This window comes from Clostridium sp. (assembly GCF_029267215.1).
GTDB lineage: Bacteria > Bacillota > Clostridia > Clostridiales > Clostridiaceae > Sarcina.
Window position 1 is genome coordinate 1 of sequence record NZ_JARIDH010000060.1, and the last position, 57,671, is coordinate 57,671.

Sequence of the window (57,671 nt, forward strand, 5' to 3'; positions counted from 1 at the left end):
TTTAAGAGGTGAATATAATGAACTTCAATAAAAAGACTATAGAAGACGTTCAAGTAAAAGGTAAAAAAGTATTAGTAAGATGCGACTTTAACGTTCCATTAAAAGATGGTGTTATAACTGATGAAAACAGATTAAACGGAGCTATGCCAACTATAAAATACTTAGTTGATAATGGCGCTAAAGTAATCCTTTGCTCACATATGGGTAAACCAAAAGGAGAAGTTAAACCAGAATTTTCATTAGCACCTGTAGCAAAAAGATTAAGCGAAATGCTTGGTAAAGAAGTAGTATTTGCTGCGGACGACAACGTTGTTGGAGAAAATGCTAAAAAAGCTGTAGCTGAAATGAAAGATGGAGACGTAGTTTTACTTCAAAATACAAGATACAGAAAAGAAGAAACTAAAAATGGTGAAGAGTTATCAAAAGAATTAGCTAGCTTAGCTGAAATGTTTGTTAACGATGCATTCGGTACTGCTCACAGAGCTCACTGCTCAACGGTTGGAGTAACTGAATATTTAAAACCAGCAGTATGTGGATACTTAATCCAAAAAGAGCTTAAGTTCTTAGGAGATGCTGTAGAAACTCCAGAAAGACCATTCGTTGCTATCTTAGGTGGAGCTAAAGTTTCAGACAAGATAAACGTTATAAACAACCTTTTAGAAAAAGTTGATACTTTAATAATAGGTGGAGGAATGGCTTACACATTCTTAAAAGCTCAAGGATATACTGTAGGAAGTTCATTAGTAGAAGAAGATAAAGTTGAATACGCTAAAGAAATGTTAGCTAAAGCTGAGGAAAAAGGTGTTAAATTATTATTACCTATAGACCACAGAGTAGCTAAAGAATTCAAAGATGTTGAAGCTGTAGTTACAGAAGATCAAAACATCGCTGAAGGATTCATGGGATTAGATATCGGACCAAAAACTGAAGCTATCTACGCTGAAGCTATAAAAGATGCTAAAACAGTTATCTGGAACGGACCAATGGGAGTATTCGAATTTGAAAACTTCAACAAAGGAACAATAGCGGTTGCTAAAGCTATGGCTGATGCAGATGCTACTACTATAATAGGTGGTGGAGATTCAGCTGCTGCTGTAAATACATTAGGATTTGGTGACAAAATGTCTCACATTTCAACTGGTGGTGGAGCTTCATTAGAATTCTTAGAAGGTAAAGTATTACCAGGAATAGCTGCTTTAAATGATAAGTAATTATTATACCTTAAAGTAGTAAATTTTTAGATTGCAGTATAAAGGTTGTTGTTTTATAAAAGAAAATATGGTGTTTGGTAATGTGATTTACCATACACCATTTAGTATTTAAAATATTAATAGAGGTGAATATAGATGAGAACTCCAATAATCGCAGGAAACTGGAAAATGCATTATACAATAGACGAGGCTGTTAAATTAGTTGAAGAATTAAAGCCATTAGTTAAAGATGCTAAATGTGAAGTAGTTGTATGTCCAACTTTCGTTTGCTTAGACGCTGTTAAAAAAGCAGTTGAAGGATCAAACATAAAAGTAGGTGCTCAAAACATGCACTTCGAAGAAAAAGGTGCTTTCACTGGAGAAATCGCTCCAAGAATGCTAGAAGCTATGGGAATAGACTATGTTATAATTGGACATAGTGAAAGAAGAGAATATTTCAACGAAACAGATGAAACTTGTAACAAAAAAGTTAAAGCTGCTTTCGCTCATAACTTACTTCCAATGCTTTGCTGTGGAGAAACTTTAGAGCAAAGAGAAAATGGAACTACTAACGATGTAATAAAAGCTCAAATAACTGCAGACTTAGCTGGATTAACTAAAGAGCAAGCTGAGAAAGTCGTTATAGCCTATGAACCAATTTGGGCTATCGGAACTGGTAAAACAGCTACTTCAGACCAAGCTAATGAAACAATAGCTGCTATAAGATCTATGGTTGCTGAAATGTTCGGACAAGAAGTTGCTGATAAAGTAAGAATACAATACGGTGGATCAGTTAAACCTAATACTATAGCTGAACAAATGGCTAAATCAGATATTGATGGTGCTTTAGTTGGTGGAGCTAGCTTAGTTGCAACTGATTTTTCACAAATTGTAAACTACTAAGAAAAGGTAATGTTATTAAATAATAGTTTTTATTAAATAATATTAGTAATTAAACAGTAGCAATAGGCAAATAATACTTAGTGTCTGTTGCTATTGTTTTTTAATAATAGTATATTATAATATACACATAAATAGAATTTTATTTTTTGGAGGGTTATTATGAGTAAAAAACCTGTAATGTTAATGATATTAGATGGATTTGGAATATCTCCAAATAAAGAAGGTAATGCAGTAGTTGCTGCTAAAAAACCTAATTATGATAGATTGTTTGCAAAATACCCACACACTGAGTTACAAGCTTCAGGATTAGAAGTTGGTCTTCCAGAAGGACAAATGGGTAACTCAGAAGTTGGACATTTAAATATAGGTGCTGGAAGAATAATATACCAAGAGTTAACTAGAATAACTAAAGAAATCAAGGATGGAAATTTCTTTAAAAACGTTGCTTTAGTTAAAGCTATGGATGAAGCAAAGGAAAATAATACTTCATTACATTTAATTGGATTATTATCAAATGGGGGAGTTCACTCTCACATAGACCACTTAAAAGGACTTTTAAGCTTAGCTAAGCAAAAAGGACTTCAAAAAGTTTATGTTCATGCTTTCATGGATGGAAGAGATGTTGCTCCATCATCAGGTAAAGACTTTATAGTTGAATTAGAAAATGCTATGAAAGAAATTGGTGTTGGTGAAATAGCTACTATAAGTGGTAGATATTATGCAATGGATAGAGATAATAGATGGGAAAGAGTTCAATTAGCTTACAATGCTATGGTTTTAGGAGAAGGTGAAAAAGCTTCTTCAGCTGTAGAAGCTATAGAAAAATCATACCATGACAATAAAACTGATGAGTTCGTTTTACCTACAGTGATAGAAGAAGACGGACATCCAGTTGCTAGAATTAAAGACGGAGATTCAGTAATATTCTTTAACTTTAGACCAGATAGAGCTAGAGAAATGACTCGAGCTATAGTTGATACAGAGTTTTTTGGATTTGAAAGAAAGCAATTACATGTTAATTTCGTTTGTATGACTCAATATGACGAATCATTAAAATGTGTAGATGTTGCTTATAGACCAGAAAGTTATTCAAATACTTTAGGAGAATATGTTGCTTCTAAAGGATTAAATCAATTAAGAATAGCTGAAACTGAGAAATATGCTCACGTAACATTCTTCTTCAATGGTGGTGAGGAAGTACCAAACACTAATGAAGATAGAGCTTTAATAGCTTCACCAAAAGTTGCTACATATGATTTACAACCAGAAATGAGTGCTTATGAAGTAACTGAAGAATTATTAAAGAGATTAGATCAAGATAAATATGATATGATAATATTAAACTATGCTAACCCAGATATGGTTGGACATACTGGAGTTGAATCAGCTGCTATAAAAGCTATAGAAACAGTTGATAAGTGCTTAGGAAAAGTTGCTGATAAGATTTTAGAAAAAGAGGGAACTTTATTTATAACAGCTGACCACGGAAATGCTGAAATAATGATAGATTATTCAACAGGAAATCCAATGACAGCCCATACTTCAGATCCAGTTCCATTCTTATGGATTTCAAAAGATGCTGAAGGAAAATCACTAAAAGATGGTGGGAAATTAGCTGATATAGCTCCTACTATGTTAAATGTAATGGGACTAGAAGTACCAGCTGAAATGACAGGAAATTGTCTTTTAAATAAATAAAATAATAGTTATATATTTCAAATAGTATTCTTTTTAATGAAGAATACTATTTTTTTTAGTAAAATAAATTAAATATGTTAAATATATTATAGTTTTATTTAATCTTTAAAAATCAAATGAAATAAATTAATTATGCTTTCAAAAAAGATTTAACAAACAATAGGTTAAGAGTTATAATATAAATATAAATAAAACGTTAACAAAGAGTTAATTTTATTTACACTCAAAAATTTAAAAGTTTCTTACTTCTCTTTGAAGCAACTAACTTTTTAATTTATTTGAGCTAATCAAATAACTTAAAGGGAGTTGAATTTAAATGAAACAAGAAGGAACAACAAAAAAATCATTAACATTATTTGAATTTTTTGCAATGACAGCATCTATGGTTATGGCTGTATATGAGTATCCTACCTTTGCAACATCAAAATTGCATTTAGTATTTTATTTGCTTTTGGCAGGATTTTTATGGTTTATTCCAGTTGCTTTGTGTGCTGCTGAAATGGCAACTGTAGATGGTTGGGAAAAAGGTGGAGTTTTCACCTGGACTGGAAAGAATTTAGGTAAAAAATATGGTTTTGCAAACTTATTTTTTGAATTCTTTGAAATAACAGTTGGATTTGTAACTATGATTTACTTTATTCTTGGAGCTTTGTCATATGTATTTGACTGGCCAGCATTAAATAGTAATCCAATGATAAAATTTATAGGTGTATTAGTAATTTTTTGGATTTTAGCATTATCTCAATTTGGAGGAACAAAATATACTGCTAAAATAGCTAAAATAGGATTTGTAATAGGCATATTGTTACCGGCAAGTATTTTAATAATTTTAGCACTTGTATATATACTTCAAGGAAATCCTATATGTATATCAAATAAAGATACTTTTGTTCCGGATTTTACAAATGTTAATACATTAGTTGTGTTTGTATCATTTATATTATCTTACATGGGAGTAGAAGCATCAGCTACTCATGCAAATGAGATGAATAACCCTAAAAAAGAATATCCATTAGAAATGTTTTTATTAGTTATAGTAGCAATTGTTGTTAGTACTTTAGGAGGACTTGCAATAGCTTCAGTTATTCCACAGAATCAAATAAATTTAAGTGCTGGCGTAGTTCAAACATTTGCTGTTTTATTAGGTCATTTTACATCTAAAAATATAATTTTAGTTAAGATAATAGCCTTATTACTTGCTTTTGGTGTTATTGCAGAGGTAAGTTCATGGGTTGTAGGACCAACAAGAGGCATGATTATAGCAGCTGAAGAAGGTGCTATTCCAAAATCATGGGCTAAAACAAATGAACATGACGTACCAATTTATTTAGTTATAGCACAAGGTATAATTGTTAGTATATGGGATGCTGTTTTAACATTCGGAGCAGGGGGAAGCAATCTTTCTTTTTTAGCTGCAATGTCATTAACAGTTGTGATTTATTTAAGTGGATATATTTTATTCTTTGTAGGATATATAAAAGCTATATTAGGAAAAGGATTAGATGGAGCTTATCAAATGCCTGGAGGAAAACCAGTTAAGATTGTAGTAGCTATAATTGGATTTTTAACTTCTATATTTGCATTCTTTATATCATTTGTTCCACCTACATCAATTGCAGGAGATGCAGTTAAATCACACGAATACATGTGGATGCTTATTATAAGCTATGTAATATCATTAATATTACCATTTGTTGTTTATGATTTATGTCAAAAATACATGAATTCTCATGAAAAAAATGTAAATTATGAAGTATCTATTAATAAACATTAAATTTAACATATTTAATTTAAAATTCTAAAATAATATTAAGTTCGAATATTAATAGTTTAAACAAAAGCCACCATAAAAAGTTTAGAATTGAGCTTCTTCATGGTGGCTTTTTGTTTGGTTGTACATTGTTTTTTTACATAATAAAGATTATTCTTTTATTTAAAATGGCTTTTTTGTTTTGTTATATATTAGTGTGGTGAGAAGAATTGATATTTGTTTGTTAAATTATAAATAGTTTAGTTATAAAAGGTTTACTTTTAACTTATATTAAAAGATCAAAAAAATTTTTGTATTAATAAATACTACATATTTTACATATGATTCTAAAAAGCTTATAGTTATACGGAAAGAATTTTAAATATCAATATGTTTAGGTTTTTTAGTGATTTTTAAGAGTTTGAAAAGCTAATAAAAAATATACTTAAATATTTTTCATGATTTATTTTTAAAAATTAGGTATTATAATTGAAAATAATTATAAGTGAATTTCCAAAAAGTTTTATAGTTATACTTTAAATCAAAATTAGTTAAAAATGTAGATTATATGGTATATGTGTTTTTTGATTTTCTGATTTGATTAAAACAAAAGTAGAAAAATATTATAGATTGTTTATAGAAACTTAAAGTTAGTTTAAAGTAAAGCCAATAAAATTGTGAATATAAATTAAAAGTTAGTTTTGAATGTAGTATATATTTAAAAGAAATAAGTAGAAAATGTAATAATTTTATTTATTTTAGAAATAATATTTTATGACTAAAATAACAAAGAAAAAGGAGTTGATCTTGGTGGGTAAGAAAAAAACGTTAAAAGGAATACAAGATGCTATGAAAAAACATAATGATGATTCATCAAATTCTAAAAATGGCTTTAATGATAGAAGTAATTCAGGAAAAGAGCCAGGAATAGTTAATAGAAAAGGGCTGTAGAATTTTGAACTATAATTAAACTTAAAATTTAGGTTTTAATTAAGAATATTTAAAGGCATAAAATATATTTAAAAATAAAGTTTGATAAAAAAGCTGTATTTAAAGTACAGCTTTTTTATTATGTAAAGTTATAAAGTATTAATTTGTTTATAAGTTTTGAATAAAATGTTAATAGGTAGTAAAATTATGGTGTATGAAGATGAAGAAGGAGGAAGACAGCATGCATATACTTTCAATTTTATTATTTGCTATTTCATCCAACTTAGATAATCTAACTGTAGGCATTGGTTATGGTATGGAGAAGATTGAAGTGAATCCTTTAAGTAATTTAATAATTAGTTTAATTTCAGCAATTGGCACATTCATTTCAATGTACTTAGGAACTATTGTATTAAAGTTTTTAAATAAGGAGATTACTAATTTGATTGGAAGTGGGATTCTTATAGCTATAGGATTATTTTTTTGCTATCAATTTTTTAAAAGTAAAGATGTTAAAAATGATGATGATTTAATTAAGAATCCAAAGAAGGCAGATAAAGACAATTCTAAGCATATAGAACCAAGAGAAGCAGTATCACTTGGTTTTGCCCTTACCATAAATAATTTTGGAGTAGGTTTTGGAGCTAGTATTGCAGGATTAAGTTTTATTTTAACAAGTATAGTTACATTTTTCATAAGTATTATTTTCTTAGAAGGGGGATATTTATTAGGTAATGATGTTTTTGCAAAAATATTTGGTAAGTACTCTGATTTAATATCTGGACTTATAATAATTTTTATAGGTATTTATGAAATATTCTTCTAAAATTATTAATGATAATCATTTTCAATAAGTGTGATTTAAATCACATAATTATATGAAAAAATAAACTAAAATAAAAGCATAAAAAGTGATTGAAAAGCACAATATAAAAAATGATAGATTATCAATTTTAAAATTAAATTATAGATTATTAATTTTAAAATTTAAGGAGGAATATATAATGAAACAATATATTGAAATAGTTGATGTTGTAGCAAGACAAATTTTAGATTCAAGATGCTTTCCAACAGTAGAAGTGGAAGTTTACTTAGAAGACGGTACAGTAGGAAGAGCAGCAGTTCCTTCAGGTGCTTCAACAGGAATGTATGAGGCTGTTGAATTAAGAGATGGAGATAAAGATAAATATTTAGGAAAAGGTGTAGAGAAAGCAATAGAAAATGTAAACGACAAAATTGCTGATGAAATTATAGGATTAAATGTTTTAGATCAAGCATACATAGATAAAACTTTAATAGAATTAGACGGAACTAAAAATAAAGGGAAATTAGGAGCAAATGCTATTTTAGGAGTTTCACTTGCTGTAGCTCAAGCAGCTGCTAATTACTTAGGAATGCCATTATATCAATATATTGGAGGAGTAAATGCTAAGGTATTACCAGTTCCAATGATGAATATAATAAATGGTGGTAGCCATGCTGATAACTCAGTTGATATTCAAGAATTTATGATAATGCCAGTAGGATTTGATTGTTTTAATAGAGCAATTAGAGCTTGTGCAGAAGTATATCATTCATTAAAGAAAAGATTAAATGAGAAAGGATATTCAACAGGTGTTGGTGATGAGGGTGGATTTGCTCCAAACTTAAAATCAAATGAAGAGGCAATTGAAGTTATATTAGAGGCCATAGAGAAAGCTGGATATGAAGCAGGAAAAGAATTCTTCATAGCAATAGATGCTGCATCATCAGAATATTATAAAGATGGTAAATATGTATTAGAGCATGAAGGAAAAACATTATCAGCTTCAGAAATGGTTGATTTCTTTGAAAAATGGGTTGATAAATATCCTATAATTTCAATTGAAGATGGTATGGCTGAAGAAGATTGGGAAGGATGGAAGTTAATCACTGAAAGACTTGGTAAAAAAGTTCAGTTAGTTGGTGATGATTTATTTGTTACTAATACAGAAAGACTTTCAACTGGAATCAAAAAAGGAATTGCAAACTCAATTCTAATAAAACTTAATCAAATTGGTACATTAACAGAGACTTTAAATGCTATAGAAATGGCTAATAGAGCTGGATATACTGCAGTTGTTTCTCATAGATCAGGAGAAACTGAGGATACAACAATAGCAGACTTAGTTGTGGCTGTTAATGCAGGACAAATAAAAACTGGTGCACCAGCTAGAAGTGAAAGAGTAGCTAAGTATAACCAATTGTTAAGAATTAATGAAGAGTTAGGAGAAGTTGCTGAATATAGAGGAAAAGATGCATTCTTCAATCTTTCAAAATCTTGTTGTGGAAAAGATTCATGTGGATGTAAAAAAGAAAAATAATAAATAATTTATATAAAGGTTCTAAAATTTAGAACCTTTATTATTTTGAATAAATTTTTAGGGAATTATAAAGTTGTAAAACAATATTATAAACAGATTTAAAACTTAATTTATTTTGAAATATTATGTTCATATAAATTTTATAATCTTAAATAATTTACTCGTAAATGACAATAAAAATAAAAAAATATCATAAAATAGAATTACTTATATAACAGTATATAAATATTGTAAATTTTACATTGGTGTGGTATGATATTTTTATGGAAGTATGCAACTATATCAAAGCTTAGGGAGGTTTTTCTTATGAATACAGTTTTAATAGTGGTTGAAACTATTTTAGCTATAGTAATCTTGGTTTCAATAATGATGCAACCAAGTAAAGCAGATGCATTAAGTGGATTGATTCAAGGAAGTCAAGAGAGTTTCTATTCAAAAAATAAAGGTAGAACAAGAGAGGCAATGCTTATAAAAGTAACTGTCATTTCATCTATATTATTTGCTATCAATACAATTGCTATAAACTTAGTTAAATAGTTGTTTTATAGGGCCACCCATGTTTAAAGGGTGGCTTTTGAATTATAAATTTGGAGTGAATTACCTTAATCAAAGCTATGAATTAAACATATTATATTAGTAAGAAAGTAATATTATAAATAATATTTTAATTTATAAAATTATTTAAAAATACTAATTTTTAAAATACTTTAATTATAGGAAAGATTTTTTATATAAAGTATTTAATGTTAATACATGTTGCAGATTGATTTTTATATGTAGAACGGAGGAAAAAGATTATGAAAATAAAAGATATAATTTTAGGTCTTATGAAAGAAGAAGCTTATAGACCAATGACAATGTTAGAATTATCTAAGATTTTTAATATAAATAAAGCTGAATATAAACAGTTTAAAAAGGTTTTTAAAGCTTTAGAGGCAGAAGGATTAATAGCAAGAGATGATGAAGATAGATTTGGTTTAATAAATACTGTGGGTTTAGTACCAGGTAAAATTCAAATACATCAAAAAGGATTTGGATTCTTAATACCAGATGAAGAGGGAATGAAAGATATATTCATACCTAAAAATGCTTTATGTGGAGCTATGAACGGAGATAGAGTATTAGGTAAGGTTGTAAAGGAAAGTGAAGAAGGAAAAAGACGTGAAGGTGAAATAGTAAGAGTAACTGAGAGAGTAAATACAAGGGTTATTGGAATATATGAAGATAATAAAAGTTTTGGATTTGTTCTTCCTCAAGATCAGAGAATAAGAAATGATATATTTATATCTAAGAAAGATAGAAATGGAGCTAAAAAGGGAAATATAGTTGTTGTTGAAATAACTAGATGGCCTGATGAAAGAAGAAGAAATCCAGAGGGAGTAGTTGTTGAAATCCTAGGAAATAGAGGAGATTTAGGCTTAGATATTATAACTGTAATAAAAAAATATAATCTTCCTGAAGAATTCCCTGTGAATGTATTATCTTTTGCTGATAAAATATCAGAAGAAATTCCAGAGTCAGAAATAAAGAGAAGAACAGATTTAAGAGACATTAAGATGGTTACTATAGATGGAGAAGATGCTAAGGATTTAGATGATGCTGTTTCTATAGAAAGACTTTCAAATGGAAACTACAAATTAGGAGTTCATATTGCAGATGTAACTCACTATGTTACAGAAAATAGTCCTTTAGATAAAGAAGCATTTAAGAGAGCTACTTCTGTGTATTTAGTTGATAGAGTTATTCCTATGCTTCCTAAGAAATTATCAAATGGAATATGTTCATTAAATCCACAGGTTGATAGATTAGCTTTAACTTGTTTTATGGAGATAAATTATAGAGGGGATGTTGTAAATCATTCAATTCATGAGAGTGTAATAAGAACCAATGAAAGAATGACTTATACAAATGTAACTAAGATTTTAAGAGATAATGATTCAGAGTTAATTGAAAGATATAAATATTTACTTGATGATTTTAAAGCTATGGAAGAACTTTTTAAAATATTAAATAAGAGAAGAATGGGAAGAGGGGCTATTGATTTTGAGTTTGCTGAATGTAAAATAATCTTAGATGAAAAAGGTAAACCAGTAGAAATCAAGCCTTATGAAAGAGCTATAGCTAATAGAATTATAGAAGAATTTATGTTAGTTTGTAACGAAACTATAGCAGAGCATATGTATAAACTTGAATTACCATTTGTATATAGAATTCATGAAAATCCAGATAGTGAGAAACTTCAAAGATTCAAAAATTTTGCATATAGCTTAGGATATACATTTAATTTTGGAGAAGAAATTGAGCCTAGAGATTTACAAAGGGTTGTAGAAAAAGTTAAAGGAAAAGATGAAGAGTTAGTAATAAACACATTACTTTTAAGAAGTATGATGCAAGCTAAGTATTCTCCAGAATGTGCAGGTCACTTTGGATTAGCAGCTGAGTATTATAGTCACTTTACTTCACCAATTAGAAGATATCCTGACTTACAAATTCATAGAATAATAAAAGAATATATAAATAAAAAAATTGATGCTAAGAGAATTAAAAAGCTAACTACTATTGTTGATTCTGCATCAAAACAATCATCAGAAATGGAAAGAATAGCACAAGAAGCTGAAAGAGAGACAAATGATCTTAAAAAAGCTGAGTATATGAAAGATAGAATTGGAGAAATATTTGATGGTATTATTTCTTCAGTAACTGGATTTGGAGCCTTTGTTGAACTTTCTAATACAATAGAAGGATTAGTTCATGTTACAAGCTTTAGAGATGATTATTACATTTATGATGAGGAAAATCTTCAATTAGTAGGTGAAAGAAATAAGAAAGTTTATAAATTAGGTGAAAAAGTTAAGGTTATATGTTCAAAGGTAGATTTAGATTCAAGAGAGGTTTACTTTGAAATAGTTGAGGATAAATATACTATTGAAGAAAAAGAAGAAGAAACTTCTGAAAGAGAAGATTTAATGGAAGAAGTTAAAAAGGAACTTGAGGCAGAGGGTAAGGTTAAAGTTGTGGAACCAAGAGAAGAATCTGTTGAAGAAGAATTTTAATAATATGTAGATAAAAACTTATAGATAGATCCTTATACAGTATATCTATAAGTTTTTCATATAATCTACACATATTATTAAAGACTTTTTATAAAATGATAACGTAAAACCTTGTGATTCATGCTATAGGATATAAGAGCATTATTTTAACTTTTGATTTTTTTATATTTTTAAATTTAAAGAGGTATAATTTGGATTTAAACTTTCTAAATGGTATAAGGGTTGCTTGTTAATTAAAGTTGCACTTAAATATCAAACTAGTCTAAAAGAATCTTCGTGGTCTTGTACCAGAGGGGGTTCAATGAATTTACATTTAAATAGTATATATGTTAAAATAATAAGAAAAGAAATAAAGGTTTATTCTTCATTTGAAGGATATAGTTTAAATATAACCATAGTAGGTGAGAAGTATGGCAAAGAGAAGAGAAAATAAAACATTAGCAGAAAATAGAAAAGCAAGACATGATTACTTTGTTGATGAGGCCATGGAAGCTGGTATAGCTTTAGTTGGAACAGAGGTTAAATCTATAAGAAATGGAAGAGTAAATTTAAAGGATTCATATGCGGATGTTTATAATGGAGAAGTTTATATAAATAATATGCATATAAGTCCATATGAACAGGGAAATATATTTAATGTTGATCCTTTAAGAAAGAGAAAATTACTTCTTCATAAAAGCGAAATTCAAAGACTTATAGGTATAGTTCAGCAGCAAGGGGTTGCTTTAATTCCACTTTCTTTATACTTAAAAAATGGAAGAGTAAAAGTAAACTTAGGAATATGTAGAGGTAAGAAAAACTACGATAAGAGAGATTCTATGCTTGAGAAAGCTCACAAAAGAGAAATGGATAGACAGCTTAAAGAAAGAAATAGATATTAATATAGTTTACATGGCGTTTAGAAGTTTAAAACAAAAAATAACTTTTAGACGCATTTTTTTATGGAATTTAAATAAAAGTGAATAAATTTTTTGTTATTCACTTTTATTATTTTGTAAACTTATAAATATAACAAATATTTTATTTATTATTTTAAATCAAGTAATTCTTTAAATTTAGAGAAAAATTTTAAGTTGTTAATCATATTATCCTCTAATGCAATTTGTTTTATGCAAGGACAATGAGCTATTGCTCTTTCAAGGTAATATAAGGCATTATCATTATCTTTTTTTAATGCATAAGCTCGTGTTTTGTAGTAAAAAGCTATAAAGTTATAGGGAGAAAGGGCAAGGGCAGTATCTAAAACTTCTAATGCCTCATCATATAGACCTAGATATATTAGTACATTTGCATATTCACAGTAATACATAGAGTCTTTAGGATTTAAACTTAAAGCTTTCTCATACATCTTTTTACTAGCCTTAATTTTGTTTAAGTAAAAATAACATTCACCAAGTTTTTTATATGCAGTGGCTTCTGTTGGATCAATAGAGATAAATTTTTCTAATAGTTGTGCTGTTTTTTCATAATCCTCTTTTTCATAAGTACAATATGATTTGCCTGATAATGCATTCTTAAAGGAAGGATTAAATTCTAATGCTTTATCAAAACATGCCTCAGCTTTCTCATACTCTCCAATTTTAATGTGGGCAAATCCTTTGTTACTTAATGCGAATAAATCTAGTGGATTTAAGGAAAGTGCTTTCTTAGATAGTTCTATAGCCCTGTGATAAAGATTTAAATTGTAATATACAAAAGCTATATTATTATAGAGTTGATGGTTTGGATTTTTAATATTCTTTAGTGCTTCTATAGAAAGTTCATAGGCTGTGTTAAATTCTTTTATCTTAGAAAGAGCTAAAATTTTATTGTTATAGAAAAAAATAGGATCTAATTTTTCTGAATACTTATCTAAAAAATAAATTGCTCTATTAAACTTTCCACGAGAGATATATTTTTTGATTTGTTTTTTAGGTGAAAAATTATCTGATTCTATTAAATATAAAATGATAATTATGGTTAAGATACATATAAGTATCATTATGAAGGATTGGATTTTAGTCATATTCATCTCTCCAAAAAGATTTTTATACTATTATTATATAAAAAAGATTTCAAAAGGATTACATGAACAGTAATAATACTGTATAATAAAATAAGATGAGAATATATTTCCCTCTTATGATATAATAGAGGAAATTAATACTAAATTAATAGTAAGAAAGGATGTAACCAAATGGAACTATTAAAAGATAAGATAAAAAAAGAAGGAAGAGTTACAGAAGATAATATTTTGATGGTTGATTCTTTTTTAAATCACCAAATGGATGTACAATTTTTTAATGAGGTAGGAAAAGAGTTTAAAGATAGATTTAAAAATGATCAAGTAGATAAAATACTTACAATAGAATCAACAGGGATAGGACTAGGTATAATAACAGCTCAATATTTTGATAATGTACCAGTAGTTTTTGGTAAGAAAATAGAGAGATTAGCAAGAAATAAAAGAGAATCAGTATTTAGTTCAGAAGTTTATTCATTTACTAAGAAAACAATATACAATGTTGTAGTTGATAAGAAATTCATAAAACCAGGTGAAAAAATACTTATAATTGATGATTTCTTAGCAAATGCATGTGCTGTATTTGGATTAATAGATGTTGTTAAACAAGCAGGTGCTGAGGTTGTTGGCGTTGGAATAGTTATAGAAAAAGGATTCCAAAATGGAAGAGTAAACTTAGAGAATAAAGGAATAAGAGTAGAATCTTTAGTTACTATAGATAAAATAGAAAATGGAGAAGTTTACTTTAAATAAAATATAAAGCTTTTTAAATATAATAATTTTTAGGTTAGACCTTTGGAAGTACTTGATTTCTTAAAGTGTTTATAGGGGGACTAACTTAAAAATTAATTAAGATAAAAAACTCTTTGTAAAAGTCAAAATAATATTAAAGATTAAATATTAAATGAGTTTAAATAGGTTTATATAATATGAATGAATAGAAATTTTGACTTAGGTAAAAATAACCATTGATATTTTAAGTAGAATTAGGTATTATATAAATTGTCTATTTTAAAATGTTAAAAGTTAATTAATTAGTCAAGGATTTTAACTCTTACAAACACAAATATATGTCCCTTGACTAACTTAATTAATTGATATATAATATAAAAGAAGTTTTCTTAAAAACTTTAAATTTAAAAATTGAATATGGAATTAGCGTTTAGACCATATTATTATCTCATACATGGGGGCGTTTTGGCTTCGACGGGGGTAAGATGGGTTTGATAAGCGGGTCGAGGTAAGCATGTTCCCTCGTTAATCAAGTATGCATTAAAGATAAACGCAGAAGATAATTTTGCATTAGCAGCTTAATTTAGCGCTGCTCATCTTTCCTCAATTGCCCACGGTTGAGAGTAAAGGTGTCATTTTAAAGTGGGGAACCGAGCTTAGCAAAGCTTTGAGCTAAGAACGGAATTTATGAAGCTTACCAAAGAGGAAGTTTGTCTGTGGACGTCTTCTGAGGGAATTTTAAAACACAAGACTACACTCGTAGAAAGTCTTACTGGTCTGCTTTCGGACACGGGTTCGACACCCGTCGCCTCCACCATGAAAACCTCGACAATATATATGTTATTGTTGAGGTTTTTTCGCTTTTTATATAAGAAGAGAAATATTATATAAAAGCATTATTATATGGATAATCTTTTTACTAAATTATTGTGTAATATTAAAACTTGTTACACGATTCTTTTAAATAATTATTAGTATAAGTCAGTATTGGAATATAATCTTTTTATTTTTATTATAAATTTTAATTATTATCAACTAAGTTATTATATAGGATTAAGAAATATAGAAACTATTGACAAAAAAGGAAAAGCAATATACAATGTAACCGTTAAAAGATTAATTTAATAAATTTGGAAATTTATTAAATAGTATGTAAAATAATTATTTAAATATAATATTAAATAAAAATGTTAATAAAGTAATTGATAAGTTAGTAAAGAATAAGTTCATTCATTGCCATTGTTTATAATTATAAAGTTTTGACTTAGTCTTAATAAAATTTGTTGATATATTTTTATATAACTGAGCAATTTAAGTTTGTTTTAAAATAAAGTATAGTATTTTATATAATTATTTTATCTTTTAATAATATAAATAGATTACAAAAGTATATAAGTTTATAAGGAGGAGTATAAATGTTAGAAAACGATCAATGGGTTGGTTTTGAAGGAAGAATTTGGAAAGAGGAAATAAATGTTAGAGATTTCATTCAAAAAAACTATAAACCATATGATGGAGATGAAAGTTTCCTTGCAGATTCAACAGATACTACAAAAAAACTTTGGGGTAGATTACAAGAATTACAAAAAGAAGAAAGAGCTAAAGGCGGAGTGCTTGATATGGAAACAGAAGTTGTTTCTGGACTTACAGCTTATGGCCCTGGATATATTGATGAGTCTTTAAAAGATCTTGAAAAAATCGTAGGTCTTCAAACAGACAAGCCATTAAAGAGAGCTTTCATGCCTTATGGTGGTATTAAAATGGCTGAACAAGCTTGTGAAAACTATGGATATAAACCAAGTCAAGAATTACACAAAATCTTTACTGATTACCATAAAACACACAATCAAGGGGTATTCGATGCATATACACCAGAAATGAGAAAAGCTCGTAGCAGTCATATCATAACAGGACTTCCAGATACTTATGGACGTGGACGTATTGTAGGTGACTACAGAAGAGTAGCTCTTTATGGTATTGATCACCTTATGGAAGAAAAAGAGAAAGATTTTAACAACTGTGGCGATGGAACTATGACAGATGAGATCGTTCGTCAAAGAGAAGAAATCAGAGATCAAATCAAAGCTCTTGCAGATATGAAGAAAATGGCTGAAAGCTATGGGTTTGACATCTCAAAACCAGCTAAAAATGCTAAAGAAGCTGTTCAATGGCTATACTTTGGATATCTTGCAGCAATCAAAACTCAAAACGGTGCTGCAATGTCAATAGGACGTATTTCTACTTTCCTTGATATATATATTGAAAGAGATATTGAGAATGGAGTTCTTACTGAAGAAGAAGCTCAAGAATTAATTGACCATATGACAATGAAATGTAGAATGGTTAAATTCGCAAGAATAACTTCTTACAATGAATTATTCTCAGGAGACCCTTCATGGGTTACTATTGCTTTAGGTGGTATAGGTGTTGATGGACGTCACATGGTTACAAAAAATGACTATCGTTTCCTTCGTACTTTACAAAATATGGGACCTTCACCAGAACCAAATATTACTGTCCTTTATTCTTCTGCACTTCCTGAAAACTTCAAGAAATATGCAGCTAAGATTTCAGTAGAAACAAGTTCTATACAATATGAAAATGATGATGTTATGAAACCAGCATGGGGCGATGATTATTCAATATGTTGTTGCGTATCTGCTACTGAAACAGGTAAAGAAATGCAATTCTTTGGAGCTAGAGCTAACCTTGCAAAATGTTTACTTTATGCAATCAATGGTGGTATTGATGAAAAATCAGGTAAACAAGTTGGACCTGAATATAGACCAATTGAATCAGAATACCTTGATTATGATGAAGTAATTGAAAAATATGAAAGAATGAGTGACTGGTTAGCAGGTCTTTATGTAAATATATTAAACCTTATTCAATATATGCATGATAAATATAACTATGAAGCAGCAGAAATGGCTCTTATTGATACAGACGTAAGACGTACATTTGCAACTGGTATTGCAGGATTCTCACATGTAATTGATTCACTTTCTGCAATTAAGTATGCAAAAGTTAAAACAATCCGTAATGAAGCTGGTATTGTTACAGATTACGAAATTGAAGGTGATTTCCCAAGATATGGTAATGATGATGATAGAGCAGATGAAATTGGTATATATGTTCTTAAATCATTCCTTGATAAAATTAAAAAGAGACACACATACAGAAATTCAGAGGCTACTACATCACTTCTTACTATTACATCAAATGTAGTATATGGTAAGTATACAGGTAATATGCCAGATGGACGTGAAGCTTGGACTCCACTTTCACCAGGTGCTAGCCCATCTTATGGAGCTGAAAAGAACGGATTACTTGCTTCATTAAATTCAGTAGCTAAACTTCCTTATGAGTGGGCTTTAGATGGTATTTCAAATACACAAACAATTAACCCAAGTGCATTAGGACATACTGAAGAAGAACAAGTTGATAAACTTGTACAAGTATTAGATGGTTACTTTGATCAAGGACCACATCACTTAAATGTTAATGTATTCGGTGTTGAAAAATTAAAAGATGCTATGGAACATCCTGAAAAAGAAGAATATGCAAACTTCACTATTCGTGTATCAGGTTATGCAGTTAAGTTTATAGATTTAACAAGAGAGCAACAACTTGATGTTATCTCTAGAACATGTCATGAAAGAATGTAGTTTGGATAAAAATATAGGAAGAATTCATTCTATAGAGACCTTTGGATCCGTTGATGGGCCAGGAATACGCTTTGTCGTTTTTTTTAAGGGATGCCCTATGAGATGCAAATTCTGTCATAATCCAGATACATGGGATATAAATGGCAGTGAGATGAAAACTGCAGATGAGCTTTTATCTCAAGCTCTTAGATATAAATCTTATTGGAAGAAAGGGGGAGGAATCACAGTAAGTGGTGGTGAACCTCTTCTTCAAATAGATTTCTTGATTGAATTCTTTAAAAAAGCTAAAGAAAAAGGTATTCATGTTACACTTGATACATCTGGAAGTCCATTTACAAGAAAAGAACCTTTTTTAAGTAAATTTAATGAACTTATGAAAGTAACAGATCTTGTAATGCTTGATATTAAAGAGATAGATGAAGATGATCATAAAATACTTACAGGATGTAGTAATTCAAATATTCTTGATATGGCAAAATATTTATCAGAAATCAATAAACCAGTATGGATTCGTCATGTATTAGTACCTGGTATGAGTGATAATGATGAAAAGTTGATAAAACTTGATAAATTTATAAAGACTTTGAAAAATGTAGATCGTGTTGAAGTACTTCCTTATCATACTCTTGGAACTTTTAAATGGGAAGAACTTGGCATTGAGTATCCTTTAAAAGGAGTTAATCCTCCTACTAAGGAAAGAATAGAAAATGCTAATAAGCTTCTTCACACAAATGAATATACTGGATATTCATTACGATAATCAATGTTCGTGAAATATTTTAAAAAGACTATGTTGAATACTTATTCAACATAGTCTTTTCTTTTTATTTTGGATAGATAAAATTTGTAAGGAATAAATTTTTGTAGTAATGAAATTTGCTATATTTAAAAATAAATTTCCCTACATTATCCAATCAACCTATTTATATATTCTCAATTAGATATGTAAATAGGTTGATTTTATTTATATTTTTTTATTTGACTATAATACTCTTTTGGGGTAATTCCAAACTCTTTTTTGAAAGCACGAAATAAATTATTATAGCTTCCTAATCCACATATATGAGAAACATCTACTATAGGTTTTCCTTCTTCTATAAGTTTTTTGCAAAGATCTAATTTAGCTTTTACTATATAACTATGTAAGGTTAATCCTGTAGCTTTTTTAAATTCTCTTGATATATGAAATTTGCTAACATAAAATTTTTTTTCAAGGTCATGAAGAGAAATTTCTTCTGTAATATTATTATTAATATATATAAAAATATCATCAATTAAAAATTGTTTATTCCTTTTTATTTTTTGTTTTGAGTCTACATTTATACATTCTCTTAAAGTTAAAATTAGAATTATAGATATCATGTTTTTAATATATAGATGGTCAGCAAATTTATAATCTTCATTTTTCATATAAATAAGTTTTTTTAATATATTTTTTATTAACATAGTTGTTTCTGCATTGGCATCTATTATTGCATATTCAAAAGGTACAGTATTAAAACTTTCTAAAAAATTCACTTCTTTATCTGACAAATTAAGAAGCAATTCTTCTGTAAATATTAACTTATATACTACAAGGGTGCTATCTGCTATTAAATCTATAGTAAGGTCATTATTAGGATTTATTAAAATAATATTATCTGTACCACATTTATGAATTTTATTAGTTAATTGAAAATGGCATTTGCCTGAGAATATAAATAATATTTTGTAATATTTATCAGACTTAATAATCTTATTTTTTTTCTCATTTAACTTAATTTCATACATAAAATAATCTTTTCTTTTAGTCATTAATATCTCCCTTTTATAAAAATAACTGTTTAAAATATCAATTTTGGGTAATAAAATATCAATTTTTGAATATGATTCTATTTTACAATGTGAGATAATGAAAGCACAAAGGTTTTGTTATTTGTTTAACAAAATATTAATTTATTAGGTATAGGGGAGAAGTTTATGAGGGAATTTTCAATGAAAGACAAAATTGGATACACTTTAGGGGATTTAGGGTGTTGCTGTACAGAACAATTTAGAGCTATGTTTTTAACGGTATTTTACACATTAGTTCTAAAAATTAATCCTATTCATGTAGGTACAATACTTTTAATAACAAAAATTTGGGATGCTGTTAATGATCCTATAATAGGGGCTATTATAGATTCTCGTAAAGCAAAGGCAGGTAAAAAATTCATACCTTGGATGAGGGCTTTTTCAATACCATGTGCCATATTAATGTGCGTAGGTTTTTTAAACGTTTCCAATATGAATTATGGTTTTAAATTAGCTTACGTTTTAATAACTTATGTACTATATGAATCTATGTATACATGTGTAAACGTTCCTTTTGGTTCATTATCTAGTGTTATGACAGATGATACAAATCATCGTACAGATCTATCAAGATATAGAAGTTTAGGTGGAACTATTTTTATGACTGTAATAGTTATTGTTGGACCATTATTTTTATATAAAGATAATCAACCTGTTGCTTCAAATTTTTTATTATTAGCTATTATTTGTGCTTGTATAAGTGTTTTTTGTATTCAAGTTACATGTGTATGGTGTAAAGAACGTGTTGAAATACCAGAGGTAGAAAGAGAAAAAGTTAATTATTTTGAAGTATTAAAAAATATATCAAAAAATAGAGCGTTATTAGGCATTATAATTGCTAGCTTAGTTGGTATGATATCAGCTAGTGTAGTTAATGGATTAAACACTTATTTATTTAGAGATTATTTTGGAAATGTAAAACTTATGTCTGTATCAGGTATGCTAAGTACAGTTTATGCCATAATCACATTTATCGGGACTAAATTTGTTGCTAATAAGTTTGGTAAAAAAGAATGGTGTATGTATGGAGCTGGATTTGCTGCAATAGTTTATGGAGTTTTATTCTTCTTCCCAATAAAGAATCCTATAATGTTTATAATTGTAAATGGTGTTTGTTATATAGGAGCTTCTGGATTTCAAATATTAATTTGGGCTATGGTAAATGATGCTATAGATTATCAAGAATTACAAACAGGAACTCGTAATGAAAGTATAGTTTATTCAACATATTCATTTTTTAGAAAGATTGCTGCAGCCTTAAGTGCTAGTTTAAGTAGTTTTATACTTGCATTTATAGGATATAACGTAAATAATCTTACACAAACACCAGAAGTTATTTCAAATCTTTGGAAGTCTTATACAGGTATTTATTCATTAGGATATGTAGTTGCAATTTTATCTTTATATTTTATATATCCTTTAAGTAAGAAAAAGACTGAAGAAATGTTAAAGAATTTAGCCATTAAAAGACAAAAACAAAGCCTGTTTAAATAGCAAGTATTAATTAGGAGGGGTTTTATGATTAAATTAATAGAAATAAAAAATAGAAAAAATAAGGTGTTAAGGGGAGTTCTTACACTCCCTGAAAACACAGAAAATCCTATTATAGTATTAAATCTTCATGGGTTTGCAGGAGATAAATCAGGATATAAATATGCACATACTCATTTATCAAGAGTTCTTGAAGAGAATGGATTTGGGTGTGCTAGATTTGATTTTTATGGTTGTGGTGAAAGTGATGGAGAGTTTGAGGAAATGACTTTTACAGGGCTTATAGAAGATGCTATTGATATGTACAATTGGTTAGTTGATTCTAAAATAACAACCTCTGACAGAATTATTTTATCAGGTCATAGCATGGGAGGATATGTAGCCTCATGTGTTGCACCAAAGCTAAATCCAATTGGATTAATTTTAATGTGTCCAGGAGGAGGAATGTGGTTTGGATGTAAAGAACGTTCTGACCAGTTGAAAAATAAAAAGATTCAATATGCTGATATGGAAGGTTTAAAATTCAATATTGATTTTAATTATGATTTATATAATTATGAGCCATTTTCTAGTGCAAAAGGATATGAAAATGACGTCTTAATCATAAGAGGGACTGAGGATAAATTAGTTAATGATCAAATTTGTAGGACTTACTTAGAGTGTTATGACAGTAATAAGTCAAAATATATAGAAATTGAAACTGGGGATCATAATTTTGCAAACATAAAAGCTAAAGAAGGATGTGAAAAGGCAATTATTGATTTTTGCAAATTAATTAATAATAAATAATTTGAGGTGATGAATATGAAACTTTTAGAACAAATTAATATAGGAAATATTACATTAAAAAATAGAGTTATGTTTCCTCCATTAACTACTGGATATGAGGGGAGAGATGGAAGTATAACTCCACAATGTATTAACTTTTATGAAAGACTTGCAAAGGGAGGGGTTGGATACATAGTAATTGGTGATGTTGCTCCAATTAATAGTTTTTCTCCTACACCAAAATTATTTGATGACAGACAAATTGAAGGATTTAAAAATTTAGCTGATTCGGTTCATAAACATGGATCTAAAATTGCAATTCAAATATTTCACCCAGAGTATGACTGCCATGCTATAAACAAAATGTTTGAGAGTGGAGATATTAAAGGATTAAGAGAAAAATTGCATCATGATATGAAACATTTTGTCAATGAAATTAGTGAAGAGGGTTTAAAAGAGATTATAAATAAAATGTGTAATTGTGCAATTCGTGCTGAAAAAGCTGGGGTTGATATGATTCAAATACATGGAGATAGATTAGTAGGTTCATTATGTAGTACCATATTAAATAAAAGAACTGATAAATATGGTGGTAGTTTAGAAAATAGAACTAGATTTGCATTAGAGTTTGTAAGAGCCTTAAAAAAGGCAGTACCTAATATGCCTGTTGATTATAAATTTTCTGTTGTTACACCAGAGAGAGGGAAAGGGGGAGTAAATTTAGATGAAGCTCCGATTTTTGCTAAATGGCTAGAAGAGGCTGGGGTTGATATGCTTCATGTAGCTCAAGCAAATCATACTGGAAATATGTCAGATACCATACCTCCAATGGGAGTACAACCTTATGGATTCTTCGTTGATATTGCTGCTAAAATAAAAAAAGAAGTAAATATTCCAGTTAGTACAGTTGGAAGAATATTTAATCCTAAAATGGCTGAAGGTATTTTAGAATCTAATAAAGCAGATATAATTGGTCTTGGTAGAATTTTGCTTGCAGATCCTGATTGGGTTAACAAAGTCATGGAAAATAGGAAAAAAGATATACGTGAATGTATATGTTGTAATAAAGGATGCACAGATAATATACAAAATCGTAAGTTCTTAAGTTGTATTTTAAATGCTGAAAATGGATATGAAGGAATTAGAAATATCAATAAAGCTGAAATTAAGAAAAAAGTAATAGTAGTTGGAGGAGGACCTGCAGGACTTGAAGCCTCTCGTGTAGCAAGTCTAAAAGGACACGATGTTATTTTATTTGAAGAAAAAACATCATTAGGGGGACAATTAAATTTAGCTTGTATTCCTCCTAGAAAAAATGAAATACGTAGAGCAATAAGATATTTAACACATTCTGTAGTTTCTCAAAATGTAGATTTAAGACTTGGCAAAAAAGTAACTCAGGAAGATATATTATCTTTAAATCCAGATGTTGTATTAGTTGCTGTGGGAGCGAGTAATGTTATACCACATATAGATGGATATGACAGAGAAATAGTATGTGATTCTTGGAAAATATTAAATGGAGAAGAACAAGTATTTGGTAACGTTGCTGTGATTGGTGGAGGTATGGTAGGTTGTGAAGTAGCTGAATATCTATGTCTTGAATATGGAAATAATGTTTCTATAATAGAAATGGACAGTAATATTGCTAAAGGAGAAAGCAACACTATACTTCCCACTATGATGAATAATTTTTCTAAAAACGATGTTAAAATCTATACTAATCATAAGGTTAATAAAATAGATAAAGACTATATAATTTGTGAAAATGAGGATAAAGAAATTAAAATACATTGTGATTATGTAGTTATGGCAGTTGGTGCTAAAGCAAATGATTTTGAAGTTAATAAATTATTGGAAAATAATATTAAAGTTGTTAAAATTGGTGATTGTCTTTATAAGGCATCAAATATAGAAAATGCAATTAAAACAGCTTATGATGCTGCTAATAAAATATAATTTTATATAAAAAATTAAAATTAGAGTTTTAGAAAATACTGTTAAGAGAATATATATTTAAAAGTGAAATTTTAAGAAATAATTTTTAAGTTCTTAAAATTTCTTTTTGTTTTTTAATAGACAAGTTAATAGACAAGTTTAATCTTTAGGAATTTGTAGAAATATTTATCTAAAACCTATAAAAATAAGAATATAACTAGTATTGAAATTATTAATAAATTGTGATAATATTGAGCTTGTATAAAAACAGACAAGTTTAATACTAAATAATGTTTTATTTTGATTATCTTGTAAACGATTATTGAACTTTATAAAAACAAAAGAGGTGTAAAAATGGAAAATTCGCTTAAAAGAACAGAAGAGAAGGATGAAGTCAATATAAAGAAAGCTGTCCCTGCTGTATTAGCTTTAATGATTTTTGCTTTAGTTATTGATAATTCATTTAAGATTGTTTCTCCAGATTTAGCAAAGGCTTTCCACATATCAGCAACTACTGTAAGTTGGCAAGCGACTTTAGCTGGATTAGTTATAGGAATTGGAGCTATTGTATATGCTTCATTATCAGATTCAATAAGTGTTAGAACTTTACTAGCAATAGGAATCATATTAATATGTGCTGGATCACTATTAGGATTTATTTTTCAAAAATCCTTTGTGATGGTAGTTGTTTCAAGAATAATTCAGTCAGCTGGATTAGGAAGTGCAGAAACTTTATATGTAATATTTGTAGCAAAATATTTTAAAGAAGCTGAGCATAAGAAATACTTAGGATTTAGTACAAGTAGTTATGCTATTTCTCAGGTAATTGGTACTATAACAGCTGGATATATATCAACATATTTAAGCTGGCAAGTATTATTCTTAATACCATTATTAACATTGATAATATTACCATTTATATTAAAATATATACCTAAAGAAAAAACGAAGGCTGGAAATATAGACTTTATAGGATTTATATTAGTAGCAGCAGTAGCTGCAACACTAATGGTTTTTGTTTCAGAATTTAATTGGATATTCTTATTAGCATTTATAGTAGCTATTATATTATTTTTAACTTATATAAGTAAAAATAATAAAGCATTTATCACAATTAAATTTTTCAAAAATAGAAACTTTATATCAGTTTTATTTGTAGCTTTTATTATATATAGTGTACAACTTGCATTTATATTTATGTTTCCATTTTTAGTAGAATCTATTTATCATTATAGATTAGATCAAGTTTCATTACTTTTAGTTCCATCATACGTTTTAGCAGCAACTGTGGGAGCTTTATCAGGTAAAGTTGCTAAAAGAAGTGGAAGTAAGAAATGTATTGAAATAGCTATAGTAGGTATAATAATAAGTCTTATTATAGGAGCTTTATTTGTAGAAGCAACAGTATGGGTATTTGTATTTGTAATGATATTATTCTCATGTTCATTTGCTTTAATGTATGCACCAATGATTGATACATTAACAAGAACAATACCTAAAGAAAATACAGGAACTGCTATTGGTTTTTATAACTTCTGTTTAAATATAGCAGCATCAATTGGTATAACATATGTTGCAGTACTTATGGATAGCAAAAGTTTAGGAAGAAATATTACTAAACTTTTTGAAAATTCAAAAGCTATACAATATAGTAATGTATTAATTGTACTAGCTATAATATCAGTAGTATCACTTTTAGTATATTGGATTTTAATTGGAAGAAGAGAAAAAAGAGTACAAAAATAAATTATAAATAAATTTATTTTTAAATAGGATTCCCATTAGCTACGTTTATATATTATTTATATTAAAATGTAGCTAATGGGATATTTTATTGTTATAATAAAATTTTAGAATATTATTATAAGGAGTCTAAAGATGAAGTATTATTTAGCACCTATGGAGGGTATCACAGGATTTATATATAGAAATGCATATGAAAAGTATTTTGGGAAGTTTGATAAATATTTTGCACCTTTTGTTGTTCCAAATACAAGTAAAAGTCTTAAAACAAAGGAACTTAGAGATGTTCTTCCTGAAAATAATGAGGGAATTAGCTTGGTTCCTCAAATACTTACTAATGAATCAGAAGGATTTATTTCAACTGCTAATAAGTTAAAAAAACTCGGATATGAGGAAGTGAATTTAAATTTAGGATGTCCCTCTGGAACCGTTGTTGGAAAGAAGAGAGGATCTGGTTTCTTAGCCTATAGAGAGGAATTAGACAAGTTTTTAGATGATATATTTAAGATGGATCATATTAAGATTTCCATAAAAACTAGATTGGGAATGGAAGATCCAGAGGAATTTTATGAACTTATTAAAATTTATAACAAGTATCCACTAGAAGAACTTATTATTCATCCTAGAACAAGAAAAGATTTTTATGGAAACAAGCCTAATTTAGAAGTCTTTAAGGATGCAATAGAATTAAGCAAAAATCAAATAGTTTATAATGGAGATATATTTACTTTAAAAGATTATAAAAAATTTGTTGAAGTATTTCCTAATGTAGATAAAATAATGCTTGGAAGAGGAATTTTAGCTAATCCGGCCTTATTAAATGAGATTAAGGGAGAAGAGGTAATAAACAAAGAAATACTAAGAAAATTCCATGATGAAATATTTAGTAATTATAAAGAAGTGTTTAATGAAGAAAGAAATGCAATGTTTAGGATGAAAGAGTTATGGGGGTACATGATTTATATGTTTTCAAATAATAAAAAATATGCTAAACAAATAAAGAAAGCACAGAAAACAGTAGATTATAATCAAGCTGTAATAAGTTTATTTAGTGAACAGGAAATCATAAAAGATGCAGGCTTATTCTATAGTGAGGAATAATTTTAAGTAAAAAAAGATATTAGCAAAATTTTGCTAATATCTTTTTGTTTATATTATAGTAAGTCACTTGATAAAGCGTCTATTTTTGATAATCTATTGTCTATTGCAATAATTATTTGACCTGCTTTAGTAGTATCACCAACTATTATTCCACCAACTAAAACATTGTTTTTGAAGAATAATTTAGTATATTGTCCTTTTTCTTCATCTTTAGAACTAATTTTTTCATATTGAGTTTCATTGAATCTTATTAATCCTGCTGAGAATACATGAGTATCTAATGCATCTAAGATTATTGAAGGAGTAAAGTTTTCAAATACTTTATCTTCACAAGTAGCATTCGCACCAGCTGTTTTACCCATTTCTATAGCTGCAGGCCAGTTTCCATATACAAGACCATTGTATTCAGCAACATCACCACAAGCATATATATCTTTAACGCTAGTTTCCATTCTTCCATTAACAATAACACCTCTGTTGCACTCTATACCAGTTTCTTGAGCTAAGGCAATATTACTTCTTATACCAGTTGAAACTAATAAGATTTGAGCTTCTAATGATTTTCCGCTCTTTAAGTTTACAGTAGTCAATTTACCATCTTTAACTACGATTTCGCTACATTCTTCTGAAGTTAAGAATGTTATTCCACAGTTTTCAACATTCTTTCTGAATAAATCAGCACCTTCTTGGTCTAATTGGTTATTCATTAAGTTTGGTAAGAATTCAACTACAGTTACATCAATACCTGCGTTTTTCATTTCCCAAGCAGCTTCTAATCCAAGAGGACCAGCACCTATTATAACAGCTTTTTTAGCTTCATTCATCATTTCTTTAACATCAAATGTATCTTTTAAGTCTTTAATAGAGTAGATTCCTTTGAAATCTTCAATATTATCACTACTTAATTTTATTGATTCACCGTTATTTGAAACATTGAATGGTGGTATGAAGTTATGGCTACCATTTGCTAAGATAAGTTTAGTGTATGGTATTTCAGTTCCATCTGATAAAATAACTTTTTTATTGTCTTTATCAATCTTACTTACAACAACACCTAACATCTCTTCAACATGGTTTTCTTTGTACCATGAATCTTTAGCTAAGTAGAATGTATCTAAGTTCATTTCTTCTGTTAAAAGATCTGATAAATTAGGTCTTGAATATGAAGAAACTTCTTCGCTTGAAAGTAATTTTAAAGTAGCTGTTGAGTTGATTTCTCTGATTGTTTTAGCAGCATAGAAACCAGCAGCTCCGTTACCAATTATAACGAAATTATCTTCAGTATCATTTTTCTTAAAGTTTTGAACTTCAACTTCTATAAATTGTTCTTTACCAGCTCCACAAACTGGGCATACATCAGGACAAACTGGACTTTCGAATATTTCTCCACATACTAGACATTTCCAATATCTTGTTTTCCCGTTTCCTGTTATAATTTCTTGAGTATTAGTATTTTTATCAGGAGAGTAGTTTAATTCTTTTTCTCCAAACATTATTTTACTAAAATCTCTACCAAATTCATAAGCAGTTCTTAATTCTTTTTGTGAAGGTTTGAATCTTATTTTTAATCCAGGCCCAACTAATTTCATTTTTAATTCTTTTAATCTAGCTTCTATTCTTGGAACAGCTTCACCACTCCATCCATATGAACCAAAGGCTGCCGCATATTTTCCACCATGAATAATTGGGTTTAAATTAGCTAAAAGAATTCTTATTGGAGGTAATAGTTCAGCAACTATTGTTGGTGAACCAAATAACATTCCATCTGATTCAGCTATATCGTTTAAAACATCTTCTTGTTTAGCATAAACTAAATCATATAATTTAACTTCAACATTATGATCAGCTTTTAATCCTTTTTCTATTTCCTTAGCTAACTGTTCAGTATATCCATAAGCTGAAACATAAGGAATAGTAATTTTTTTATCACCTTTTATTTCAGGTTTTACAGGTGTACTCCATTCTTTATAAGTATTTATTACTTCCCATGGATTTTCTCTTAAAACTGGACCATGTCCTGGACAAACTAATTCAATATCTAAATCTTTGATTTTATCAATAGCTTTTAATACATAGTTTTTATATGGTCCGAATATACAATCAAAATAGTATCTTAAAGCATCTAAGTATTCTTCTTTACTTGGAACTAAATCATTGAAAACTTCTTCACATGAGTAGTGACTTCCAAATGAATCACAAGTTATTAAAGCTTTATCTTCTGGAATATAAGTGTACATTGAATCTGGCCAATGTAAGAAAGGAGCTGATATAAATTCTAATGTTTTATTACCAAGTGACAATTTATCACCATCTCCAACAATTATATATTCAAAATCTTTATTTACAATTTCTTTTAAGAATTCTATAGCTTGCATTGAACCAACAACTTTAGCTTGAGGAGAAAGGTTTAATAGTTTCTCTGCTGAACCTGCATGATCTGGTTCTGTGTGATCAACAACTATATAATCTATTTTTTTAGGATCTACTCCTAAATTAGTTAATTTTGATAAATAATCATCAAAACATTTTTCTTTAACTGTTTCGAAAACAGCAGTTTTTTCGCTTCCTTTAACAACGTATGAGTTGTAAGTAGTTCCATATGGAGTGTACATTATAATATCGAACACTCTAAGTTCAGGATCTAATGAACCAACCCAGTATATATCATTTTTTATTTCTAAATAATTCATAAAAACACCACCTGTATATGTTAATCTTCTAACAATCAAAATCAATCAATATTAATTATTAATTAATATCTATAATTAAATTATAATCTTTTTTAAAGAAATGTAAATAGTTTTTTATAAAATTTTAAAATAATAAAAATATAGTAGAAAAAATCTACTATATTATTTAAATAATTTAATTAAAATTTTATTTATTATGGTAAGCAGTTAAGAATTTTTCTAAATATTTTTCTGGAATTTGCATACAGCCAATATTACCATGTCTTTCATCACCTTCATGATTTCCATGAAAATCAGAACCGCAAGTTATTAAAAGATCATTATATACAGCATAAGATAAGAAGAAATCAGTATCTTTTTTAGTATTTTGATAGTATATAGCTTCTATTCCATCAAAAGGAAATGCCAGTACTTCTTTAACAGGAACTCTTTTTATAAGCTTTGGATGAGCAAGCACTGTTAAGGCATTATTTTCTTTTAATATTTTTATTCCCTCTTCCACAGAAATCTTTTTATTAGGTACATAAGCTGGACTATCATTTCCTATAAAATTATCAAAGATATATTCCCATTCATAAGGATAACCAGCATCAATTATACATTGAGCTATGTGAGGCCTTGCAACAACACCATTTCCTTTAGCTAGTACATCTTTATAATCTAATTTTATATTGAAATATTCTTCTAAATTAGAAACAATTTTTTTAGCTCTATCTATTCTAGAGTTTTTTAGTCCATCTAAAAATTTTTGAAATTTCAAAGATTTATAAGAATCATCTTTGAAGTATCCAAGAACATGAATTGTCGCACCTTTATGTTCACAACTAAGTTCAATTCCAGGAATAAATATTAAGCCTAATTTTTCAGCTTCTTCTTTTGCTTCATCTAATCCTGAAGTTATATCGTGGTCTGTTAGTGCTATTACTGATATGCCATTCTTTTTAGCTTCTCTAATTACATTCTTTGGAGCCATAGTTCCATCAGAAGCCAGTGAGTGACAATGAAATTCTGCATTAATATTAATAATAAGCCCTCCTTTAACTTTGTAATAATTTATGTATAAGTATTAGTTTTATATGATATTTTAAATTTAAAATCTTGTTATAGATATTTTAACACAGAATTTATAAGAAAATAAATTAAAAAATATTTAAGGGGTTAAGAATAAGGCTTTATTATATTATTAATTAATATAGTAAGAATATGTAAGTGGTACAAAATTAATATTTTTTTTTATAAGTTTTTGATATAATGATTTTAAACTAAACAATTTAGAGGTGAATTAATGTTTTTAATAATAGATAATTATGATTCATTTGTTTTTAACTTAGTTAGATATTTTAAAGAAATAGATGAAGAAGTTTTGGTTAGAAGAAATGATAAAATTTCTATAGAAGAGATAAGAAATATGAATCCTGAAGGAATTATAATATCACCAGGACCTAAGTCACCTAAAGATATGAAAGAGTGCTTAGATATTATTCATAATTTCAAGGGGATAATACCTATACTTGGAGTATGTTTAGGTCATCAATGTATAGGATATTATTTTGAAAGTGAAGTTATAAAAGGGAAATTTCCTGTTCATGGCAAAATAAGCTCTATAAAACATGATGGAGAAGGGGTTTTTAGTGGGATTAAGAATCCTTTAAATGTTACTAGATACCATTCATTAATTGTTGATAGAGAAAATCTAGGAAAAGAACTTCAAATAACAGCCTTAACAGAGGATGGAGTTATTATGGGAATAAGGCATAAGAAATACAAAATAGAAGGGGTACAATTTCACCCAGAGGCAGTTTTAACTGAATGTGGTCATGAAATTCTTAAAAATTTTGTTAATATAAGTAGAGAGTAATAAAAAAGAATATATAAATAGGAGGGAAATAGATTTTGAATTTTAGAATTGAAGAAATAAATGTAGATATGAATCCTCATGAGGTATATTCTTTATTTAAAGTTGAAAAGGATAGTATATTTTTAGATAGTTCTAAAGAGGAAAGTGAATTTTCTAATTATTCATTTATAGGATTAAATCCCTTTAAAAAATTTACATCCTATGGAGAGGATATTTACATAAATGGAGAAAAGTTAAGAGGAGAACCTTTTTTTGAACTTGAAAAATTATTGAGTGAGTATAAAATTGAAAATAATAGTGAAATACCTTTTTTAGGTGGTGCAATTGGTTATTTTTCTTATGATATAGGTAGGTGCATAGAAAAAATACCAAGTACTGCAAAGGAAGATGTTAAAATTCCAGATAGCTATTTCTTATTTTATAATAATGTAATAATATTTGATTTAAGAAAAAGAAAAAGCTATGTAACTTCTCTTGGGATAAATGAAAAAAATGAGGATAGTATAGAAAAAATAAAAAATAGAATAAACAATGGAAAGCCAGAGTTTTCTTTAAAGTTAGATTCTAATACTAAGTTTCATTCTAACTTTAAGAAAGAAGAGTACATGAAAAGCATAAGTAAACTTAAGGATTACATAAAAGAAGGACATACTTATATTGCCAATATGACGCAGAAATTTACTTGTGATTATAATGATGATCCTTTTAATACATATTCAAGTTTAAGAAGTATAAATAAAGCTCCTTTTTCTGCATATTTAAATTTAGGAGGGTTTCAAATAATAAGTTCTTCACCAGAAAGATTTTTAAGGGTTTATAATAATCATGTAGAAACAAGACCTATAAAGGGAACAAGACCTAGAGGGAAAAATAAAGAAGAGGATATTAAAAATAAGAAAGAACTTTTAAATAGTGAAAAGGATAAATCTGAATTACTAATGATTGTTGATTTAGAAAGAAATGATTTAAGTAAGGTGTGTAAGCCTTTTTCAGTAAAGGTTACAGAACTTTTTAAATTAGAAGAGTATGCCACAGTATTTCATTTAGTATCAACCATAGTTGGAGAACTAAATGAGGATGTATCTTCAGTAAAATGCATTAGAGAATGTTTTCCAGGGGGATCTATAACAGGAGCGCCTAAAATAAGAAGTATGGAAATTATTGAGGAACTAGAGGGAGTAAGAAGAGGAATTTATACTGGTGCTATTGGGTACTTTGATTTAAGAGGAAATTGTGATTTTAATATAGTTATAAGAACAATACTTACTAAGGATAATAAGGCTTATTTTGGAGTAGGTGGAGGAATAACCATAGAATCAGAGGAAGAGATGGAGTATGATGAAACCTTAGATAAGGCAAAAGCTTTGATGAGAGTTTTATAGAGTTTAAGGATTGTTTAAAGTGTATAGTGATTTTTAGATAGACTTTAATACCTACTTAAATGTATTAAAAGGAGCAAAAATGTTTTATATAAAGGAAAATAAGCTAAATTGTGAGTTTGAAAAAGGTGATTTAGTAAAATTAGATTCTTCTAATTTTTTTGGAAGAGGGGTTTTTGAGACCATACTTTTAAAGAGAAAATGTGTTTTTTTAGAGGAACATTTAGAGAGATTAAGAGAAGGATGTAAAATCTTAGATTTAGAATGCAATATTTCTAAAGAAGAAGTAGAAAGTTTTGTTGAAAGGGAGAATATTAAAAACAAAGCTTTAAAAATAACTGTTACTGAGAAAAACATAATTATTTCCTTAAGAGAAATTCCATATAATAAGAAAAATTATGATGAGGGATTTGCTTTGAAAATAAGTAAAGTATTAAGAAATAGTACTTCAAATCTTACATATATAAAGAGTACCTGTTATGTGGAAAATCTAATAGAAAAGGAAAAAGGAAGAAAAGAAGGATTTAGTGAGGTTATTTTCTTAAATGAAAGAGGAGAAATAACAGAGGGAGCAACAAGCAATTTATTCTTTTTAAAGGAAAATAATATCTATACCCCAAAGGTTAGGTCTGGACTTTTAAATGGTATAATTAGAAAATGGATAATTAAAAATTATTCTGTGATTGAAGGGTCATATACTTTAGAAGATTTAAAAAATAGTGATGGAATTTTTCTTACTAATTCCTTAATGGGAATTATGAAGGTGAATAGACTAGAAAATTTAATGTTTAATGAAAATAGAATCATAGAGGATATAAGGATAAAATATGAAAGGTCTTTAAAAGAGTTTTTATAGATGGAGGAAAAAATGATTGATAAAGAAAAAATAAGAGAAGGTATGAGATTAATCCTTGAGGCCATAGGAGAAGATGTTAATAGAGAGGGACTTTTAGAAACTCCAGATAGAGTTTCTAGAATGTATGAAGAGATATTTTCAGGCATAGGAAAAGATGCAAAGGATCATTTAAGTAAGACTTTTGAAGTGGATAGTAATGATTTAGTTTTAGAAAAGGATATAACATTTCATTCAATGTGTGAGCATCATTTAGTTCCTTTCTTTGGGAAGGTTCATATAGCTTATATACCAAATGGAAGAGTTGTTGGATTATCTAAACTTGCAAGATGTGTTGAAGTTTATTCAAAGAAACCTCAGCTTCAAGAAAGATTAACAAAGGAAATAGCTGATTCAATAATGGAAAGCTTAGATGCAAAGGGAGTTATGGTTGTTATTGAAGGAGAACATATGTGCATGACTATGAGAGGGGTTAGAAAACCAGGAACTAAAACCATAACTACTACATATAGAGGAAGTTTTTTAAAGGATGAAAGTCTTAAAAATGACGTATTTAGAATGATATCTATGTAGTCTTATATAGAAAGGGGTAAATTTATGGAGAGAGTAAATAAAATATTTAATAATTCTAAATATAAATACTATTTATCTAAAAATAATTACTGCGAAAGAGAGAGAATTTTTTGTAAGCATAATTTAGAACATTTTTTAGATGTGGCTAGAATAGCATATATAATGTCTTTAGAAGAAAATCTAAATATTCCAAAGGAAATAATATATGCAACATCACTTTTACATGATATTGGAAGATGGGTTGAATATGAAGAGGGGGAAAGTCATGAGAAAGCTTCATATAGATTAAGCAAAGAAATATTAGATGAATGTGGTTTTAATTATAAAGAGAAGGAATTCATATTAGGAGGAATTTCTAATCATAGAAATAAAAATTCTAGTGGATTTAATAAAATTATGTATTTAGCAGATAAAAAGTCTAGAGCATGTTTTTTATGTGAAGCAGAAAAACTTTGCAAATGGAGTAAGGAAAAGAAAAACTTAGAGATAATGATTTAAGGGGTGACTAAATATGAAAATCGGAAATAAAACCTTTGAAATAGGAAAAAGAACTTATATAATGGGAATTTTAAATGTAACTCCAGATTCATTTTCAGATGGAGGAAAGTTTAATGAAATAAATAAAGCATTAGAACAAGCTGAGAAAATGATAAATGATGGTGTAGATATAATTGATATTGGTGGAGAGTCAACAAGACCTAATCATACACCAGTTAAAGAAGAGGAGGAACTTTTAAGAGTTATCCCAATAATAAAGGCAATAAGAGAAAAATATGATGTTCCAATATCAATAGATACTTATAAGGGAAGAGTAGCAGAAGAAGCTATAAAGGCTGGTGCTAACTTAATAAACGATGTTTGGGGATTTAAAAAGGATCCATATATATCAGAGGTTGCTTTTAAATATGATGTTCCATGTTGTTTAATGCATAACAGAGAAAATTCAAAGTATGGAGAAGACATAATAGATACTATGAAAAAAGATATTATGGAAAGCGTAGAAATAGCATTAAAAGCTGGAGTTAAAAAGGAAAATATAATTTTAGATCCAGGTATAGGCTTTGCAAAAACTTATGAGCAAAATTTAGATGTTTTACATAGACTAGAAGAATTTTGTAAACTTGATTATCCAGTTCTACTTGGTACTTCAAGAAAATCAGTAATAGGAAACACTTTAGATTTACCAGCTAATGAAAGGGTTGAAGGAACTTTAGCAACCACTTCAATTGGAATAGCTAAGGGATGTGAGTTTGTAAGAATTCATGATGTTTTAGAAAATAAAAGAGTAGCAGTTATGACTGATGCTATAATAAGAAGAGGAGAATAAGCTTTTGGACAAAATAGTTATTAAGGATTTTGAAGTCTTTGGGAATCATGGAGTTTTTGAAGAGGAAAAAAGATTAGGACAAAAATTTGTTTTAAGCATAGAACTTTCTTTAGATACAAGAGAAGCTGGAATTACAGGTGATTTAAAAAAATCAGTTCATTATGGAGAGTTAGCCCATAAGATTGAAGAGGAATTTAAGAAAAAAAGCTATGATTTAATAGAAACAGTTGCTGAAAAGATGTGTGAATTTATATTATTAGAATATCCATTAGTTAAAAGTGTAAAGATTAGAGTGAAAAAACCATGGGCACCTATTTTAAGAAGCTTAGATACGGTTTATGTGGAAGTTGAAAGAGTATGGAATGAAGCTTACCTTTCATATGGTTCAAACATAGGTGATAAGAAGTTCTATATAGAGGAAGCGCTAAAAGAACTTTCAAAAGAATATCATACAAAAGTTTTGAAAACTTCAAAACTTAAAAAAACAGAGCCTTGGGGATATACTGATCAAGATGAATTTCTAAATGGAGCTTGTAAAATAAAAACCTTATTAAATCCTAAAGAACTTATGAATTTTCTTTTAGGAATAGAGAAAAAGCTTAAAAGGGAAAGAAAGATAAAGTGGGGTCCTAGAACCATAGATTTAGATATAATATTCTTTAATGATTTAATTAGTGAAGATGAAGAAGTGATACTTCCACATCCTAGAATGCATGAAAGAAGTTTTGTTTTAGAACCATTAAATGAAATAGCACCATATAAAATACATCCTTTGTATAAAAAGCGAGTGTTTGAATTATTAGAAGATATTAAAAATATTTAATATAAGGTTCTGTTTTAAGAAAATGTTGATTTTAGATAGAACTTTTTGACCATCTTAATGGCTAACTAAAATCAACACTAATTTAAAACAGAGTCTTATATTAGTTCTATTTATCATCTTGTTTTTTTTCAAATACGTAATGACAGAAAGGTTCTAATTTAAAGGAATTAGGGACTTCTTTTAATGAAATATAATCTTTATCAAAATCGCTATCCCAAGGGTAGAGGGTAACCAAATCATCTCCAAAAATATCTAAAACATAAATTTCTTTATCTATATTAGCAAAAAGTTTAAAAAGAGGCTTTTTTGGAAGCTCTTCTTTAGGAATAAAGTTATTATCCTTAAGACTTAATACTAAGTCCTTTAATATTCTAATATCTTCTTCATCTACAACTATTTCACTATAAATATTCATATCTAATATTCTAATTTTAGGAGTAGTGTTTTCAAGTGCTTTTTCTAGGTTTTTTGTGTGATAAGAGAGTGAGGTTTTTTCTTTATTAAATATGTTCATTGTATTACATGAGGTAAAACCTAAACACAATAATACTGCTGTAATTAAGATTAGAAGTTTTTTCATGAAATCATATCACCTCCTTAAGTTTAATTTATGAAATTTATGTACTTTATAGAACTTTTTCTTAAATTTTGAATAATATATATTATTACGATACTTTATAAAACTAAGGAGATGCTTTATGAAATACGTATTAGATATAAAGAACTCCGATATAAGAGATTTTTTTATGGAAAAGTTAATTGAGAATGGAAATTTAATTATAGATTATTCAAATGAAGAAGGAGGTTTAGAAAAAAGTTTTTCAAAAAAGAATTTATTAAAGGCTGATTTATTTGTAAGGATAAATTTTGATGTGGATTATGAAAAGAAAATAGAGTTTTTTGGAGAGGAAAAAATATTAAGAAAAATGATGGCTTTAAATTTAGACGATATGATTGAGTATCTAAATTTAGGAAAGATATTTATAAAAAGTTATAGTGGACTGTACTTAGTCAAAAATTTAGAGTCTTTATGCTTAATTATTAATATAAGTGATGAAGAAAATGAAAAAATAGATAGAAGTAAATTAAAAGAAGTTTTATACAAATTAATAATAGAAGCAAGTTAAGAGGAATTTGGACTAGTATAAACTAGTCCTTTTTCTCTTTTTCTGAACATATTAAGTTTATTTCTTCTGAAATATCATGACTTTTAGATTTGCTTATTAAAAAACCTACGGATAAGAATAATAAATTTCTTATTTCAATAATAGAGGTACTTTCTTGATCTATATTTACAAGAGAACTTATCATAAGTACTATTAATGAAAAAAATGATATTATACTAGCTATTATTGTATAGAGGTTTTTAGAATTTGATTTATCTTTCTTTAACACATTATCACCAAATAAATATCCAAAGATTGAAGACATAATAGATTGAATAGTTAATAAAGATGGGTTTTTTAAATAATCTATATAGAATATAGAAATAGCAGTAAAGAAAAAAGATATCAATCCAAGTAAAATAATGACTTTACTAGCTAAACAGTGCTTTTTTATCAATTGAACTAAGTATAGATTTTTAAAATAGGTATTTATTTTTGAGAATATTTTCATAAGAATACCTCCTATAACATATAGTATGTAAATGTGAAAAATATGTTATTTCAAATTAATATTTAGCCTTATAAAGGCATATATATGATTAAATAGCAGTATTTTTAGGAGGAACTTGTGGATATTATAGGAAGTATCAATACTAGGTTTATAAGTAAAAATGAGCAGGGTAAGAAGGAAATAATAAGTAAAATAAATAATATAGCATTAAGTGGAGCTAATATAATAAGAATGAATCTTTCTCATAGTAAACATGAAGATGTATTATTTTGTATAAATTATATAAGATATAATCATAAAGATATTAGAATACTTTTAGATTTACAAGGGAATAAGGTGAGAGTTTCTAATCTTCTTAAAGAAACATTTAAGGTTATGAAAGAGGAGATTGTTTATTTTTGTTCAGAGGATGCCTATGAAATTTATAAGAATAATATTTATGAAAATAACAAGTTAATTCCTCTAAACATAAAAAACAAGTTTATATATAATAAAAAGTTTAAAAAAATATTTATGAAAGATGCAACAATGGAATTTGGAGTTATAAGTAATAATAATGGATTAATAAAAACTAAAGTTAAATTAGGTGGAGTTGTAAGAAGTGAAAAAGGGTGTAATCTTCCATTGCTAGATAGAAAAGAGTGGGGGGTTACAGATAAAGATAAGAAAGATATATCTTTTGCACTAAATAATGGAATTGATATTATAGCATATTCATATTGTTCATATGTTGATGAATGTAGAGAGTTTAAAAATTATGTGTTTAGAAATGTAAATAAAAATCAAGTCTTACCTAAACTATGGGGAAAAATAGAGACTAATGATGGATTAAATAACATAAAAGACATAGCAGAAGAATTAGATGGAATAGTTATTGCAAGAGGAGATTTGTCGGCAGAAATTGGAATTAAAAATGTACCAATTGCCCAAGAAAAGATATTATATACATTAAAAAAACAAAAGAAAGAGGTTATTGTTGCTACAAATGTTTTAGGAAGTATGAATAGATTGAATATTAAAAATCCTACCATAAATGAATTAAGTGATATATATAACTTAATTAAACATGGAGCCACTGGATTTATGCTTACAGGAGAGACTAGCACTGGAAAAAATGAAAAAGAGATTGTACTTGAGTTAAAATATGTTACGGATTATTACTACAAATTAATAAAAAAGTTGAAAAAATAAACTAAGTGAGCTTATTTCTCACTTAGTTTATTTTTAAATTTAATATTATAAATTTTTATTACTATTAAAAAACTTATAAATCCTAAAAGTATTCCACTTAATACATCACTTGGATAGTGAACTAATAAATATATTCTAGAAAATGCTATTAATGAAGCCAGTGTATAAAAATATACTTTGTATTTTTTTATACAGTAGGATAACATAAAAGCTGCTGCAAAGGAAGCTGAAGTATGGCCAGATGGCATTGAAAAACTATTTGGTTTTGATATTATTATGTTTAAATCTTTATATGTAACAAAAGGTCTAGGTCTTTCTATTAAATGTTTCAGTATGCCTTCTCCTAAAATAGTATTAACAATAAGCACTGCAAGAGTCAATATTCCTATTTTTCTATATTTTTTAGAAATTAAAAGACCTAAGCTTATAACAATCCAGATAAATCCTAAATTTCCTAATGAGGTGAAAAAAATCATTATTGGATTTAAAAAACTATTTTCTATGTGATTTTGGAAAAAGTAGAGAATATTTATATCTATATTTTGAATAAACATTTAAATCTCCTTTCTTTATTTAAAAATTTAATTTTATTATGTAATTATTTTTAGTATATTAAACTTTATAAAAAAAATTAATATTTTGCAATTGGAAAAAATAAAAAACAGACTTAAAAGCCTGTTTTTTATTGCTCGTCTTTTCTAAATCTTGTGACATTTACATTGTCTATAATAGTTAAGGTTCCAGTTTCAATCATAGGTTCTAAAATTTCAGCTAATTCATATATTTTTTCTGTGCTGTCAATAACTTCTATAATTATAGGAAGATTTCTAGCTAATATTTCTATAAAATCAGAATGTATTTTATGATGTCTATCAAGTCCTTCTATTCCTCTAAAAACTGTAGCGCCTAAAATATCTTTTTCTTTTAATTTAGCTAATATTTCAGTATAAAGAGGTTTTCCATTATACTTATCAGCTTCATCAATGAAAATTTTTAAAAAACTTCCTTTAAATTGTTTTTTCATAAAAAATTCCTCCTAAATATTAAAATAATAATCTAGCTACTTTTTGACCAAGTACAACAAAAATTAAACTACATCCTAAGTTTAACATAGCATTCTCTATTCCTAATACAATGTGACCATTATTTAACATACTTATAGTTTCATATGAGAAGGTTGAAAAAGTAGTAAGTCCTCCCATAATACCTGTTGTTAAAAATAATCTCATATTTGATGATATAAGAGCACTATCCATACTAAATTCCATTATGAATCCTATTAAAAGAGCACCTAAAATATTTGCCATTAAAGTACCATAAGGAAAGTTACCACCTAAATTTTTAGCTGCAAATATAGATATAAGGTATCTTGAAGCTGCACCAATAAATCCACCACACCCTACAACTAAAGCTAGTATAAGTTTCTGCATTTTGAACATCTCCTTGGATAATAATCTAAATAAGATAAATATATTTTAAAATAAAAATTTTTAATTTATGGATATATATTAACAAAATATTAATTGAAAGTAAAAAAAAATCAATAGCACATGATTTATAATAAAGATAATTTCTTAGCAAATTAGTAATAAAACATATTTTTAAAAATTAAAAAGCGTATATTTAGTAAATGAATGCTATAAATTAATAAAATATCTTATTAATTTAAATATAAATATATAATTTTGTTATATGGATAAATTTTAGAAAAGTTGAATAAATTATATATATATAAATATTGTTTATGAGTAAAAATATATATATTTTCAAATATTTAAAAAAATTAACAGAAAATATAAAAAAATCATCGTGTTTAAAAATCAACAAAAGTAAGATATAATGCTGGTTTAGAGGATATAAACTCTCTTTTTTTATAACATTGACTTTTATTAAATTATATTATAAATTAACTATAGAAACTTAAATCACTAAAATTTTTATAAAATTAATTTAGTAAAAATCATTTATTTAAAAGGGTGTAAAAAATGATTTGAGGATTTTTGTAAACGTTTGATGAAATTCTTTAGATTTAAGTATCTAGGTATAAAATGTATAAGGGGGATTTAAAAATGCTTAAACACAAAAAATTAAAGGCATTAATTTTAGGAGGAATGATTACAACATCAGCAGTGCTTACTGGATGTGGATCAAGTGGAAATACCTCATCAGAAGGTGGAGCAGGTGAAAAACCAGTTAACTTGGTTTGGTACACCATAGGTGATGCTCCAAAGGATAATGAAATGGTAGAAGAGGAAGTAAATAAATATTTAAAAGACAAGATAAATGCAACTGTTGATATAAAACATATTTCATTTGGAGATTACACACAAAAAATGAATGTATTAGCAAATTCAGGAGAAGACTATGATTTAGCATTTACATGTTCATGGGCTTTCCCATACTTAGAGAATGCTAGAAAAGGAGCTTTTTTAGAAATAAATGATTTGTTGGATGAAAAAGGAAAAGATTTAAAAAAGGTTATAGATGAAAGACTATGGAAAGGTGCTGAGGTTGATGGAGGTTTATATGCAGTACCAAACCAAAAAGAAATAGCTGGAGCACCTATGTGGGTATTTGATAAGGAGCTTGTAGAAAAATACAATATACCTTATGAAGACATTCATTCTGTAGAGGATTTAGAACCTTGGCTTAAAGTTATAAAAGAAAAAGAACCAGAATTCGTTCCATTCTACACACAAGGAGATGGAATTCCATTAGAATTTGATGAGGTATTAAGACCTTTAGGTGTATTCTATAATGATGATACCTTAACAGTTAAAAATATGTATGAAACTGAAGAAATGAAAAATATGATGGTTAAATTAAGAGAATACTATGAAAAAGGATATATTAATCATGATGCAGCTGTAAATAATATGAAAAATGAAGTTAAGAGATTTTTATGGAAAGCTGATGGTCAACCATATGCTGAGAATGGTTGGGGACAAAGTTTAGGAAGAGAGGTTGTTACTTCATCAATAATTCCTGCATATGTTACAAACAACTCAACAACAGGGGCTATGACTGCTATATCATCTACTTCTAAGCATCCAGAAAAAGCTATGGAACTTTTAAATTTAGTAAATACTGATTCAAAGTTAAGAAATATGCTAATGTTTGGATTAGAAGGAACTCATTATGAGAAAGTTGGTGACAATCAAATTAAGAGAGATCCTAATAATAATGGATACAATGTAACTAGCTGGGGATATGGTAATTTATTTGATACTTATGTATTAGATGCTGACCCAGTAGATAAATGGGATGCTTTTGAAGAATTTAATAAAAAAGCTAAGACTTCACAACTTTTAGGATTTAAGTTTAATACTGAGAAGGTTTCAAATCAAATTTCAGCTATGAACAATGTCTTAAATGAGTTTGAAAGATCCTTATATTCAGGTTCAGTAGATCCAGTAGATGCTTTAGAAAAATTAAATAAAAAGCTAAATGAATCAGGATTAGAGGAAGTTAAAGTTGAAATGCAAAATCAAATAAATGAATGGAAAAAATCAAATAAATAGTATATAAATTTAAAAATGAGGCGAGTAAATTCTCACCTCATTTATTTTTTAGAAATTTTTAAGTAAGTAGAAAAAAGAAAAGTAGTTTTAGGAATAAAATCAAATTTAAATAAATAAAATGTAAAGTAGAATCTATACTAAATATAAATCTTCTTTTTAAAAATTTTAAATAATTTTATTAATATGTATTTGTTAGGAGGAAATATTATGGCAAGATTTACTTTACCTAGAGACATATATCATGGAAAGGACTCTTTAGAAATACTTAAAACATTAGAAGGAAATAAAGCTTTCATAGTTGTTGGAGGCGGTTCAATGAAGAGGTTTGGTTTCCTGGATAAAGTTTTAAGTTATTTAAGGGCAGCTAATATAGAAACTAAGGTTTTTGAAGGAGTGGAACCAGACCCATCAGTTGAAACTGTAATGAAGGGTGCTAAAGAAATGCAAGAATTTGAACCAGATTGGATTATTTCAATAGGAGGAGGTTCACCAATAGATGCCGCTAAGGCTATGTGGATTTTCTATGAATATCCAAATTTCACATTTGAAGAAGCAATAGTTCCATTTGGATTACCAAAGCTTAGAAAAAAAGCTAAGTTCATAGCAATTCCTTCAACATCAGGAACAGCTACTGAGGTTACTGCATTCTCAGTTATAACTGATTATAAGGCTAAGATTAAATATCCTTTAGCTGATTTTGAAATTACTCCTGATATAGCAATAGTTGACCCTAGTTTAGCTGAGACAATGCCAAAAAAATTAGTTGCTCACACAGGAATGGATGCTTTAACTCATGCTATAGAAGCATATACAGCAGGACTTAAATCAAACTTTACAGATCCACTAGCACTTAAGGCTATAGAAATGGTTAATATAAATTTAGTAAATTCATATAAAGGAGATATGAAGGCTAGAGGAGAAATGCATGAAGCTCAATGTTTGGCAGGAATGGCATTCTCAAATGCATTATTAGGAATAGTTCATTCTATGGCTCATAAGGTTGGGGCAGTATTTCATATTCCTCATGGATGTGCAAATGCAATATTCTTACCATATGTAATTCAATATAACAGAAAAGTTTGTGAAGATAGATATGGTAATATAGCTAGACATATAGGATTAGAGGGAGAAAATGATGAAGTTTTAACTAATAATCTTATAAAACTTATTGATGAATTTAATAAGGAGCTAAATATTCCTTCATCAATGAAAGAATATGGAGTAGACGAAGAGGAATTTAAGAATAATCTTAAGTTCATAGCTCACAATGCTGTTTTAGATCCTTGTACAGGTTCAAATCCAAGAACTATTGATGATGAAAGTATGGAAAAACTTTATTCTTGTGCTTATTATGGAGAAAAAGTTGATTTTTAATAATTCCTAAAAATTTAAAACTTAATTTTTGAAAAGTTAAGTATATTTAAAAAGATAATTTAATTCTGTTTTAGCATAAGATTTTAATATCTTTTGAGAGTTTTAATTTAGTAGCTAAATAATTTCAAAAGATTTAAGCCTCTAAAAATTTTATTTAGAGGCTTTTTATTTACTTATAATTAAATAAAATATAGGAGAGAAGTATGTTTAAAATTTTAGAAAAGAAAAATTTAAATGAAAGTATATACCTTATGAAAATACACGCACCAAGAGTAGCTAAAAAAGCTAATCCAGGACAATTTATAATACTAAGAACTGATTCAGAGGGAGAGAGAATTCCACTTACTATAGCTGATTATGATAAGGATGAGGGATCAGTAACAATAGTTGTGCAAAGTATTGGAGAATCTACTAAGGAGTTGTCAAAGTATGATGAAGGTGAATATATAAAAGATTTCGTAGGACCATTAGGAAAAGCAAGTGATTTTATAAATGAGGATTTAGAAAAATTAAAAGAAAAGAAAATGATTTTTATAGCTGGAGGAGTGGGAGCTGCCCCTATTTATCCACAGGTTAAATGGCTTCATAACAGAGGAATAGAAGTTGATGTTATAGTTGGTGCTAGAACTAAGGAATTATTAATATTTGAAAATGAATTAAAAGAAGTATCAAAAAACTTATATATAGGAACAGATGATGGTTCTTATGAATTTAATGGAAGAGTTACAGACATTTTAAAAGATTTAGTTTTGAAAAAAGGAAAAAAATATGATAAAGCTGTTGTTATAGGCCCTATGATAATGATGAAATTTATGTGTGAGCTAACTAAAAATTTAGAAATACCTACAATAGTTAGTTTAAATCCAATAATGGTTGATGGCACAGGTATGTGTGGAGCCTGCAGGGTTACAGTAGGTGGAAAAGTTAAGTTTGCCTGTGTTGATGGTCCTGAATTTGATGGTCATTTAGTTGATTTTGATGAATCAATGAGAAGGCAAGTTATGTATAAAACAGAAGAAGGAAGAGCTTTATTAAGAAAAAAAGAAGGAACTTCCCATAGTCATGGTGGATGTGGTTGTAAGGGGGATAACAAAAATGAGTAATGATAGAAATAAAAAAGTTAAAGTGAGAGAACAGGATCCTTTAGAGAGAGCAAAGAATTTTAGGGAAGTTTCTTTTGGATACGATAGCGAAGAGGCAATTAAAGAAGCTAATAGATGTTTAGGATGTAAGAAAGCTAAATGTATGGAAGGGTGCCCAGTTTCTGTTAATATACCTTCTTTCATATCTTATATTAAAAATGGAGAATTTGAAAAGGCAGCAAAAGAACTTACTAAATATAATTCTCTTCCAGCAATTTGTGGAAGGGTGTGTCCTCAGGAAGTTCAATGTGAAGGAAAGTGTGTATTGGGAATAAAAGGGAAAGCTGTATCAATAGGAAGATTAGAAAGATTTGTTGCAGACTTTGCTAGAGAAAATTCTTTGAATTTGTTAGAAAAATCTGAAGAAAATTTAGAAAAAGTTGCAATAATAGGAAGTGGACCTGCTGGATTAACTTGTGCTGGAGAATTAGCTAAGCTTGGATATGATGTTACTGTTTTTGAAGCACTTCATGAAATAGGAGGAGTATTAGTTTATGGAATTCCTGAATTTAGGCTTCCAAAAGAAGAAGTAGTTAAATATGAAATAAGTCAGATTGAAAAATTAGGTGTAAAATTTGAAACCAACGTGGTTGTTGGAAAAAGTGTAGACATAGAAGAACTTATGGAAAATGAAGGCTTTAAAGCTGTATTTATAGGTTCAGGAGCAGGCCTTCCTAAATTTATGGGAATAAAAGGAGAAACTTTAAATGGAGTATTTTCAGCAAATGAAATATTAACTAGAGTAAATTTAATGAAAGCTTTTAAAGAAAATAGCAAAACTCCAATTAATATAGGAAATAAGGTGGCAGTAGTTGGAGGAGGAAATGTTGCTATGGATGCCGCTAGAACTGCTTTAAGACTTGGAGCCAAAACTCATATAATATATAGAAGAAGTGAAAAGGAACTTCCAGCTAGATTAGAAGAAGTACATCATGCTAAGGAGGAAGGAGTTATTTTTGACCTTTTAACTAATCCTATAGAAATAATAGGTGATGAAAATGGATGGGTTAAAGGAATAAAATGTGTAAAGATGGAACTTGGAGAAGCTGATGAATCAGGAAGAAGAAGACCAGTAGAAATTAAAGGTTCAGAATATATAATGGAGGTTGATAGAGTTATAATGTCTCTAGGGACTTCACCAAATCCATTAATATCTTCATCTACAGAGGGATTAAAGATTAATAAATGGGGGTGTATAGTTGTTGAGGAGGAAACTTTTAAGACAAGTGTTAATGGAGTTTATGCAGGTGGTGATGTAGTTACAGGGGCAGCCACAGTGATATTAGCCATGGGAGCAGGAAAAAAGGCAGCTAAATCAATACATGAATATTTAAGAAAATAGATAAACGAGAATTATAAATGAAAAACAACAAAAATACAATAACTAGGGTGATTTTTTGGGGTATTTTCCTGTTTACCTTAATAATATTAAAAGTTCTTACTCCTTTTAATGGTAAAGGAATAAAGCTTTTTATTATTTACTTGGTTTTAGTGTGTATATTATATAAGTTTTGGATTATTACAACTTATGGATTTATATGTAGAAATTGTGGATATGAATTTAAAATAGGAATAATTAACAGGTGTTTTAGTTTAAAAAACAAGAAAATTTGTCCTGTATGCAATTCAAAAAATTTAATTAAAGAGGGAATAAGAAACTATTATTTTGAAAAATGGGTAGATATAGATGAAGATTAAAATATTTAGTAATATTATGTTTATGAGGACAAGAAATCTTTGTCCTTATTTTTTTATATTAAATATTAACATTGTTTTAAAATATAGAGTATTTAATTATTATTTTTTGTATTGTTTTTATGAAAATAAGAATATAAAGTGAATATTATGTAAAAAATATATAAATAATAAGTGCTTTGAATATTATAAATGAAATGAATTTGACATAACTAAAGAGTATAATTTAAAATATAGAAAACATATAAAGTTTAGGAGGTAATAATATGAGAAGAGAATCAAATCCTACATTGGCAATTGGGTTTGATAAGGCTGTAAGTGATGGAACAACTATGACAGTAAGAGGAACAATAACTAAAATATTAATAATGACAGCTATTTTAGGAATTGCCTTTGTCTACAGTTGGATAGCTTTTCAAAATCCAGATATAAATTATAAAAGTGCATTGGTGGTATCAGGTGGAGGAGCTTTAATTTTAGGTATTATAACTTCATTTGTTCCTAAGGCAGCTCAATATACAGCATTATTTTATGCTGGATTTGAAGGGGTTTTACTTGGATCAATTTCAAGATATTTTGAAAATATGTTTCCAGGAATAGTATTCCCTGCAATGCTTATTACAATAATTTGTTTAGTTATGACAGTACTAATATATAGAAGAACACCAGAAATTGCAGGAAGAATAAGCAAGGGTGTGTTTATAGCTATAATGTCAATAGCTTTAGTTTATTTAGTTTCTATGATATTTAGCTTATTTGGAATAACATTACCGATATTCGGTTCAGGATTATTAGGAATTGGCTTTAGCTTATTTGTTGTTGTAGTTGCTACAATGAGCTTAATAATGGATTATGACTTTATTTTAAAAGCTTCACAGTATGGATACCCAAAATATATGGAGTGGTATGGTGCTTTTGGATTAATGGTAACATTAATTTGGTTATATACTCAAATATTAGAGCTTTTAGCTAAAATAGCATCAGATAATAACTAATTACTTAAATAACCAGTGGTTTTTCACCATTGGTTATTTTTTTAGTTTTTTTAAGTAATTTTTACTAAAAGATTAAATTATTTAAAAGATTTATATATTTATATTTACATATATAGTAAATAAAGTATAATTGTTGTATATAAAAGCGTGTTATAAGATTTAATATTGGTATTTAAGGATTATTGTTGTAAATTGGCAGTAAGTTAGGAGGAAATATGGAAAATAGAAAGGATAAAAGATTAATTGATGATTTTAATAACTTGGTTTCAGAAATAAGTAAGGATGTTTTCAATAAATCAATATATAGAGATTTAAAGTTAACAGAGGAAAATTTGATTAAAACACTTACAAATACCTCTGAAAAAACTGCAATCATAAATAGGAATAATCTGATTAGTTTACAAAACAATCTAAAAGTTATATTAGATCAAGCTGTAGAGGATTTTAATGTTGGAGTTCAAAATGGAGAAAAGCTTTTTGAACATAAGGCAGATAAGTTTTTAGAGAAAACAAGAGAGGTTTCAGAAAGATGTCAGGCTGATATTATTGAAACTAGCAATAAAACAAATAATTTAAAGAGTAACATAGAAATTTTAAATGAAAATGTTAGAAATATAAATGAAAGTATAGAGTATTTATCTTCAGCTGAAGGTGTTAATAATTTAGATAATCTAAAGGATTTAATAATTACTTTAAATAATAGTATAGAACTTAGTAATAAAATATCACTTAAGTATATTAAAAAGATGGAAGAAATGGATAAAGGGTTTAAAAGTGATTATATAAAAATAATGAATTGTGTAAATAAGCTTGAAAATAAGATTAATCTTGAAAAGATTGATGCTTCATATGCCATTAATGAGTATAAGGAGCTGATTGAAATTAGTTTAGATGAGTTTCAAAAAAAAATATTTATTGAAATAAATGAATTTAAGGATTTACTTGAGGAAGGAAATACAAATACAGATAACAAAATGGAGTTTATAAATAGCACATTGCCAAAATACAATAGTGATGTGGTAGATTCAGTTAGAAGAATTGGAGATAGAATTAATTCTTTAGAAAAGAAGATACTCATTAGAAATAAAATTGAAAATAAAGAGGAAGAAATTAGTGAGCGTATTAAAAATGAATTTGATAAAAAGTATAATTTTCTAGTACTTATTATAATTGCTTTTGGAATTATTTCGATTATATTTTAGATGAGGTTAATTATGAGTGGACCAATAGTAAAAGAAGAGATTTTAATTAAAGGAAATAATAAGGATTTATCACGTGATTTTTTAAGGTTTTATAAGAGGTTAAATAAATGTAATAGTGATTATTTAAGTGAAATTATATATATAAGAATAAAAAAAAGATTGATTTTAGTTAACAAGTTATTAGATAAAATATATGAAGAAAATAATATTTTGGCAGAATATAGATTTGAGAATGAGGATTTAAATAAAATATACGAAGAAATAAAGAAATCTATAATTTTACTAGACTCTATTTATGAGGGGGTAAATTATAGTAATTATGAAGAATTTATTATCAATTTAAAGTTAAAAATACTCCCTAATATAGAATTACATTTAGAAAAATATGAAAGAACCTACGATTACTATAAAACTTTAAAGAGGGAATTTGAAGATGTTAGTAATAATACTATGGAGCTTTGCAAAAGAGAGGTTAAAGAGTTTTTAGAAAAAAGTCAAGAAGAGGCTAAAGAATTAATAAATAAAGAATACAAAGAAATATTAAAGTATATAAAAAGTTGTGATAAGAAAGATGTTAATCTTATGGCTTTAAATAAAATAAAGGAGGAAGTTTTTAATATAGAAAAACTTAATTTAGAAGTATTTAATTTATATACAAAGTTTAAAGAAATTATTATAAATAACTTTAAAGATTTAAGCTTATTAAAAAAAGAGCATGAGAATAATAACTTTGAGTTTAAGAGTGAGCTTTTAAATCTTAATAAATTAAATAAAAGGTATTTAAAGATTATAGAAGAATATAGTTCTTTTGGCCTTAAAGAGAAAATAATAAAGGATTTAAATGAACTTTTAGGAGCAGATACATTTAAAGAAAAATTATTTGTTGAATATATTTATACAAATGATTTTGTTAGCTCTGAATATGAGAAAGACTTTAAAACTTTTGTTTGTGAATTGAAAGAAAAATTTCATGCAGAGGTGTATATAAAATTTATGGAATATTATGGTGATATGAATAATTTTAGAGAAGAAAAATCTTTGTTAGTAAAAATATATGACGAAATTAATTGTATGTCTTTTAATGAAATGAGTAAGGTTTCTTTAGTTGATATACTTAATCATAGTAAATTAAAATAAAAGGTTCTTTTTTTAGTGGAGGTTAATTTCTAGCTATATCTAGAAATTAACAATAGTTTAAAACAGAGCAAAATAAAAAGATTGATAGAGCGTATTCTAAAATATATTAAATCTAAAAAAATTGTAGATAAAGTACTTCTTATTAGCTAAGTACTTTATTTTTTTACCACTTTTACATAAATTTTGACCAGTTAAGCAATATAACTTTAAATTTATTTAAAGTTATTATAATATCAAAATATAAGGGGGATGTTATATGGGAAAAAGGATATTAGTAGCTATAATCTTACTTTTGGTTATAATTATTTGCTTTGCTATGAATATTACAAAAAGAGCTACCACTTTAGATATTAATCAAAATAAAATAGTTTCATTAAAATATTATGTAGATGAAAATACATATAAAAACTATTATACAATTCCGAAAGATTTAAAAAATAAAAGTGTAGATAATATATTGAATTCTTTAAATGAAAATGAATTAAACAAAGGTATAAAGATTTCAAAAGTTAAGAATTCTAACAGAAAAATATACATGATTTTAGAAGGGAAAGAAACTATAATAATTAATAATAATAAATTAGATGATAATAAATACATAGTTCAATTTTATGGAGATTCGTTTTTGGATTTAAATAGAAAATATAATTACATAATGATAGATTCAGAAAATATTAAAAATGTGTTTTTAAATTTAGATGAATATTTCTTAGGAAAAAATTACATAGATAATAAAATATCGATATAAAAACGATTTCATACTGTGAATCGTTTTTTTTATTTTGAATTTAAAGCTAAATAATGTAGAATAATAATTAATATAATTTTAAAAGGAATAAAAAGGAGAGAGTATAATATTGAAATTAAAGATAAATAAAAATATCAAGATATCTATAAAATTTGCTTTTATAACAGGGGTTCTTATTTTAGTTTTCTTTGGTTTTAGAAAAATGTTTAAAGAATTTAATATGACGTATTTTAATATGTATAGAGATAGACTTCATTTTCCCCAACTTATGATAATTGGAGTAGCAGGAATATTGGCATATATGCCTTTATCTTTATATGATTTTATTTTAAAGAAAAATGTAGGAATAGATATTCCAAATAAAAAACTATATAAGTACTCATGGATAGCAAGTTCCATAGCAAGTTTATTAGGATTTGGAGGAGCAACCTCTTTGGCATTTAAACAATATTTTTATGGAAATCACGTAAAAGATAAAAAGAAACTTTTAAAGGAAATAGGAAAGATTATAATATTAAATTTAAGTGGATTATCAATACTTTGTTTAATATATATAACATTAGATTTTAAAAGCATACAAAGTATGGGATTAATAAAATATGTAGTTTTTGCAATTTCTCTTTATACACCAATTTTGATTATAAACTCAATATATACATATAAAAAGAGAAAAGAAAAAGGGGAGGAAAGTTTCACTATTAAAATAATTGGGGTTTCATTTTTAGAATGGATAACAAATGTAATATTTATATACCTAATATTAGTGATAACAGGATCTCATATAAATATATTAGAATGTTTTTATGTATATGTTAGAGCTATGGCCATTGGTATTGTGAGTATGGTACCTGGAGGACTTGGTACATTTGATTTAACATTTATTGAGGGGTTTAAAAATTTAGGAATTCCAATAGAACAGACATTTCTAGTTATTATATTATATAGAATAGGATATTTTATACTTCCAGCAATAATTGGAGTTTGTTTATACATACATGATTTCGGAATGAATTTTAAAGAATTACTAAAAAACAGAAAATAAAACAAAACTCATCATAGATTTTCTATGATGAGTTTTGTTTTTTTAGTTAAAATTATTTTTTTAATAGACTTTTTTATAATTTTTGTACATTTATAGCCATAGGACCTTTTTCTCCATGGGTTATATCAAATGATACACTTTCACCTTCATGTAGGTCTTTTTCAGGACCTTTTGATTTTACTTGAGATATATGCACAAATATATCATCTCCTTCATCACAAGCTATGAAGCCAAATCCTTTTTCTTGATTAAACCATTTAACTATTCCTGTTCTACTCATAAAACATTCTCCTTAAGATTAAAGTATTAAACAAAAATAGTATTTGCAAAATTAATATAATTAAACACTAATTTAATATATTAATTTTGAAAGCATATATTCTATATATTAATATGTTTGAATTTATGATCTTCTACTTATTTTTAATTAAAAATAAGTAGAGAAAATGTCAAATTTAAAATGTATTTAGTTGAAAAAATGTAAAATTTAAAATATATTTAAAAGTAGAAATATTATGGAGGAAAGTTTTGATATTGTATGTTTAAAATAGTTGGGTTATTAATTGGAATAGGATTTATAGCATATTATTTTTTTATAAATAAAATAGAGGGAAAAACTACTTTTACTAGTTTTTATTTAATAAGTGGAATATCGATAGTAATATATTCAATAATTATCAACAAATTACTTAGATATGAAATGTTTAGTAAGATTTATAATCCGCTAAAGAATATCTTCTCAATAGGAATAGTTATATTTGTGATTATTGAAGTTCTTATAATATTGTATCCTAAAAAGAAAGTTGTAAATTGTGATTATGTTATAGTTTTAGGATCAGGTATAAGAGGAGATAAATTAACTTTAACTTTGAAAGATAGACTTCTTAAAACTTTAGAATATTTAAAGAAAAGTGAGTTTAAAGGAAAGATAGTTTTATCAGGTGGACAAGGCCATGATGAAAGCATAACAGAGGCTAGTGCTATGGAGAAGTTTTTGTTTTTAGAAAGTATTGATAAAAAGAGATTATTACTAGAAGAGAAATCTACTAATACTTATGAAAATTTAAAGTTTTCTAAGCTTATATTAGAAGAAGACAGTGAAAAAAACATTGAAAACTTAAAAGTTTTAATTATAACAACTGATTTTCATGGAATGAGAAGTGCTTTTTTAGCTAAGAGAAATGGGTATAAAGATATTAATTTATATACAAGTAAAAGCAAATGGTATCTCATACCAATTATGTATGTTAGAGAATTTTTTGCTTTAGTAAAATCTTTTTTGTTTGATAGAAATTAATGAAATCAGATTCAAATAAACTGCTCTTCTTAAAATTTTGTATGTAGTTATGAATTAAAATATAAAATAAGAATTAGAATATAAATATAGTTTAAATTTATAGGAATTTTATAAAAAATATTACTTTTAACATAAAATAAAAAAATTTTTATTTACAAAATATTTAAAAATGCTTAATATAAATATAGGGCAATGTAATCTTTGAAATTTAAGTTTTAGTTTGGAGGTGGTGTAAATGGAAGGAGATCCCCTTAGTAGAAGGTTTGGTTGTAATTTTAAAAACAAGAAGAGGATAGGTATGCTATTTGTGCCACAACTAACTATGTTTTTATAGATAATTTAATAAATATTGGCTAGTTTATCCTCTTTGATAATTAGAAAAGAGGAAATTTTATGAGTGATAGAATAACAAAAAAAGAATTAAAAGATATTTTATTAAAGTATCCAAATGAAGGTACTTTAGATTTATTAGAAGATATTCATCCAGCTGACATAGTTGACTTATTAGAAGAGGATGAAAAGAATATAAAGCTTATAGGTAAGCTTTCTGATGATATGATTGCAGATGTAATAGATTTTGCTAAAGATGAAAATAAAATTTTAATTTTAAAAAGTTTGCCTGAAGAAAAAAAGAAGAGTGTATTAAACAAAATAGCATCAGATGAGCTTACAGACTTAATGGCTAATCTTGATCGTGAAGAAACAAGTAAATTGCTTTCAAGCATGAAAGTTAAGGAAGCTAAAGATGTAAAAAAATTATTAACCTATGCTCCAGATACAGCAGGTGGAGTAATGGCTACAGAATATATATCAATAAAAGAAACAATGAGTGTTAAAGAAACTTTAGAATATCTTCAAATTGTTTCCCCACAGGCTCAATCAGTTTATTATATATATGTTGTTGATGATTTAGGTATTTTAAAAGGTGTTGTATCATTAAAAGAACTTGTTGTAAATAAATTTGATGAAAAAATATCAGATATTGCAAATAAAAATGTAATCAGTGTTCCTTTTGATATGGACCAAGAAGAAGTTGCAAATGTGTTCGATAAATATGGACTTTTAACAATACCAGTAGTTGATTATAAAGATATGCTTTTAGGTATAATCACAATAGACGATGTTATTGAAATAATAAAAGAAGAAACAACAGAAGACATACACAGATTAGGTGGAGTTGATGGAGAAGAAAAGGTAGATAGTACAGTTAAAGAATCTGTAAAAAGTAGATTACCTTGGTTATTTGTAAACTTAATAACAGCTTTTTTAGCTTCAGCAACTGTAGGACTTTTTCAAAATACAATAAGTAAAGTTGTAATTTTAGCAACATTCATGCCAATTGTAGCAGGTATGGGTGGAAATGGTGGAACTCAAACACTAACAATCATAGTAAGAGGTATTGCCTTAGGAGAGTTAACATTTAAAAATGCAAAAAGAATATTCTTTAAAGAAATTTGTGTTGGAATTTTAACAGGTGCTGCCACTGGTGTTGTTACTGCTTTAGTTGCTGTTGTTTGGTCACAAAAACCAGCAATTGGATTAGTTATTGGATTAGCAATGGTATTAAATATGACAGCTGCTACATTTGCAGGATATTTAGTTCCAGTTATACTTAAAAAATTAAAAGTAGATCCAGCCTTGGCATCAGCAGTTTTTGTTACAACAGTTACAGATGTATGTGGATTCTTCTTTTTCTTAGGACTAGGAACATTATTCTTACCATATTTAACTTAAAATATAAAAGAAGGTGTAGTTTTTGGACAAAAAGAGCTTTAAAATAAAAAATATACTAATGATAATAATATTATCTCTTATTATATTTATAGGAGGAAATTTATTTTTAAGTAATAAAGCAAATTTAGAAGTGTCAAATAATAACCAAGGAATAATGAGTATTCAAGAAAGAAATAATTGATTTCAAATCGTCATAATTAAGGTTTAATTTAAAATTTTAATTATGGCGATTTTTATATTCATATTTTATTCATAAACTTAGAATATTATAAAAAAGAGGTGATTAAAATGTGTGGATATTCTTTTAATTCTGGATTTATGGGCGGGTTTGGGCTTATTATGCCTCTAATGATCATAGCAATGCTTATAGTTACAATTGCAATAGGTTATTTCTTATTTAATATTATTAGAGAGTTTAGTAATCCTAATAAAGAAGCTTTAAAAGAGCTTTCAAAAAGATTTGCAAATGGAGAAATAAGTAAATCTGAGTATGATGAAATAAGAAAGAGTTTATAATAAAAAAGTTGGCATGATTTTCACGCCAACTTTTTTATTTATCTTTACATTTAATATGTTCTACTAAAGAAATTATAAATCCTATAAAACATAAAATTGCTACTAATATATATACGAATCTCATACCGCTTATGAAAATTTCAGGTTTTCCAGGAATAGCACCTAAAACTCTAAATCCAGCTATATCACTCATTTTAGCATATAAAATAGAGGTTGAAGCTGAAACACCAAATGCTAGTCCTAAATTTCTTATTAGGGCATTAGTACCACCTGCTATTCCTAATTTGGTTTTAGAAACAGAAGACATTATTAAATTTGTATTTGGTGACTGAAATAATCCATTTGCAAATCCTAATAATGATAACATTAAGAATATTATTAATTCTTTTGATTCTCCATTCAATGAAGCTAATAAAATTAGGGAAACCCCAGTTAAAAATAATCCTACTAATGTAAGAAGTTTACTACCTATTTTATCTGATAAGCTTCCACTAAGTGGAGCAACAACAAATAAGACTATAGGATAGGCTGTCATTATTATAGAAATTTTACCAGGTGAATAAGATAATATATCATTTAAGTAAAATGGTTGAATAACATTAATTGTGTTTATAGCTGTGAAAGATATAAATGCACATATTAAACTAACAGAAAATATAGGCTTTTTAAATAAATCTAAATGAAGCATAGGATTTTTTGTTTTAGCTTCAAAGATTAAGAATAAAGATAAAATAACAAAGCCTAATAGTAATCCTAAAACAACATAAATACTACTAAATCCCAGGTGTTGACCTAAAAGTATAGAAGTGAATATTAAAATTGTTGAAAGGAAAAACATTATAGCACCAGGCTTATCCATTTCTTCTTTAGTATTTGATACTCTTATTGGTAAGTATTTTTTAGCAAATATATATGATACTATACCTATAGGAATATTTATTAAGAATATGTAATGCCATGTGAAATATGTTACTATAAATCCTCCTAAAGCAGGTCCTAATATTGATCCAAGGGCAACAAAAGAACCAGATATTCCTAATGCTTTTCCTCTTTCATTTGGAGGGAAAACATCAGTTATGATACCTTGATTTGTAGCCATTAGCATTGAAGCCCCTATAGCTTGAATAACTCTAGAAAAAACCAAAATATTTAATGATGGTGACATTCCACAAAGAAGTGAACCTAAAACGAATATTAGAATTCCTTTTATAAATATAGAGCTTTTAGAATTCATATCTCCAAGTCTACCAAATATTAATATGGTTGCTGAAATAACTATTAAATAAGAACTTATAATCCACTCAGTTCCAGCCATGTTAGAACCTAAATTTTTCTGTATAATTGGAAGTGCTACATTTACTATACTACTATCTAAACAAGCCATAAATGGTTGCATTACCAATACGGCTAGTATATACCATCTCCTTTTATGTATTTCCTCAGCTGAAGTTTGAAGATTTCTTTTAGTATCAATCATCCAATCATCTCCTTTATTTAATTATGAACTATACAATTATAAGACTACTGATTTTAAATGTCAAAATTGAAAAAATTTATAATTCATATTATGAAAATGTTTAAAATATTTCTAATTTATTAATTTTTATAAAAGATTATAAATTTAAAAAAATAAAATATATTAATTGAAGTTTTTTATATAAAGATTAAATAATTTTAATCAAAATTATTTAATCTTTATATATTATATTTTAATTAAAAGTGCTAGAATTAGTTTTAATAATTAGATGGAAAGGATATTAAATTTATGAAAGAAAAAATATCATATTTAAACAATAACATCATAGAATATAAACA

54 protein-coding genes and 1 other RNA gene (1 of these 55 running past the window's edge) are annotated in these 57,671 nt (G+C 27.3%); 44 read left to right on the forward strand and 11 right to left on the reverse strand.

Annotation, left to right across the window (positions count from 1 at the left end; genetic code table 11):
• The first annotated feature begins 17 nt into the window (after positions 1-17).
• The 11 genes from Q1K13_RS10180 (at position 18) to smpB (ending at position 12,747) form a co-directional block, all read left to right on the forward strand.
• Positions 18-1,211: a phosphoglycerate kinase gene (locus Q1K13_RS10180; protein WP_300350366.1), complete on the forward strand. Its 1,194-nt coding sequence runs from the start codon at positions 18-20 to the stop codon at positions 1,209-1,211.
• 135 nt (positions 1,212-1,346) lie between these two features.
• Complete coding sequence (gene tpiA, locus Q1K13_RS10185) at positions 1,347-2,093, forward strand: triose-phosphate isomerase (protein ID WP_300350367.1); 747 nt, start codon at positions 1,347-1,349, stop codon at positions 2,091-2,093.
• A gap of 159 nt (positions 2,094-2,252) precedes the next feature.
• A complete protein-coding gene (gpmI, locus tag Q1K13_RS10190; RefSeq protein ID WP_300350368.1) occupies positions 2,253-3,791 on the forward strand; it encodes a 2,3-bisphosphoglycerate-independent phosphoglycerate mutase in 1,539 nt (512 codons plus the stop codon).
• 316 nt (positions 3,792-4,107) lie between these two features.
• Entirely contained in the window at positions 4,108-5,565 is a 1,458-nt protein-coding gene (gene gadC / locus Q1K13_RS10195) for a glutamate/gamma-aminobutyrate antiporter (RefSeq protein ID WP_300350369.1), read from the forward strand.
• A 786-nt stretch (positions 5,566-6,351) separates the two neighbouring features.
• Positions 6,352-6,492 carry a hypothetical protein gene (locus Q1K13_RS10200; protein WP_300350371.1) on the forward strand — a complete coding sequence of 47 codons (141 nt, stop codon included), beginning with the start codon at positions 6,352-6,354 and terminating at the stop codon, positions 6,490-6,492.
• Between the two features lie 199 nt (positions 6,493-6,691).
• Positions 6,692-7,297, forward strand: a complete 606-nt coding sequence (gene ytaF, locus Q1K13_RS10205; protein ID WP_300350374.1) for a sporulation membrane protein YtaF — start codon at positions 6,692-6,694, stop codon at positions 7,295-7,297.
• Positions 7,298-7,475: 178 nt separating this feature from the next.
• Positions 7,476-8,813: a phosphopyruvate hydratase gene (eno, locus tag Q1K13_RS10210; protein ID WP_300350376.1), complete on the forward strand. Its 1,338-nt coding sequence runs from the start codon at positions 7,476-7,478 to the stop codon at positions 8,811-8,813.
• Between the two features lie 306 nt (positions 8,814-9,119).
• Entirely contained in the window at positions 9,120-9,350 is a 231-nt protein-coding gene (gene secG, locus Q1K13_RS10215) for a preprotein translocase subunit SecG (protein ID WP_300350379.1), read from the forward strand.
• A 260-nt stretch (positions 9,351-9,610) separates the two neighbouring features.
• Positions 9,611-11,866 (forward strand): ribonuclease R, encoded by a 2,256-nt coding sequence (gene rnr / locus Q1K13_RS10220; RefSeq protein WP_300350381.1) that lies wholly within the window; start codon positions 9,611-9,613, stop codon positions 11,864-11,866.
• A 301-nt stretch (positions 11,867-12,167) separates the two neighbouring features.
• Positions 12,168-12,299: a hypothetical protein gene (locus Q1K13_RS10225; RefSeq protein ID WP_300350384.1), complete on the forward strand. Its 132-nt coding sequence runs from the start codon at positions 12,168-12,170 to the stop codon at positions 12,297-12,299.
• Positions 12,277-12,747, forward strand: coding sequence for an SsrA-binding protein SmpB (smpB, locus tag Q1K13_RS10230; RefSeq protein WP_300350387.1), 471 nt, complete (start codon positions 12,277-12,279; stop codon positions 12,745-12,747). The genes Q1K13_RS10225 and smpB overlap by 23 nt, the downstream gene beginning before the upstream one ends.
• Positions 12,748-12,893: 146 nt before the next feature.
• Here smpB and Q1K13_RS10235 read toward each other — a convergent pair whose 3' ends face one another.
• A complete protein-coding gene (locus tag Q1K13_RS10235) occupies positions 12,894-13,871 on the reverse strand; it encodes a tetratricopeptide repeat protein (RefSeq protein ID WP_300350390.1) in 978 nt (325 codons plus the stop codon).
• Between the two features lie 171 nt (positions 13,872-14,042).
• Between Q1K13_RS10235 and Q1K13_RS10240 the strand changes: the two genes are divergently transcribed.
• From Q1K13_RS10240 to pflA, 4 genes are all read left to right on the forward strand, one after another.
• On the forward strand, positions 14,043-14,621 hold the full coding sequence (locus Q1K13_RS10240) for a xanthine phosphoribosyltransferase (RefSeq protein ID WP_300350393.1): 579 nt from the start codon (positions 14,043-14,045) through the stop codon (positions 14,619-14,621).
• Between the two features lie 435 nt (positions 14,622-15,056).
• Positions 15,057-15,417, forward strand: a transfer-messenger RNA (tmRNA) gene (ssrA, locus tag Q1K13_RS10245).
• Between the two features lie 598 nt (positions 15,418-16,015).
• Positions 16,016-18,268, forward strand: a complete 2,253-nt coding sequence (gene pflB / locus Q1K13_RS10250; RefSeq protein ID WP_300350395.1) for a formate C-acetyltransferase — start codon at positions 16,016-16,018, stop codon at positions 18,266-18,268.
• Complete coding sequence (gene pflA, locus Q1K13_RS10255) at positions 18,234-19,028, forward strand: pyruvate formate-lyase-activating protein (protein WP_300350399.1); 795 nt, start codon at positions 18,234-18,236, stop codon at positions 19,026-19,028. Before pflB ends, pflA begins: the two co-directional genes overlap by 35 nt.
• Before the next feature lie 200 nt (positions 19,029-19,228).
• Here the strand turns inward: pflA and Q1K13_RS10260 are convergent, their stop codons facing one another.
• Complete coding sequence (locus Q1K13_RS10260; protein ID WP_300350401.1) at positions 19,229-20,062, reverse strand: helix-turn-helix transcriptional regulator; 834 nt, start codon at positions 20,060-20,062, stop codon at positions 19,229-19,231.
• Positions 20,063-20,227: 165 nt separating this feature from the next.
• On the opposite strand from Q1K13_RS10260, the gene Q1K13_RS10265 reads away from it, so the two are divergent.
• The 5 genes from Q1K13_RS10265 (at position 20,228) to Q1K13_RS10285 (ending at position 27,142) form a co-directional block, all read left to right on the forward strand.
• Positions 20,228-21,595 carry an MFS transporter gene (locus tag Q1K13_RS10265; RefSeq protein ID WP_300350404.1) on the forward strand — a complete coding sequence of 456 codons (1,368 nt, stop codon included), beginning with the start codon at positions 20,228-20,230 and terminating at the stop codon, positions 21,593-21,595.
• 24 nt (positions 21,596-21,619) lie between these two features.
• Positions 21,620-22,381 (forward strand): alpha/beta hydrolase family protein, encoded by a 762-nt coding sequence (locus Q1K13_RS10270; RefSeq protein WP_300350406.1) that lies wholly within the window; start codon positions 21,620-21,622, stop codon positions 22,379-22,381.
• A gap of 15 nt (positions 22,382-22,396) precedes the next feature.
• On the forward strand, positions 22,397-24,319 hold the full coding sequence (gene bilR / locus Q1K13_RS10275) for a bilirubin reductase, long form (protein WP_300350409.1): 1,923 nt from the start codon (positions 22,397-22,399) through the stop codon (positions 24,317-24,319).
• Between the two features lie 333 nt (positions 24,320-24,652).
• Positions 24,653-26,044 carry an MFS transporter gene (locus tag Q1K13_RS10280; RefSeq protein ID WP_300350411.1) on the forward strand — a complete coding sequence of 464 codons (1,392 nt, stop codon included), beginning with the start codon at positions 24,653-24,655 and terminating at the stop codon, positions 26,042-26,044.
• A gap of 132 nt (positions 26,045-26,176) precedes the next feature.
• Positions 26,177-27,142 carry a tRNA dihydrouridine synthase gene (locus Q1K13_RS10285; protein WP_300350414.1) on the forward strand — a complete coding sequence of 322 codons (966 nt, stop codon included), beginning with the start codon at positions 26,177-26,179 and terminating at the stop codon, positions 27,140-27,142.
• A 53-nt stretch (positions 27,143-27,195) separates the two neighbouring features.
• On the opposite strand, the gene Q1K13_RS10290 is transcribed toward Q1K13_RS10285, so the two are convergent.
• Together Q1K13_RS10290 and Q1K13_RS10295 are read right to left on the reverse strand one after the other, a co-directional pair.
• Positions 27,196-29,832 (reverse strand): FAD-dependent oxidoreductase, encoded by a 2,637-nt coding sequence (locus Q1K13_RS10290; protein WP_300350417.1) that lies wholly within the window; start codon positions 29,830-29,832, stop codon positions 27,196-27,198.
• A 187-nt stretch (positions 29,833-30,019) separates the two neighbouring features.
• On the reverse strand, positions 30,020-30,856 hold the full coding sequence (locus tag Q1K13_RS10295; RefSeq protein WP_300350493.1) for a PHP domain-containing protein: 837 nt from the start codon (positions 30,854-30,856) through the stop codon (positions 30,020-30,022).
• Positions 30,857-31,117: 261 nt separating this feature from the next.
• Between Q1K13_RS10295 and Q1K13_RS10300 the strand changes: the two genes are divergently transcribed.
• The 7 genes from Q1K13_RS10300 (at position 31,118) to folK (ending at position 36,645) form a co-directional block, all read left to right on the forward strand.
• Positions 31,118-31,690: an anthranilate synthase component II gene (locus tag Q1K13_RS10300; protein ID WP_300350420.1), complete on the forward strand. Its 573-nt coding sequence runs from the start codon at positions 31,118-31,120 to the stop codon at positions 31,688-31,690.
• Positions 31,691-31,725: 35 nt separating this feature from the next.
• The gene (gene pabB, locus Q1K13_RS10305) at positions 31,726-33,072 is read left to right on the forward strand and encodes an aminodeoxychorismate synthase component I (protein ID WP_300350422.1); all 1,347 of its coding nucleotides are present in this window, start codon (positions 31,726-31,728) and stop codon (positions 33,070-33,072) included.
• A gap of 79 nt (positions 33,073-33,151) precedes the next feature.
• Positions 33,152-33,925: an aminotransferase class IV gene (locus tag Q1K13_RS10310; RefSeq protein ID WP_300350424.1), complete on the forward strand. Its 774-nt coding sequence runs from the start codon at positions 33,152-33,154 to the stop codon at positions 33,923-33,925.
• Positions 33,926-33,937: 12 nt separating this feature from the next.
• The gene (gene folE / locus Q1K13_RS10315; RefSeq protein WP_300350426.1) at positions 33,938-34,495 is read left to right on the forward strand and encodes a GTP cyclohydrolase I FolE; all 558 of its coding nucleotides are present in this window, start codon (positions 33,938-33,940) and stop codon (positions 34,493-34,495) included.
• Between the two features lie 24 nt (positions 34,496-34,519).
• Positions 34,520-34,993: an HD domain-containing protein gene (locus Q1K13_RS10320; RefSeq protein WP_300350430.1), complete on the forward strand. Its 474-nt coding sequence runs from the start codon at positions 34,520-34,522 to the stop codon at positions 34,991-34,993.
• Positions 34,994-35,006: 13 nt separating this feature from the next.
• Positions 35,007-35,822 carry a dihydropteroate synthase gene (gene folP / locus Q1K13_RS10325; protein WP_300350432.1) on the forward strand — a complete coding sequence of 272 codons (816 nt, stop codon included), beginning with the start codon at positions 35,007-35,009 and terminating at the stop codon, positions 35,820-35,822.
• A 4-nt stretch (positions 35,823-35,826) separates the two neighbouring features.
• Positions 35,827-36,645, forward strand: a complete 819-nt coding sequence (folK, locus tag Q1K13_RS10330) for a 2-amino-4-hydroxy-6-hydroxymethyldihydropteridine diphosphokinase (RefSeq protein ID WP_300350434.1) — start codon at positions 35,827-35,829, stop codon at positions 36,643-36,645.
• A 106-nt stretch (positions 36,646-36,751) separates the two neighbouring features.
• On the opposite strand, the gene Q1K13_RS10335 is transcribed toward folK, so the two are convergent.
• The gene (locus Q1K13_RS10335) at positions 36,752-37,225 is read right to left on the reverse strand and encodes a DUF4883 family protein (protein ID WP_300350437.1); all 474 of its coding nucleotides are present in this window, start codon (positions 37,223-37,225) and stop codon (positions 36,752-36,754) included.
• A 118-nt stretch (positions 37,226-37,343) separates the two neighbouring features.
• On the opposite strand from Q1K13_RS10335, the gene Q1K13_RS10340 reads away from it, so the two are divergent.
• Entirely contained in the window at positions 37,344-37,772 is a 429-nt protein-coding gene (locus tag Q1K13_RS10340) for a hypothetical protein (RefSeq protein WP_300350440.1), read from the forward strand.
• 22 nt (positions 37,773-37,794) lie between these two features.
• Here Q1K13_RS10340 and Q1K13_RS10345 read toward each other — a convergent pair whose 3' ends face one another.
• Positions 37,795-38,262 carry a hypothetical protein gene (locus Q1K13_RS10345; RefSeq protein WP_300350442.1) on the reverse strand — a complete coding sequence of 156 codons (468 nt, stop codon included), beginning with the start codon at positions 38,260-38,262 and terminating at the stop codon, positions 37,795-37,797.
• 117 nt (positions 38,263-38,379) lie between these two features.
• On the opposite strand from Q1K13_RS10345, the gene Q1K13_RS10350 reads away from it, so the two are divergent.
• Positions 38,380-39,453, forward strand: coding sequence for a pyruvate kinase (locus tag Q1K13_RS10350; RefSeq protein ID WP_300350445.1), 1,074 nt, complete (start codon positions 38,380-38,382; stop codon positions 39,451-39,453).
• 11 nt (positions 39,454-39,464) lie between these two features.
• Here Q1K13_RS10350 and Q1K13_RS10355 read toward each other — a convergent pair whose 3' ends face one another.
• The 3 genes from Q1K13_RS10355 to crcB all read right to left on the reverse strand — a co-directional run bounded on the left by Q1K13_RS10355 (position 39,465) and on the right by crcB (position 40,883).
• Positions 39,465-40,007, reverse strand: a complete 543-nt coding sequence (locus Q1K13_RS10355) for a phosphatase PAP2 family protein (RefSeq protein WP_300350447.1) — start codon at positions 40,005-40,007, stop codon at positions 39,465-39,467.
• Positions 40,008-40,135: 128 nt separating this feature from the next.
• Complete coding sequence (locus tag Q1K13_RS10360) at positions 40,136-40,477, reverse strand: DUF190 domain-containing protein (RefSeq protein WP_300350449.1); 342 nt, start codon at positions 40,475-40,477, stop codon at positions 40,136-40,138.
• Positions 40,478-40,496: 19 nt separating this feature from the next.
• Positions 40,497-40,883, reverse strand: coding sequence for a fluoride efflux transporter CrcB (gene crcB / locus Q1K13_RS10365; RefSeq protein ID WP_300350452.1), 387 nt, complete (start codon positions 40,881-40,883; stop codon positions 40,497-40,499).
• A 639-nt stretch (positions 40,884-41,522) separates the two neighbouring features.
• On the opposite strand from crcB, the gene Q1K13_RS10370 reads away from it, so the two are divergent.
• The 10 genes from Q1K13_RS10370 to Q1K13_RS10415 all read left to right on the forward strand — a co-directional run bounded on the left by Q1K13_RS10370 (position 41,523) and on the right by Q1K13_RS10415 (position 52,309).
• Positions 41,523-42,974: an ABC transporter substrate-binding protein gene (locus Q1K13_RS10370; RefSeq protein WP_300350455.1), complete on the forward strand. Its 1,452-nt coding sequence runs from the start codon at positions 41,523-41,525 to the stop codon at positions 42,972-42,974.
• A gap of 207 nt (positions 42,975-43,181) precedes the next feature.
• A complete protein-coding gene (locus Q1K13_RS10375) occupies positions 43,182-44,348 on the forward strand; it encodes an iron-containing alcohol dehydrogenase (RefSeq protein ID WP_300350457.1) in 1,167 nt (388 codons plus the stop codon).
• A 203-nt stretch (positions 44,349-44,551) separates the two neighbouring features.
• Complete coding sequence (locus Q1K13_RS10380; protein ID WP_300350458.1) at positions 44,552-45,451, forward strand: sulfide/dihydroorotate dehydrogenase-like FAD/NAD-binding protein; 900 nt, start codon at positions 44,552-44,554, stop codon at positions 45,449-45,451.
• Positions 45,444-46,832, forward strand: a complete 1,389-nt coding sequence (gene gltA / locus Q1K13_RS10385; protein ID WP_300350460.1) for an NADPH-dependent glutamate synthase — start codon at positions 45,444-45,446, stop codon at positions 46,830-46,832. The genes Q1K13_RS10380 and gltA overlap by 8 nt, the downstream gene beginning before the upstream one ends.
• Before the next feature lie 17 nt (positions 46,833-46,849).
• Positions 46,850-47,188 carry an FmdB family zinc ribbon protein gene (locus Q1K13_RS10390; protein WP_300350462.1) on the forward strand — a complete coding sequence of 113 codons (339 nt, stop codon included), beginning with the start codon at positions 46,850-46,852 and terminating at the stop codon, positions 47,186-47,188.
• 263 nt (positions 47,189-47,451) lie between these two features.
• Positions 47,452-48,180 carry a Bax inhibitor-1/YccA family protein gene (locus Q1K13_RS10395; protein ID WP_300350463.1) on the forward strand — a complete coding sequence of 243 codons (729 nt, stop codon included), beginning with the start codon at positions 47,452-47,454 and terminating at the stop codon, positions 48,178-48,180.
• 215 nt (positions 48,181-48,395) lie between these two features.
• Positions 48,396-49,382, forward strand: coding sequence for a hypothetical protein (locus Q1K13_RS10400; RefSeq protein ID WP_300350464.1), 987 nt, complete (start codon positions 48,396-48,398; stop codon positions 49,380-49,382).
• 12 nt (positions 49,383-49,394) lie between these two features.
• Positions 49,395-50,519 carry a hypothetical protein gene (locus Q1K13_RS10405; RefSeq protein ID WP_300350465.1) on the forward strand — a complete coding sequence of 375 codons (1,125 nt, stop codon included), beginning with the start codon at positions 49,395-49,397 and terminating at the stop codon, positions 50,517-50,519.
• A gap of 256 nt (positions 50,520-50,775) precedes the next feature.
• Positions 50,776-51,267, forward strand: a complete 492-nt coding sequence (locus Q1K13_RS10410; protein WP_300350467.1) for a hypothetical protein — start codon at positions 50,776-50,778, stop codon at positions 51,265-51,267.
• A 109-nt stretch (positions 51,268-51,376) separates the two neighbouring features.
• A complete protein-coding gene (locus Q1K13_RS10415; RefSeq protein ID WP_300350469.1) occupies positions 51,377-52,309 on the forward strand; it encodes a flippase-like domain-containing protein in 933 nt (310 codons plus the stop codon).
• A gap of 73 nt (positions 52,310-52,382) precedes the next feature.
• Here Q1K13_RS10415 and Q1K13_RS10420 read toward each other — a convergent pair whose 3' ends face one another.
• On the reverse strand, positions 52,383-52,589 hold the full coding sequence (locus Q1K13_RS10420; RefSeq protein WP_300350471.1) for a cold-shock protein: 207 nt from the start codon (positions 52,587-52,589) through the stop codon (positions 52,383-52,385).
• Positions 52,590-52,847: 258 nt separating this feature from the next.
• Here Q1K13_RS10420 and Q1K13_RS10425 point away from each other — a divergent pair, with 258 nt between their 5' ends.
• The 4 genes from Q1K13_RS10425 to Q1K13_RS10440 all read left to right on the forward strand — a co-directional run bounded on the left by Q1K13_RS10425 (position 52,848) and on the right by Q1K13_RS10440 (position 55,856).
• Positions 52,848-53,606, forward strand: a complete 759-nt coding sequence (locus tag Q1K13_RS10425; RefSeq protein WP_300350473.1) for a YdcF family protein — start codon at positions 52,848-52,850, stop codon at positions 53,604-53,606.
• Positions 53,607-53,999: 393 nt separating this feature from the next.
• On the forward strand, positions 54,000-55,340 hold the full coding sequence (mgtE, locus tag Q1K13_RS10430) for a magnesium transporter (RefSeq protein ID WP_300350475.1): 1,341 nt from the start codon (positions 54,000-54,002) through the stop codon (positions 55,338-55,340).
• A gap of 22 nt (positions 55,341-55,362) precedes the next feature.
• A complete protein-coding gene (locus tag Q1K13_RS10435; protein WP_300350477.1) occupies positions 55,363-55,521 on the forward strand; it encodes a hypothetical protein in 159 nt (52 codons plus the stop codon).
• A gap of 107 nt (positions 55,522-55,628) precedes the next feature.
• Positions 55,629-55,856, forward strand: a complete 228-nt coding sequence (locus tag Q1K13_RS10440; protein WP_300350480.1) for an SHOCT domain-containing protein — start codon at positions 55,629-55,631, stop codon at positions 55,854-55,856.
• 34 nt (positions 55,857-55,890) lie between these two features.
• Here the strand turns inward: Q1K13_RS10440 and Q1K13_RS10445 are convergent, their stop codons facing one another.
• Complete coding sequence (locus tag Q1K13_RS10445; RefSeq protein WP_300350482.1) at positions 55,891-57,333, reverse strand: MFS transporter; 1,443 nt, start codon at positions 57,331-57,333, stop codon at positions 55,891-55,893.
• Between the two features lie 288 nt (positions 57,334-57,621).
• Between Q1K13_RS10445 and Q1K13_RS10450 the strand changes: the two genes are divergently transcribed.
• Positions 57,622-57,671, forward strand: partial view of a hypothetical protein gene (locus Q1K13_RS10450; RefSeq protein WP_300350485.1) — the 5' portion only. Its footprint extends 73 nt past the window's final position; the window shows 50 of its 123 coding nt (coding positions 1-50); it begins with the start codon at positions 57,622-57,624; the stop codon falls past the right edge of the window.

Excerpts from the sequence above, each read along its gene's own strand:
- mgtE (WP_300350475.1), top strand. The coding sequence starts at position 54,000 with ATGAGTGATAGAATAACAAAAAAAGAATTAAAAGATATTTTATTAAAG.
- Q1K13_RS10290 (WP_300350417.1), bottom strand. The coding sequence starts at position 29,832 with ATGAATTATTTAGAAATAAAAAATGATATATACTGGGTTGGTTCATTA.
- Q1K13_RS10405 (WP_300350465.1), top strand. The coding sequence starts at position 49,395 with ATGAGTGGACCAATAGTAAAAGAAGAGATTTTAATTAAAGGAAATAAT.
- Q1K13_RS10300 (WP_300350420.1), top strand. The coding sequence starts at position 31,118 with ATGTTTTTAATAATAGATAATTATGATTCATTTGTTTTTAACTTAGTT.
- Q1K13_RS10380 (WP_300350458.1), top strand. The coding sequence starts at position 44,552 with ATGTTTAAAATTTTAGAAAAGAAAAATTTAAATGAAAGTATATACCTT.
- Q1K13_RS10410 (WP_300350467.1), top strand. The coding sequence starts at position 50,776 with ATGGGAAAAAGGATATTAGTAGCTATAATCTTACTTTTGGTTATAATT.
- crcB (WP_300350452.1), bottom strand. The coding sequence starts at position 40,883 with ATGCAGAAACTTATACTAGCTTTAGTTGTAGGGTGTGGTGGATTTATT.
- Q1K13_RS10280 (WP_300350411.1), top strand. The coding sequence starts at position 24,653 with ATGGAAAATTCGCTTAAAAGAACAGAAGAGAAGGATGAAGTCAATATA.
- eno (WP_300350376.1), top strand. The coding sequence starts at position 7,476 with ATGAAACAATATATTGAAATAGTTGATGTTGTAGCAAGACAAATTTTA.
- Q1K13_RS10225 (WP_300350384.1), top strand. The coding sequence starts at position 12,168 with ATGAATTTACATTTAAATAGTATATATGTTAAAATAATAAGAAAAGAA.
- secG (WP_300350379.1), top strand. The coding sequence starts at position 9,120 with ATGAATACAGTTTTAATAGTGGTTGAAACTATTTTAGCTATAGTAATC.
- Q1K13_RS10320 (WP_300350430.1), top strand. The coding sequence starts at position 34,520 with ATGGAGAGAGTAAATAAAATATTTAATAATTCTAAATATAAATACTAT.
- Q1K13_RS10265 (WP_300350404.1), top strand. The coding sequence starts at position 20,228 with ATGAGGGAATTTTCAATGAAAGACAAAATTGGATACACTTTAGGGGAT.
- Q1K13_RS10445 (WP_300350482.1), bottom strand. The coding sequence starts at position 57,333 with ATGATTGATACTAAAAGAAATCTTCAAACTTCAGCTGAGGAAATACAT.
- folE (WP_300350426.1), top strand. The coding sequence starts at position 33,938 with ATGATTGATAAAGAAAAAATAAGAGAAGGTATGAGATTAATCCTTGAG.
- Q1K13_RS10285 (WP_300350414.1), top strand. The coding sequence starts at position 26,177 with ATGAAGTATTATTTAGCACCTATGGAGGGTATCACAGGATTTATATAT.
- Q1K13_RS10310 (WP_300350424.1), top strand. The coding sequence starts at position 33,152 with ATGTTTTATATAAAGGAAAATAAGCTAAATTGTGAGTTTGAAAAAGGT.
- gpmI (WP_300350368.1), top strand. The coding sequence starts at position 2,253 with ATGAGTAAAAAACCTGTAATGTTAATGATATTAGATGGATTTGGAATA.
- Q1K13_RS10240 (WP_300350393.1), top strand. The coding sequence starts at position 14,043 with ATGGAACTATTAAAAGATAAGATAAAAAAAGAAGGAAGAGTTACAGAA.
- Q1K13_RS10390 (WP_300350462.1), top strand. The coding sequence starts at position 46,850 with ATGAAAAACAACAAAAATACAATAACTAGGGTGATTTTTTGGGGTATT.
- Q1K13_RS10360 (WP_300350449.1), bottom strand. The coding sequence starts at position 40,477 with ATGAAAAAACAATTTAAAGGAAGTTTTTTAAAAATTTTCATTGATGAA.
- Q1K13_RS10345 (WP_300350442.1), bottom strand. The coding sequence starts at position 38,262 with ATGAAAATATTCTCAAAAATAAATACCTATTTTAAAAATCTATACTTA.
- Q1K13_RS10180 (WP_300350366.1), top strand. The coding sequence starts at position 18 with ATGAACTTCAATAAAAAGACTATAGAAGACGTTCAAGTAAAAGGTAAA.
- Q1K13_RS10340 (WP_300350440.1), top strand. The coding sequence starts at position 37,344 with ATGAAATACGTATTAGATATAAAGAACTCCGATATAAGAGATTTTTTT.
- bilR (WP_300350409.1), top strand. The coding sequence starts at position 22,397 with ATGAAACTTTTAGAACAAATTAATATAGGAAATATTACATTAAAAAAT.
- Q1K13_RS10400 (WP_300350464.1), top strand. The coding sequence starts at position 48,396 with ATGGAAAATAGAAAGGATAAAAGATTAATTGATGATTTTAATAACTTG.
- Q1K13_RS10235 (WP_300350390.1), bottom strand. The coding sequence starts at position 13,871 with ATGACTAAAATCCAATCCTTCATAATGATACTTATATGTATCTTAACC.
- gadC (WP_300350369.1), top strand. The coding sequence starts at position 4,108 with ATGAAACAAGAAGGAACAACAAAAAAATCATTAACATTATTTGAATTT.
- tpiA (WP_300350367.1), top strand. The coding sequence starts at position 1,347 with ATGAGAACTCCAATAATCGCAGGAAACTGGAAAATGCATTATACAATA.
- Q1K13_RS10440 (WP_300350480.1), top strand. The coding sequence starts at position 55,629 with ATGTGTGGATATTCTTTTAATTCTGGATTTATGGGCGGGTTTGGGCTT.
- Q1K13_RS10355 (WP_300350447.1), bottom strand. The coding sequence starts at position 40,007 with ATGTTTATTCAAAATATAGATATAAATATTCTCTACTTTTTCCAAAAT.
- gltA (WP_300350460.1), top strand. The coding sequence starts at position 45,444 with ATGAGTAATGATAGAAATAAAAAAGTTAAAGTGAGAGAACAGGATCCT.
- Q1K13_RS10420 (WP_300350471.1), bottom strand. The coding sequence starts at position 52,589 with ATGAGTAGAACAGGAATAGTTAAATGGTTTAATCAAGAAAAAGGATTT.
- ytaF (WP_300350374.1), top strand. The coding sequence starts at position 6,692 with ATGAAGAAGGAGGAAGACAGCATGCATATACTTTCAATTTTATTATTT.
- Q1K13_RS10260 (WP_300350401.1), bottom strand. The coding sequence starts at position 20,062 with ATGACTAAAAGAAAAGATTATTTTATGTATGAAATTAAGTTAAATGAG.
- rnr (WP_300350381.1), top strand. The coding sequence starts at position 9,611 with ATGAAAATAAAAGATATAATTTTAGGTCTTATGAAAGAAGAAGCTTAT.
- Q1K13_RS10425 (WP_300350473.1), top strand. The coding sequence starts at position 52,848 with ATGTTTAAAATAGTTGGGTTATTAATTGGAATAGGATTTATAGCATAT.
- Q1K13_RS10270 (WP_300350406.1), top strand. The coding sequence starts at position 21,620 with ATGATTAAATTAATAGAAATAAAAAATAGAAAAAATAAGGTGTTAAGG.
- smpB (WP_300350387.1), top strand. The coding sequence starts at position 12,277 with ATGGCAAAGAGAAGAGAAAATAAAACATTAGCAGAAAATAGAAAAGCA.
- Q1K13_RS10335 (WP_300350437.1), bottom strand. The coding sequence starts at position 37,225 with ATGAAAAAACTTCTAATCTTAATTACAGCAGTATTATTGTGTTTAGGT.
- pflB (WP_300350395.1), top strand. The coding sequence starts at position 16,016 with ATGTTAGAAAACGATCAATGGGTTGGTTTTGAAGGAAGAATTTGGAAA.
- Q1K13_RS10395 (WP_300350463.1), top strand. The coding sequence starts at position 47,452 with ATGAGAAGAGAATCAAATCCTACATTGGCAATTGGGTTTGATAAGGCT.
- folP (WP_300350432.1), top strand. The coding sequence starts at position 35,007 with ATGAAAATCGGAAATAAAACCTTTGAAATAGGAAAAAGAACTTATATA.
- pflA (WP_300350399.1), top strand. The coding sequence starts at position 18,234 with ATGTTATCTCTAGAACATGTCATGAAAGAATGTAGTTTGGATAAAAAT.
- Q1K13_RS10370 (WP_300350455.1), top strand. The coding sequence starts at position 41,523 with ATGCTTAAACACAAAAAATTAAAGGCATTAATTTTAGGAGGAATGATT.
- Q1K13_RS10375 (WP_300350457.1), top strand. The coding sequence starts at position 43,182 with ATGGCAAGATTTACTTTACCTAGAGACATATATCATGGAAAGGACTCT.